The organism is Rhizobium sp. AAP43, from assembly GCF_001296045.1.
In the GTDB taxonomy this organism is placed as follows: Bacteria; Pseudomonadota; Alphaproteobacteria; order Rhizobiales; family Rhizobiaceae; genus Allorhizobium.
In genome coordinates, this window is sequence record NZ_LJHS01000045.1 from 1 (window position 1) to 56,834 (window position 56,834).

Consider the following 56,834-nt stretch of genomic DNA (forward strand, 5'->3'; position numbering starts at 1 on the left):
ACACCAGATTTTCATTCTGGGAAGAGGGGTTCGACTCCCCTAGGGCGTGCCACTTCCAATTTCCTTCTCGTCAGGCAATCAATTTCGTTCCCGCGGCATCAAGCACGCGGAACTGGACCCGACGGTTGCCCTGCCATTGGTCGGCGCTCAGATTGCCAGCGACATGGATCTGGTTACCCTTGTTGTTCATGAGAAAACGACCCAAGTCCGTCTCGGCTGCGCGGAAGGCGATGCCGTCGAGACGGCTACCGTCCATGCTCTCCAGCGTAATCTTGATGTGTGTGGTACCAACGGGCCGAACATCGCGCAGACGGTGCAGTGGCACAGCAAAGACCGGCTGCGGATGACCGGAACCGAACGGGCCTGCCGATTCGAGCTGATCGACCAGTGCCAGCGTCGCTCCGGATGCCCCGATTGCTCCGTCAATTTTGAGCGTCTGATTAGCCGCGAGGGCGGACACCTGCGTCATGGCCTGCTCGTCAAAAAAGGCGCGAAGCCGCCCAAGATTGGTACGCTCCACGGTCAAGCCTGCCGCCATGGCATGGCCGCCGCCCTTGAGCAGCAAGCCCTCATCAACAGCGGCCCGCACCATACGCCCAAGATCGAAGCCGCTGATCGAGCGGCCGGAGCCTGTCCCTTTGCCGAGCGGATCCAAGGCGATCGCAAAGGCCGGGCGCTTGAATTTTTCTTTGAGTCGCGCGGCAAGCAGGCCGACGATCCCCGGATGCCACTGCTCCTTGGCCGTGACGATAACGGCCGCGCGTTCGCCGGACCCATATTCGGCCATGGCCTCTGCCTCGGCCTCGGCCAGCATCACCGCTTCCATCGCCTGTCGCTCGCGGTTGAGTTCATCCAGCTTGGCTGCGATCTCCTCCGCCTGCCCGGCGTCGTCAAGTGTCAGCAACCGGCTGCCGAGGGCAGCATCGCCGATTCGGCCACCGGCATTGATTCTGGGACCAACCAGAAATCCGAAATGGTAGGGAGTGACTGGCCCGCCGATGCCAGCCACACGCAAGAGCGCGGCAAGGCCAGCATTGTTCTGATGGCGGGCAGCGATTAGCCCTTTCGTCACATAAGCGCGGTTGAGGCCCTTCAGTGGCACCACATCACACACGGTCGCCAGCGCCACGAGATCAAGCCAGGCCAGGAGATCGAGCGAGCGCGCATAAGGGTGCCCCGCCTCGCGAAGGTGTCTCAGCGAAGCGACCAGAACCATGAATACAACACCGGCGGCGCAGAGATGCCCCTGCCCCGACAGGTCATCCTCCCTGTTCGGATTGACCAGAGCGTGACAGACCGGCATTTCGTGGCCCATCTGGTGGTGATCGATTACAACAACATCCACACCGCGCCGCTCTGCCGCGCCGAGCGCCTCAATACTGGTCGAGCCGCAGTCAACCGTGATCAGCAGATCCGCGCCCCGGTCGATCAATTGGTCGATGGCCGCTGCATTCGGGCCGTAACCTTCAAAGATGCGGTCGGGAATATAGATTTCCGCTTCGACGCCGAAATGGCTGAGGAACCGGTACATCAGCGCAGACGACGCGGCACCATCCACGTCATAGTCGCCAAAGATCGCCACTCTCTGCTTCTTATCGATCGCCAATGCGATGCGGCTTGCCGCCTTATCGCAATCTGTCAGCTTTGATGGATCGGGCATGAGATTGCGGATCGTCGGATCAAGGAAGGTGGGTGCATCGTCGACACCGACACCTCGACCGGCGAGAACGCGGGCCACGAGTTCCGGGATCCCATGCAACTGGCTGATGGCCAACGCCCTGTTTTCACCGGCCTGATCGGTGCGCGACATCCATCGCTGACCGCTTGCGGATTGCTCGACACCCAGGAATGCGCGTTGGACGGGATCTACCGGTTGCGTCGACATGCCTGCCTTCCGGGCGACCATGCGCGGCCATGCCCTCACTCGATCAATGGACTTGAGCGGCCGTCAATGACGGCCAGCTCTCTCCTTCTATAGAGATCGGACAGAATCGCCAGTGGCCTCGCAGCTCTCTCCGCAAGCCTCGGGAATAGAGATTAGGAAAAAAGCCAGGCGACGAGCACGAAGGGAAGCATCATAATGAGCGCCAGTGTCAGCAATTGGAGCCAGCCTGTCGTGCCCTCAAGGTCGGAGTTCGCACTATCATGTGCACCCGCTTCAGCGCCCGCATCATGGCGAGCGCTTCGCAATTCCCCCGATCGATCGATGACATGAGCACGGCTGCTACCGCTGATCATTCTGGAACCCCTCCCAAGAATCCATATGATGCTGTCAGCCTAGCCGAGTCCGGTCCTTTTGGCGAGCACTACCTATCGGCGCAAGTGATGCGGTCGACCCGCCAGTTCTGGCGGTCTGATCGGTCCGGGTCAACCTTGGTAAGAGATTATCGCCTCAGCCTTTCGGCCGCTCGATCCGGATAACCTGCGGTTCACCAATGAGGTAGCCCTCGCCCTTGATGGCGCCGACGGCCTTGCGGACCGCACTCTCCATCGTGGCATGGGTGACCAGGATGATCGTCTGCGGCCGGTCGGCTGTCGCAGGTTCCTTGGCGTGCTGGACGATCGATTCGAGCGAAATGGCGTTTTCCGCCATACGCGTCGCGATGCTGGCAAAAACGCCGGTGCGATCCTGGACCGTCAGGCGGATGAAATAGCCACCTTCATGGCTTTGCATTTCAGCTTGCCGGTAAGCGTCGAGAAGATGGGCGGGACGCCCGAGAACTGGCACGTTCTGAGCGCCTGGACGGCTCTTGGCAATATCGGTGACGTCGCCCAGGACAGCCGAGGCCGTGGCGTTACCACCGGCACCCGGACCAACCATCAGCAGTTCTCCGAGAATGTCCGATTCCAGTGCCACGGCATTGGTGACACCATCGACCTGCGCAATCACCGAATCATGCGGCACCATGGTCGGGTGAACCCGCTGTTCGATGCCGCTTTCGGTTTTTTGCGCCACGCCGAGAAGCTTGATGCGATAGCCGAGATCGGCCGCAGCATGGATATCCTCGATCGAGATATTGGTGATGCCTTCAAGATAGATCTGGTCGGCTGCGATTTCGCAGCCAAAGGCGAGCGTCGTCAGGATCGACAGCTTGTGTGCCGTGTCGTTGCCTTCGATATCGAAGCTCGGATCGGCTTCGGCATAACCCAAGCGCTGCGCTTCCTTGAGGCAATCGGCAAACGACAACCCTTCGCGCTCCATCCGGGTCAGGATGTAATTGCAGGTGCCGTTCATGATCCCGTAGATGCGGGAGAAATTGTTGCCGGTCAGCGACTCGCGCAGCGTCTTGATCACCGGAATACCACCGGCGACAGCGGCCTCATAGTTCAGAAGGCAGCCCTTGGCCTCGGCAAGCTTGGCGAGCTCGACGCCATGGCGCGACAGCAGCGCCTTGTTGGCCGTTACGACATGCAGGCCACGGGTGAGCGCTGTCCGGACCGACTGTTCAGCCGCCCCTTCCGCGCCACCGACGAGTTCGACAAAGACGTCGATGTCCGCCGTCTCAGCCATCGTTACCGGATCGTCGAACCAAAGGATGCCATCCATCGCAATGCCGCGATCCTTCGTCTTGTCGCGTGCCGAAACCGCCGTGACAATGATCGGACGGCCGCAGGCGACCGTGAGTGCGTTCGAACGCTGATGAAGGATACGGACGAGCGAGGCGCCGACGGTTCCGAGACCCGCCACGCCGATTTTGAGGGCATCAGCCATGAGGCATTCCTGAAAGTTCTGTAGGTGGGACAGGCGGTCGGCAACGACCGCCCGGTAAGACTCAACGATGGGCGTTGAGCGAGATCACGTTGTGCATGGTCTCGTCAGCCGTCGAGAGGAACTTCTTGATGTTGCGCGCGGCCTGACGAATGCGGTGTTCGTTCTCAACCAGCGCGAGACGGACATATTCGTCGCCCATTTCGCCAAAGCCAATGCCCGGAGCCACCGCGACATCAGCCTTCTCGACCAACAGCTTGGAAAATTCCAGGCTGCCGAGATGACGGAATTTCTCCGGGATCTTTGCCCAGGCAAACATGGTTGCGGCCGGCGGCGGCACTTCAAAACCGGCCTTGCCGAAGCTTTCGACCATGACGTCACGGCGACGCTTGTAGACGCTGCGCACTTCGGCGATGTCGGTGCCGTCGCCGTTCAATGCATGGGTCGCGGCCACCTGGATCGGGGTGAAGGCGCCGTAGTCGAGGTAGGACTTCACGCGCGTGAGCGCTGCGATCAGACGCTCGTTGCCGACGGCAAAGCCCATGCGCCATCCCGGCATCGAGAAGGTCTTGGACATCGAGGTGAACTCGACGGCGACGTCCATTGCGCCCGGAACCTCAAGCACCGACGGCGGCGGATTGTTGTCGTCGAAATAGATTTCAGAATAGGCCAGATCCGAGAGCACGATGATATCGTGCTTCTTCGCGAAGGCGATGACATCCTTGTAGAAGTCAAGGCTTGCAACACGCGCTGTCGGGTTCGACGGATAGTTGACGATCAGCGCCAGCGGCTTTGGAATCGAGTGACGCACGGCGCGCTCAAGCGGCGGGAAGAAAGTCTCGTCCGGCTCGATCGGGATCGACCGGATAACGCCGCCCGTCATCAGGAAGCCAAAGGCGTGAATGGGATAGGTCGGGTTCGGGCAGAGGATCACGTCGCCCGGCGCGGTGATGGCCTGCGCCATGTTGGCGAAGCCTTCCTTCGATCCGAGCGTGGCAACGACCTGTGTGTCCGGATTGAGCTTCACGTTGAAGCGGCGGGCATAATAGGCGGCCTGGGCGCGGCGAAGGCCGGGAATGCCCTTGGACGAAGAGTAACGGTGCGTGCGAGGGTCCTGGACCACTTCGCAGAGCTTGTCGACGATCGCCTGCGGGGTCGGCAGGTCGGGATTGCCCATGCCGAGATCGATGATGTCGGCGCCACCGGCTCGGGCGCTGGCCTTCAGACGGTTGACCTGTTCGAAAACATAAGGCGGCAGCCGCCGAACTTTGTGAAACTCTTCCATCTTCAACCCCTGAAACTGCGCGAATGCTGTTCGCCGCAGGCGGGTTCGTTCTCGCCAGTGATCACGCGCTCCGCAACGAACCGCAGAACCGAAGTCGCGTTAGTGTATACCCGTTACAGCGCTGCCATCTAATCGTGTCGCAAATCCGGTCGAAAGGCCGGGATCAGCAGGAAAAAGCGCTGTTTCAACATTCGCTGCTTTGCGGAAAAATCACGCGAAGCGCAAGTCTTAATTGGCGATCTCGGCCTGGGTCTCAGCCCCGTGTCCAGCCGCCAAGCGTCGAAGCTCGACGAGCCGGCGCTGATATTCGGCCTCGGTGATCGTGCCGGCCTTCCTCGCGGTCGACAGAGCGGTCAGGCGCTGCTGCAGAGCCGACGCCTCCTCGTTGTTCATCTGGACGCTCGCAGCCGTCAGTGACCCGGAGAAATTCGGATAGCCGTCCGGATAAGTGGGACGCTGTGTCGGGGCCTTCGGCTGGTCCTCGTCTTCGACCGTGACTTCCAACGCGGTGGACATTGGATTGGGCGCAGGCGGGGCCGACTGGCAGCCGGAACCGGCAAGCGCGATCACACCAACAACAAGGAGGGCAGACCGTGTCCGGTCCCATTCACTCAGAAAGCTTTTCACATCAGCCTCGGTCCGCCGCATCCTTGCGGCAAATTCTGTCATAGCAGCGCATCCGGCATGACCGTTCTCATAAAGACTATGCGCCAATCGCTGGAACTTGTAGTCGTTTTCGGGCAGGATAGGCAAATACAAAAGATATCAGAAGAATGGTCTGGGGGAGGTCATGGACAGCACGCGCGAACACACCGACAGCGGCGCCGCCTTCGATCCCAAGCTGATCGAACCCTATATCGTCAAAGACCCGCAGGCACTGGCAATCAACGCGGCCAAGGCTCTGGAAAACCTTGGCAAGGCCGCATCCGTCTGGCTGAAGCCGCGCGAAAGCGGCGAGATCATCGACCCCGTGGGCGAGCCGGTGACCGAACTCACACGCACCTTGGGCAAGGTGGCCGAATACTGGATGTCCGACCCCAAGCGGACGCTCGAAGCCCAGACGCATCTGCTGAACGCCGTGTTTGGCGTCTGGAGCCGGTCACTTGCCCGATTCGCAGCACCGGAGGTGCCCGTCCCGGATCCGCTGCCGAAGGACAAGCGCTTCTCCGACGAGGATTGGGAGCGCAATCCCTTCTTTGACTTCCTGCGCCAGACCTATGTCGTGCTGTCGCAGTGGGCCGAAAAGATGGTCGACGAGGCCCAAGGCTTGGATGAACACACCAGACACAAGGCTGCCTTTTACGTTCGGCAAATCACCGCGGCGATGTCCCCCGCCAATTTCGTTGCGACCAATCCTCAGCTCTATCGTGAGACGGTAGCGAGCAACGGCGCCAATCTCGTCAAGGGCATGCAGATGCTCGCCGAAGACATTGAAGCCGGCGGTGGCGACCTCAAAATGCGCCAAACCGACAACAGCAAATTCGCCGTCGGCATCAACATGGCCGTGACACCGGGGAAGGTGATTGCCCAGAGCGATATCTGTGAGGTCATCCAGTACGAAGCGACGACCGAGACGGTGTTGAAGCGCCCTCTCCTCATCTGCCCGCCCTGGATCAACAAGTTCTACATCCTTGATCTCAACCCGCAGAAAAGCTTCATCAAGTGGTGTGTGGACCAGGGGCACACGGTCTTCGTCATATCCTGGGTTAATCCCGATGAGCGACACGCAGACAAGGGTTGGGAAGCCTATATTCGTGAGGGCGTCGATTTCGCGCTCGATACCGTGGAAAAGGCGACCGGGGAGAAACAGGTCAACGCGATCGGCTACTGCGTCGGGGGAACACTGCTTGCGGCGGCACTGGCGCTGCATGCGCAGGAAAACAATAAGCGAATTGCAAGTGCAACGCTATTTACGACGCAAGTCGACTTTACCTATGCCGGCGACCTGAAGGTCTTTGTCGATGAGGGCCAGCTGACATCGCTCGAAGCCCGAATGCAGGAGAGTGGCTACCTGGACGGCTCGAAAATGGCGTCGGCCTTCAACATGCTGCGCGCCTCGGAACTGATCTGGCCCTATTTCGTCAACAACTACCTGAAGGGCCAGGATCCGATGCCCTTCGACCTTCTCTTCTGGAACTCCGATTCGACCCGAATGGCCGCAGCGAACCACTCCTTCTATCTGCGCAATTGCTACCTCAACAACACGCTTAGCCACGGCAAGATGCAGCTGGCCGGCAAAACCCTGTCGCTGAAGGATGTAAGGATCCCGATCTATAATCTGGCAACCCGTGAGGACCACATAGCGCCGGCGAAATCTGTTTTCGTTGGTAGCAGCCTGTTTGGCGGACCAGTCGATTTCGTCCTCGCCGGCTCTGGTCACATCGCCGGCGTCGTCAATCCGCCGGATAAAAACAAGTATCAGTTCTGGACCAACGGCTCGGCTGTCGGCAGCTATGAGGACTGGCTTGCCGAAGCGAAAGAGACTACCGGTTCCTGGTGGCCCCACTGGCAGATGTGGATAGAAGCGCTCGACGACGCCCGCGTTCCAGCCAGAGCGCCAGGGGGCGGTGCACTCAATGCGATTGCCGATGCGCCGGGCGCCTATGTCATGGCCCGGGTCTGAGGTCGCAACAGCTTGCGGTTCCACCCTGCCCTGGTTCCTGCGGTCCTTGTTCGCCGCTACAAACGCTTTCTGTTCGATGCGGTCCTTGATGATGGCACGCAGATCACCGGATTCTGCCCGAATACCGGTTCCATGCTCGGATTGACGACCCCTGGCTCCCGGATCTGGTTGTCCGATCATCAGGGATCTGACCGCAAGCATCGCTACGCCTTTGAGATCATCGAGGCTGATGGCACGATGGTCGGCGTGCATGCTGCAATTGCCAACCGTCTCGCCGAGGAGGCGATCTCCGCCGGCCTTGTCACTGACCTTGCAAACTATTCCACGCTACGGCGCGAGCAGCGTTATGGTCGCAATTCGAGGGTGGACTTCCTTCTCTCCGCGACCGGACGGCCGGATGCCTATGTCGAAGTCAAGAACGTGCATTTCACCCGCGAACCGGGACTTGCCGAGTTTCCCGACACGGTGACAACGCGCGGTGCGCGGCACCTGGAGGAACTCGCCGTGGTATCTGCATCCGGCCAGCGTGCCATCATGCTCTACGTGGTACAAAGGTCAGACTGCAATCGCTTCAGACTGTGCGGCGATCTTGATCCGGGTTATGCTGCCGCCTTCGCACACGCCATTGCAGCAGGCGTCGAGGTCTATGCCGTCAAATGCCAGGTGAGTGCCGAGGAAATCAGCCCAACCGGACGCATTGGCATGGACGAGCCTGCCCTTGCTGCATTACAAGCGGCCCGACGGTAAAAAGACGGAAAGCACTCCGATGGTGACATATATCGACGCCGCTTCGGCTCCCCTCAAGAATACGGGCGCGATCCGGCTCTACAGCGCTGATGATTTCGAGGGCATGCGGCGGGCATGCCAGCTAACGGCACGCTGCCTCGATGCGCTGGTGCCGATGGTTCAGCCCGGGGTGACGACTTCGGCCATCGATCGCTTTGTCTTTGAATTCGGCATGGATCACGGCGCCCTGCCGGCGACGCTGAACTACCGGGGCTACAAATATTCCGTCTGCACCTCGATCAACCATGTTGTCTGCCACGGCATGCCGGAAGACAAGCCGCTTCGTGACGGCGATATCGTCAATATTGACGTCACCTTCCTACTCGACGGCTGGCATGGCGATTCGAGCCGTATGTATCCGGTCGGCCAGGTGAAGCGGGCGGCAGAGCGGCTTATGGAAGTGACCCATGAATGCCTGATGCGCGGTATCGCTGCGGTGCGCCCCGGCGCCCGGACGGGTGCCATCGGTGAGGCGATCCAGACCTTTGCCGAGGCTGAGCGCTGCACCGTGGTGCGCGATTTCTGCGGCCATGGCGTCGGCCGCCTGTTCCACGACAGCCCGAACATCCTGCATTACGGCAAGGCCAATGAAGGGCCGGAAATGCGCGAAGGCATGATCTTCACCATCGAGCCGATGATCAATCTCGGGAAGCCGCATGTGAAGGTTCTTTCGGACGGCTGGACGGCCGTGACCCGCGACCGCTCGCTCACCGCACAGTACGAACACACAGTCGGCGTAACTGCGACCGGTTGCGAGATCTTCACGCTGTCGCCCGCCGGCCTCGATGCACCTGGCCTCAATCGCTGACCTTCGGCGAACCGAGCCCGTTCCTGCTGTTTGAGGGGACGGGCTTGCGCAACTTACGCTTGCGCTGACCGCAAGTCATGGCAGAATACCGGTGCGGCGGCGAGCGCTGCGCGACCAAAGTGGTCGAAGCCGGGACCGAGAGATGACGAAGTCTTACCTTTCCGATCTTGCAACACCCCTTCCCGACGGGAGCTTATATCCCACGGACGGTCCAATACCGGCCACGCCAGCAACGATCGACGAACGTAGCTTTTTTGCCGAACGCCCAACCAAGAGCGACAGGCTGGTGCAACCGCAAACATCGCGGCCAACAGCGACCGACCAACATTATCACGGCCACCGTGACCGTCTGCGAGCACGTTACAAGGATGGCGGCGATGGTGTGCTCGCCGACTACGAAATTCTTGAACTGCTCCTGTTTCGCCTCATCCCACGCCGAGACACGAAACCCATCGCCAAGGCACTGCTCACACGTTTCGGCACGCTTGCGGGCGTGCTCGGCGCACCTTCAGCCCTTTTGCAGGAGGTGAAGGGCGTCGGCGAAGCCGTCGCCCTCGATCTCAAGCTGATCGCCACGGTGGCGCAGCGAATGTTGAAGAGCGAGTTGCGCGAAAAGCAGGTCCTGTCATCATGGTCTGCCGTCATCGATTATTGCCATGCAGCGATGGCTTACGAGACGACCGAGCAATTCCGCATTCTGTTCCTCGACAAGCGCAATGCTCTGATCGCAGATGAAATCCAGGGGCGTGGGACGGTTGACCATACGCCGGTCTATCCGCGCGAAGTGGTCAAGCGCGCTCTTGAGCTCTCGGCGACCGCCGTCATTCTCGTGCACAATCATCCTAGCGGCGACCCGACACCGTCAAGGGCCGATATCGACATGACCCGGACCATCGTAGAGACGGCCAAACCCCTCGGCATCACCGTCCACGATCACATCATCATCGGCAAGGAAGGTCATGCAAGCCTCAAAGGGCTGAAGCTGATGTGAGTTGGAGGTGTGCCGTTCTGTCGTCATTGGACCATAAAAACGTCGCTCGACGCGCGGGAGATAACGAAACGGTCAGATTGCTCTGGTAGAAAACGCTTAGGAACCCGACCGAGTCGCATGCGGATCCGGGCAAGGCAAAGGCAGTTTTCATGAACACGTATGACTTCGTCGTCATTGGCAGCGGACCGGCCGGACGTCGCGCAGCGATCCAGGCGGCTAAGCTCGACAAGAAGGTTCTCGTCATCGAGAAGGGAAGCCGCGTCGGCGGCGTCTCCGTCCATACCGGCACGATCCCGTCGAAGACGCTGCGCGAAACGGCCCTTAATCTGACGGGCTGGCGCGAACGCGGCTTTTATGGCCGCAGCTACCGGGTCAAGCAGGAGATCAATGCCGACGATCTCAGACGGCGCCTGCTGATCACGCTTGACCATGAGGTCGAGGTTCTGGAGCACCAGTTCTCGCGCAACCGGGTCCATCACCTGCGCGGCAAGGCGAGCTTCATCGATGCCCATACGCTTGAAGTGGTGAAAGAGGATGGCGAAGTGCTGCATGTCGGCGCGACCTCGGTCTTGCTTGCTGTCGGCACCCGGCCCTTCCGGCCCACGCATATTCCATTCGACGGCACGAGCATCATCGACAGCGACGAGATCCTCGACATCAAGCAACTGCCGCGATCCATGGTGGTGATCGGCGCGGGCGTCATCGGCATCGAATATGCGACGATCTTTTCCGCGCTCGATACTGCGGTAACCGTGGTCGAACCGCGCGATACGATGCTCGACTTCATCGACAAGGAAATCGTCGAGGACTTCACCTACCAGCTGCGCGACCGCAACATGAAGCTGGTCTTCGGCCAGACTGTCGAAGGCGTGGAGAAGGTCGATGGCAAGTGCCGGGTGACGCTGAAGAATGGTCGCATCCTGACTTCGGAAATGGTGCTCTTCGCGGCCGGCCGTGTCGGTGCGCTCGATTCACTCAATCTCGGAGCGATCGGTCTCGAGGGAGACAATCGTGGTCGGCTCAAGGTAAACCCCGAGACATTCCAGACAGCCATACCGCATATCTACGCCGCTGGTGACGTCGTCGGCTTCCCCTCGCTTGCCTCGACCTCGATGGAACAGGGCCGAATTGCCGCCCGTCATGCCGTTGGCGCTCCAGCGCAGGAACCGCCGCAATATTTCCCCTATGGCATCTATGCCGTGCCGGAGATTTCGACCTGCGGCCTGACCGAGGAAGAAGTTATCCAGCGCGGCATTCCCTATGAGGCCGGCATCGCGCATTTCCGCGAGACCTCGCGCGGCCACATCATGGGCCTCGACAGCGGCATGTTGAAGATGATCTTTTCGCTCAAGACCCGTCGCCTGCTTGGTGTGCATATCGTCGGCGAGGGTGCGACCGAGCTTGTTCATATCGGTCAAGCTGTTCTCAATCTCAAAGGCACAGTTGAGTACTTCGTCGAGAATACCTTCAACTATCCAACGCTAGCCGAAGCCTACAAGATCGCTGGTCTCGACGCCTGGAACCGCATGGGCGAGTTGAAAGTCGAGAAGGTGGAACGAAAGGCCGCTGAATAACTCTGAGAGGGTTAGCTTGCGCAGCCTTTTGCGGCCGTTGCTCATGAAGGGCTGACGGCAGCGACGACTCGTGCGAAAGTAGCAACCTCCACACCTTTTTCGCCCGTCATCCGCGCATTTTCAGCACCAGAGCTTGTTTCATGTTCGCTTCCTTCGGCCATATTGGTGGCCGCCCGCAACTGCTCGTCCTCTCACTGATGATCTTTGCGCAGGGGTCCGCCTATGGTGCCACCCTGCCCTATCTCTCCGTCACGGCGATCGGTACGCTTGGGATGAGCGACCAAGCCTATTCACTTCTCATCTTCGTCTCGTCGCTCGCAGCTGTCACGATCAGCGTGTCACTTGGCATCCTCTCCGACCTCCTCGGAGACCGCAGACAGATGATGATCCTCATGTCGCTCATGGGATTCGCGGGTTATGGCGCGATCTATCTCTATCCGTCGATCCCGGTCTTTGTCGGCGCGACCTCGATCGTAATCCCCTTTTTCTATGCCACCAGCTCCCTCATTTTTGCCAGTGCACGAGGAGAAACTGCCGAACTCGCGCCAATCGACGCTGCCTCGATCAATGCCACCATGCGGGCTTTCGTATCCGCTGCCTGGGTCGTGACACCTGCGGTTCTCGGGCTAGCCCTCGGCGCGTCCGGCTCGATGCTCGGGGCCTGGGGGGCGGCGTCCATCTTCTCGCTCTTCATCTGCCTGTGCGCCACGGCGCTGCTGAAGCGACAAGCACAAAGGCCAGCGCGAGATCCTGGTGCGCCGGGGTTCTTTTCGGCACTACGTGAACTTGCAGCCCCCATCATGCTGGTGCGCATGGCGGCAATGGCAGCAATCACCGCCACGCTCAGGCTGTCCGGCACGATCTGGCCCCTGATCCTCACCCTGCAGCTCGGCGGCACAACCGCCGATGTCGGTCTAATCTCGGGATTGACGGCCCTGATTGAGATCCCCTTCATGCTAATCTGCTCAGAACTGCTGAAACGCTACAGCATTGTCACCATGATCGTCAGCGCCGCCCTGCTTTATGGCGGCTACATGGCGGCGTTGAGCCTGGCGTCAGAACCCTGGCACATCTATGCCCTGTCCGTGCCGGGTGCCGCTTTCGCCGCGGCACTTCTCTCGCTGCCACTCACCTATTTCCAGGATATCTTCCCGACTCGCCCTGGCCTGGGAACCGCCTTCATGCCGATCAACTCATTCCTCGGCAATGGCATCAGCGCTCTTGCTTTTGCCCTTGGCTCGCAAACCTTTGGCTATTCGGGCACCGCCTGGATCGGGCTTGGTCTTGCCATCGCCGGCGTCGGCGGACTGGTGCTGGTGGAGAGGCAGCCGCCGACCGAACGGCCCTAAACGGCTCAATGCCGACAAACCATTCTCACATGCTGCCTCACTTCGACCCAGCGCAGCCCTCATCGCAACCATAGGCCGGAAACGCAAAAAGCCGCCCCGGAGGGCGGCTTTTCACAAGTGTTTGCGGCTTGCGATTACTCGGCGTCGCCTTCGGCGGCCTTCTTCTTCGCTGCAGCCTTCTTCTTCGGGGCTTCGTCGCCTTCAGCGGCGTCGTCAGCCTTCGCAGAAGCCTTCTTCTTCGACGCCTTCTTAGGCGACTTGTCGCCATCTTCCTGGCCGTCCTCGGCCATCAGTTCTTCCTTGGTCACGGTCTTGTCGGTGACGGTGATCTCGGTCAACAGCTTGTCGATGACCTTCTCTTCGAAGATCGGAGCGCGCAGCGAAGCGGCAGCGCCGGGGGTGTTGCGGAAGAAATCGAGGATTTCCTTCTGCTGGCCCGGGAACTGCTGCAGCTGGGCGTAGAGCGCGCGCTGCATTTCTTCTTCGGTGACATCAACGCCACCCTTTTCACCGATCTCGGAGAGAACCAGGCCGAGACGGACGCGGCGTTCAGCCAGCTTGCGATATTCGTCGCGGGCTTCTTCCTCTGTCGTGTCTTCATCGGCGAAGGTCTTGCCGGACTGTGCAAGATCGGTGTTGATCTGGCGCCAGATGTTTTCGAACTCGGCGTCGACGAGCTTCGACGGTGCTTCGAACTTGTAGAGTTCGTCAAGCTGGTCGAGGATCTGACGCTTGACCTTCTGGCGGGTGATGTTGCCGTACTGGCCTTCGATCTGGCCGCGGACGATTTCCTTCAGCTTCTCAACCGATTCAACGCCAAGCTTGGTGGCGAGTTCATCGTTGATCTCAACTGCTGCAGGAGCTGCGACTTCCTTGACGGTGATGTCGAAAGTGGCTTCCTTGCCGGCGAGATTTGCTGCCGGGTACTCGGTCGGGAAGGTCACGGTGATGACCTTTTCGTCGCCGGCCTTCAGGCCAACCAGCTGCTCTTCGAAGCCCGGGATGAAGCGGTTGGAACCGATAACGAGTTCTGCATCTTCGTCCTTGCCACCGTCGAAGGCAACGCCGTCGACCTTGCCGAGGTAATCCATGGTGACGCGGTCGCCGTCGGCGGCCTTACCCTTCTTGGTTTCGAAGCTGCGAGCATTTTCAGCGATCTTGAGGATCTGCTCGTCGATTTCCGACTCGGCGATCTCGACCACTTCGCGCTCAACCTTGATGCCATCAACCGGCTTCAGTTCGATTGCGGGGATGATTTCGTAGGAGAAGGAGAATTCCAGGTCAGCCTGAGCCGACAGGATCTTTTCCGCTTCCTTCTCGTCTTCGGTCATGACGATTTCCGGCTGGGTTGCCGACTTTTCGCCGCGCTCCGACAGGATCGCCGACGGCTTGTCGCGGATGATCTCGTTGACGAGCTCAGCCATGATCGACTTGCCATACATCTTCTTGACGTGCGACGTCGGTACCTTGCCCGGACGGAAGCCGTTGATACGGACCTTGTCCTTGACGTCGGCGAGACGCTCGTTCATCCGCTGTTCCATGTCCTTGGCCGGGATGACGACCTTGATTTCGCGCTTCAGCCCTTCAGCGAGCGTTTCGATAACCTGCATGTTCTTACCTTCATGTCGTGGCGGCCGTGCTCGGACACCGTTGGTTTCTCTGAGCACGACGCCGGAATCCATCTGTTTCCGGACGTGGCTGCGTCGCAATCGTCAAACAATCTGCCAAGCAAAACGGCGCCGGACTGACGGAAGATGCACCAATGTGCCCCTCTCATCGATCCCGCGCGGCTCAGCTGGTGCGGGTAGAGAGACTTGAACTCCCACGCCTTGCGGCACCAGAACCTAAATCTGGCGTGTCTACCAATTTCACCATACCCGCGTCCAAAAGCGCATGCTGCATTCGCGCATGGCCCCTCCGGAGCGCGCGTCTCTATAACACCCGTTTTCCCGCACGCAAAGGAAAAATGACAGTGTCACGAGGGGGATCAACAGCGGTTCGGGGCGCTCAGCCGGACGAGTGACGGCGTCAGTAGAGCGGCTCCTCATAAAGCGGCTGGCCATCGAGCATCAAAGCTCGGATCTGCGCCTGGCCGGCGGCCGAGACCCGGGCAGCGACCGAGACCCTGTTTTCGTTGCGCCCATCCTCTATCGGCCTGCCCTCTCCTTCCGGAACGTAGTAACGCTCGATGCCATAGGAGACACTGAGTTCGCTGCCAGCCGTCCACATCCATTCCCCGACAAAGACGGGTGCCGAGCGCAAGATCACCGACCCGGGCATCTCGGCCAGCGTTGCGAAGGAGGCCGCCTCGACCTGCCAGAAGCCCGTGGTATCAGGCCGCAAGCGAACGAAAAGCGGCAATTTGGCGCCATCCTTCGGACGCTCACCGCGGATGCGGTCCGTCGGAATGCTCGAGATCTCGTAACTCAGAATGACATAGTCGCCCCGCAGCAGATCCCGTGGATCGACAGGGGTCGTCTTCAGCAGGACCTCGGTTCCGGCCTGCAGAATCGCGGCCCGGCTCTGGATCATGTAGCCGAGGACACCACACTGGGTGAGGCTCACCAAGAGGGCCGCAAGGAGGAAGCGCCTGGGAGAACGAACGGTCGGGATCATGCGACACCTCCTGCGGATTTTGCACCAAAACGTTTCTCTAGCCGGACGACGATGAAAGCGATGACGGCGACGAAGAGGCCGGCCAGCAGGAAGAAGGCCGAGGTTCCAAGGATGCTGTCTATCGTTTCATAAGATAGATACAGGACCTCCGCTGCGAAAACTCCATAGGCGAGATAGCGGACGGCGCCATTCCCACGTCCCTCTACGATGACAGCAGCGAGACAAAGCCCGAGTACGGCAATGGCGATGACCGCCGTTGGCAGCGGACCGGAGGTGTTCACATGCAGGGTGCCGAGAGCGCTCAACGCCAGAACGAGGGGATAGAAGGTCCCAGAGGGTCCGAACCGATTGCGCAGAGCAGAAAGCGGTGATTGCGGCACGGCGAGCAGGAGGAATATCGCGACAGAGACCGTGGCAACACCTGCTGCCATCCAGATTTCCCCATCAATCAGCCAGAACCACCAGACCCATTGCAGCAGCAGCAGCCAGGCAAGATGCTTCGCCCGGCCAGCGGACGTCCAGACGCAGAGCCAACCGACGCCAGCGGCAACGACCGGCGGCCAATAGGCCCACATGCCCTGCGCGGCCGTTGTATATCCGACATCCTCCAAACCAGCCCAGAACGCGGCGATCGCCAGAAGACCCGTGACAGCACTGAGTGCAGCTGAGCCGAACAGCAAGGCGGAAACGAAGGTAACGCTCAACCAGACGAGAAGCGCCGTAAAGTTATCGCCAGACAGATGATACATCTGACCAACCAGGGCAATGCCGGCGCCGAAGCTCGCGGAGCCCAGGACGAGACAGGCGGCAGCGATACGCTTGGCCTCCCGCGCCCGCGCCAGCCAACCGCCAAGATTGAAGATCCAGATCATCGCGATGATGCCGCCGAGTTTGACCAGGCGCGGGATCGCATCCCAGTTGGCAGCGACCAGCATCAGGATCGAAGCGGCAATAAGCGTTGCCGCAAGCATGCCGAGGACGGATCCCAGACTGAAGCCGCCGGCGCGTTGGTCGTGGTCTGCGAGGAGCCGTTCCGCTAGGGGTGCATCGATCAGTCCGCGCTGCGCCCAATCATCCAGATCCCGTTTCAGTCGTCCACGATACATCGCGAGCCTCCCCTCTTGTTAGGTTTGTTGTTCCACCAAGCAGCATGATTGGCAAGATTCGCAATGCGTGGCACTGGCGCTCAGCCCATACATCGGCGGCCAAGAGCCGAGGCGGCCCTCATGCAAACAGCGCATGCCTTCCATGATGATATTGCACTGCACAAAATTTGGCGTTCGCGTTACTGAAAGCATGACTGAGACGCGAAGAACATTAGTTCTGCCTCAGGAGAGTTTCAGGAAGCACGCTCCTCCTCCCAGTGCTTTTTGATCTGATCGATGACTACCTCCTCCCGGTTGTCGATCTTTACCAATGACGCCCACCGGTCCTCCTCCCCCGGTGGGCGTTATTTTTTGCTCACCTTTCCCCAAATACTGCGTTATCGAGCGGCGAGCCACGCGCAGGGAGACCATTTTTTCATCAGTTTACTCATGGTTAACTATTGAGCTATGCGACGCACGCATGGTTGCTCTGATGCATTGGCTCTTCAATCGTTTCGCACCGCAGCATATATTCGGATCAACAAATTCGAACGCGGCCCACGATCGGGTCCATCCACTGAAGAGGGTAACCCCATGAACATCGCTCGCTCGCTCACCAACTGGCGCAAGTATCGTCAGACTGTTACCGAACTCGGCCGCATGTCGGACCGCGAACTGCGTGACCTCGGCATCGGCCGCGAAGACATCCGTCGCGTTGCACGCAGCGCCGTCCACGGCTGATCCTACGCAGCGGCCTTTGTCGCCCGCGTGAGCAGATATAAAAACCCCGGATCGCAATGCGTTCCGGGGTTTTTCATTGTCGATTGTCTTTTCAATCAGTCTTCGCGAACCGAGACGATCACATCGTGGATCAGCTTGAGAACAGCATTCGCGTCGATGTCGGTGCAGATCTTCTGGCTAGGCAGATCCCCATCCCAATCGGAGGGACCGAATCCACGCCCATCAGGCTTCTGGATCGTCTGGCCATCGGCAATGCCGCCACAGACGACCCGGATTTTCCCGGAGCGGGTCTTGAAGAGTTCTGGCGCCACGACATAGACGCAGGCGCAGCTGTCATGCACGACCATACCGTCATCGACGAGGCCTTCGTAGAAGTCGATGTAAAACTGCGACAGATCGAAAAGCAGGCGCGCACGGCTGGTTCCGGCCGCATCGCGGATGTCGGCAAGCTGGCTTCGCGTCATCACAGTCTTCATCGTCACGTCGAGACCAACGACGACGACGGGCCATGTGGCCGTCATAACGATATCGGCCGCCTCAGGATCGCCGTGAATATTGGCTTCGGCCGCCGGCGTGACATTGCCGTTGCAGTCGAAGGCGCCGCCCATGATGACGATTTCCTTGACCAGTCCGACGATCTCAGGATCTTCCTTCAGCGCATTGGCCAGATTGGTCATGCGACCGACAGCCACGATGGTGACTTCACCCGGATTTGCACGAACCGTGTCGACGATGAAGCGATGGGCTGCACGCGGGTCTGGATCGACATCGGTGACTTCAGGCACACCGATATTGCCAAGGCCGTCGTCACCATGGATGAACTTCGGGGGTGCATGGCTGACACGATGCGGAATGAAGGTCTCACCGGCGCCTCGAGCAACCGGGGCCTCGATCTTCCATTCCCGCTTCAGGAACAGTGCATTGCGCGTGGTAATGTCGATCTCGGCATTGCCGAACACCGTTGTGATCCCGAGGAGATCGATCTCCGGGTGGTGATGGAGGAAGAGGAGCGCCATGGCGTCGTCGACGCCGGGATCCGTATCAAAGATGACTTTATGCATGAAATCGATCGCCTATTAGATGGAAGCGCGCCTTCTATCGCAGGCGCTGAGAAGGAGTAAGCACTCAGTTTCGTGTTTCGGAGAACTCCGCCATCAGCTTGGGGAAGTCCTCCATTGGGGGAAACTGCGGGTAACTGTGGCGCGTTGGTATGGTGACCCAGGGCAGTTTTTCCGTGGTGCAGGTTTCGACAAACGGCACAAGATCAGCGGCGTGATCCAGCATGGTGGCGCGAACGTTGATCAACGGTCCGAACAGCTCCGCCCGCGTAAACACCCAGCTCAGGCAGTGCGGGCAGAAGTGGTGGCGGAGCTCTCCGTGCATACCGCCAATCACGGGCTCAGGTCCCGTGATCTCGACACAGTCTTGCGGATAGAGGGCGCTCAGGGAAAACGCACTGGCCGTCATTTTTTGGCAGCCCTTGCAATGGCAAGCCAATGTCATCACCGGCCGCCCCCGAACCTTGAGGGTAACCTGTCCGCAGCGACAGCTGCCTTGATCCACGTCTTTGATTCCAGTCATCAGCCTTCCCGCCGTGTCCTTTCGGTGCCGGCCTGCTCAGCTTGAGAGCTTTGCCGTCTTCTTCTTACCAACATTGCGCAAAACATGCGAAAAACCGGCATTGTACAAGTCGCTGTCGCGGAACTCCACGTTTCCGAAGACCTTGCCGACCATGATCAACGCGGTGCGCGTGATCTTCGCCTTGCGCACGTCGTCTGCCATGTCCTTCAGCGTCGTGCGGATGAAGAGCTCGTCCGGCCAGGTCGACCGATAGGCGATGACCACGGGGCAATCCTCACCATAATAGGGCGTCAGTGTATCGCGGATATGAGGAAGATTGCGGATCGACAGATGGATGGCGAGGGTGGCGCGTGATTTCCCCAGGATCTCCAGCGTCTCGAATTCCGGCATCGAGGATGCCTTCATCTCGGTTCGGGTGACAATCACCGTCTGGGCGATTTCCGGCAGGGTCAGTTCGGTCTTCAGGCGCGCGGCGGTCGCGGCAAAAGCCGGTACGCCGGGAACGACATCATAGGGAATATCCAATGCGTCGAGCCGGCGCATCTGCTCAGCAATCGCGCCATAGATCGACGGATCTCCCGAATGCACGCGGGCAACATCCTCTCCGCGTTCGTGGGCGGCCACCATTTCTGCCACGATCTCATCGAGATGCATGGGTGCGGTATCCTTGACGATCGCCCCCTCGGGCGCCGCCTCAACGATTTCCGCAGGAACCAGCGAACCCGCATAGAGGCAGACCGGGCAGCGTTCGATCAGGCGCAAGCCGCGCACGGTGATGAGGTCGGGGGCGCCCGGGCCGGCACCGATGAAATAGACGGTCATGCTTCAACTCCCTTCATTCCCGTGTCCGCTTTGCCCGAATAGCCGCGCGGCGTGTAGACCCAGGTCTTGCCATCGCCCGTCCTGACGGTGCGGCTCTCGGACGAACCAACGACGACGACGGTCAGCATGTCGACATCGTCGACATTCAACTCCCCGAGTGGCACGGTGCGAACAGTCTCACCCTCACGACCCAGATTGGTGGCAAGGATGACCGGCGTCGAGGCCGGGCGGTATTTCAACAACTCATCGCGGGCATAGGCGAGTTGGGTCCGACGCTTCATCGATACCGGATTGTAGAAAGCGATGACGAAGTCACCCTCGCCTGCCGCCTTGACCCGACGTTGGATATGTTCCCAGGGGGTCAGCAGATCCGAGAGCGAGATCGTGCAGAAATCATGGCCCAGCGGCGCGCCAATTCTCGCGGCAGCGGCCTGAAGCGCCGAAATGCCGGGCGAGACCTGGACTTCGATTCGGCTCGCCGCATTGCTGATGCCACCCTTGTCGAAGAGTTCAAAGACCAGCGTCGCCATGGCGTAGATGCCGGCGTCGCCAGAACAGACGAGCGAGACTGTCTTACCCTCACCCGCCAGCTCCATGGCACGCACCACGCGAGCCTCTTCCTTGCCCAGATCGAAATCGTGGCGGATCTTGTCCGCAGCAAGCGCCCCGAGCAGGTCGAGATAAAGCGAATAACCGACGAGATCCGTCGAGGTGGCGACCATGCGCGACACTTCCGGCGAGCGCCAGTCATCAGACCCCGGGCCTATGCCGACGACAAAAAGCGTACCTCGGGCACGGCCGATCGTGGCGGGATCGATTGTGTCAGCGGCTTCGGCAATGGCCGCCGTTACGCCTTTTGACTTGATCTTTTCGACAACGAGCGCGCCCGCCTTCCCGACCGCCGCCAGTGCGGCCCCTTCAGCGACGCCGTGGCAACCGACTTCGGCGAAGACTACCTCGGACGGGTTCTTAAGGCGTGAGGCTTCGGCTTCCAGCGTTTCGGCAGAAAAGAACCGGGCCGGCACGCCGAAATGGCGGGCGACCGCATGGATCGCCGTTTCGTCTGCCTTCAGATCGATGGAGCACACGGCAGCCAGGCTCTGGCGGGCGAAACCGCCCTTGGCGAGTGCCTCTTCGGCCAGCGCAATCGCCTCCTCAGCATGGGCATGGCGCTCGCAACCCATGCCAAGCACCAGCGTCTTTGGATGATAGACGAGTTCCAACTCGCCAGCGGCTTTGTTCTCTGTGGTCACGGTCAGGGTCACGTGGGCCTCTTGATCGAATGGAAGTCTGGATTGGGTGAGCCAGGCAGCGACATTGGATTGTCGGCCATGGGCGCTGAGGGAACCGTCTTCCTGCATGTGGGACGGTGGAAGGTTAAGATGGACGCTGGCACCGGCAACCAGTTCGGCCATAACGGCCTTTGCACTGGCTGGATTGGCGAGCACATGGCTCTTCGGTGGCTGGTCGAGTGCGACGCCGAATTTCAAATCGCCGGCCGTGGTGATGGCGGCTTGGACGCCCAGGGCGGATGCGATCTGGCGGGCGAGATCATTGGCGCCATGATGGCCACCCAAAAGGGGAACGACAGAGGCTCCGTCCTCGGCGACCGCCAGAACCGGTGGCTCGGACTGTTTATTGGAAAGAATTGGCGCAAGAAGGCGAATCAACGCACCGGATGCCATGATCGAGACGATCGGGCGGCCCGCCAGGAAAAGCTGCTGGACGTGGTCCTTGACCGAGGCAAAGAGCACATCGGCTTCACCAACCCGTGCGGCAGCACCATGCAATTCGCCGCCGATCATCGTCGCCAGACGGCAACCGAGCGGCCGTGCTGCTTCGCTTAGAATGATCACAACGGGTACGGTTGCGCTCATCGCATCTCGCTTCCGAGCGTCTTTGCCAATGCCGGGTGCCAACGCTCTTCGCCCTTGTAGATCAGGATCATCGAGAAATACGGCGCGGTATCGTCGGCCACATCGGCAAGCGGCACGAGTTTCTGTTCGGCGAGACTTACCCGTTCGGCATAACCCGATTGTCCTGTCAGCCCGAGGCTTTCAATCAGCGCACGGATGCGGGCGAAATGGCGACCAAGCTTGATGATGGCAACAGCGCCCGAGGCTTGGATCCGGGCGGCAAGCTCCTCATCCGACAGTGGGCCCGGCAGGACGGTCAAGACGTCATTGCGGGCCGCGAGCGGCCGTCCGAGACCGGCGGCGGCGGCCATCATCGAGGAAACGCCGGGCACAACTTCGGTCGGATAGCGATCGGCCAACCGTTCGAAGAGATACATGAAGGAGCCGTAGAAGAAAGGATCGCCCTCGCAGAGCACGGCGACATCCGAACCCGCATCCAGATGACGCGACAGCGTCTCGGCGGCCTGGGTATAGATGTCCTGAGCCGGGAACCGCTCGACGCGCATCGGCACGATGATTGGCACTTCAAGTTGGGCGGCCGTCAGGTAGGGCGCTGCAATCTGGTGCGCAAAGCTCGGGCCCGTATCTGGTGCCGGATAGGCGACCACGGAGCAGGAAGTCAAAATGCGGTGCGCCTTGAGCGTCAGGAGTTCCGGATCGCCGGGACCAAGGCCCAGTCCATAAAGTTTCCCCGTCATACACCCTCTCCCTTCACCACCGTCCACATCGTCACGGGCATCAGTGACTTCCAGCCGCAATAGCGACCGACCGGCGCAGCGCGCGCGACCTGGATGCGCGTAAGCTCACCCCCCCAGATGCCGCGCAGTTCGGCGAGCCGCGCCTCTCCCTCGATGGTCACGGCATTGGCGACCAGAAGTCCGCCGGGGCCGAGTGCCTGCCAGCAGGTCTCGAACAGGCCCTCGCCTGTAATCCCACCACCGATGAAGACGACATCAGGGACTTTCAGGCCGACGAGTGCTGTCGGCGCCTCCCCTTCAACGATTTCCAGATCCGGGACCCCAAGCGTGTCGGCATTCTGCCGGATCATCATCAGACGCTCCGGCTTTGCCTCGATCGCAATCGCTTTCGTGCCCATGCCGGCGCGCATCCATTCAATCGCGATCGACCCGCAGCCCGCGCCGACATCCCAAAGCAGTGCATTGGGGAATGGCGCCAACTGGGCCAGCGTTGCAGCACGGATCTCGCGTTTGGTGAGCTGACCATCATGGCGAAAGGCCTCGTCCGGCAGACCTGGCACGGGGGCGAGTAGCGGGCCATCCTGAGCGCAGTCGATGGCAAGCGTGTTGAAGTCGGATATCTTGGGGCGGGTTTCGGCCATTTCCAGCGCCATCATGCGCAGCAGACGCTCCCTCGCCCCGCCCATATGTTCGAGCACATGCAGGACCGAAGCCCCGAAGCCGCGCTCGGCCAGTAGCACCGCGGCAGCCTGCACGGTCGAGGCATCTGATGTTAACGCCAGAATGCGGGCCCGCGGCAGGACATGGCGATTGAGGAAAGACAGCGGACGACCATGCAGCGAGATCTGCGTGACCGATTGCAACGGCCATCCGAGGCGTGCAGCAGCGAGCGAAAAGGCCGACGGGCTCGGCAGGACAAACATTTCCTCCGATGCCACGTAACGCCGGAGTGTTGCACCAATGCCAAAATGCATCGGGTCGCCAGTTGCCAGCACCGTTACCGGCGTGCCGCGCAGCTTCAAGATCTCGGCCAGCGTCTCGCGGAAGCCCGCGCCCCAGGTCAGGATGCGCTTGAGGCTCGGCAGAGAACTGCCATCGATCACAGCATCGAGGCGTTCGCCGATCACCAGTGTCTCGGCCTGCCAGACCACAGATTGGGCCTCTGGTGTCAGGCTTTCGAGGCCATTGTCGCCGATACCGATGATGGTAAGCCAGGGCCCCTGGAGAAACTCAGACATTGGTACCGAGCCCTCCCGCCAGCGCGTTAACCGCAGCGGACGCCATGGCCGAGCCGCCCCGACGGCCACGCACCGCAATATACGGAATGCCGCGGCTGTCGGCGATCAGCGCGTCCTTGCTTTCTGCGGCCCCGACAAAGCCAACGGGAAAACCGAGAATGATCGCCGGCTTGGGACTCCCCGAATCGATGCGTTCCAACAGACGGAACAGAGCCGTCGGGGCATTGCCGATTGCGACGACCGCACCTTCAAGCCGGTCATCCCAGAGATCGACCTGGGCCGCCGAGCGCGTATTGCCGATCTCGCTCGCCCTGGGCCGCACACGCTCATCATTCAGCAGGCAGAGTATTTCGTTGTCTGCAGGCAGCAAGCGACGGATCACCCCATGGCGTACCATTTCGACATCCACCAGCACCGGGGCGCCGGCCTCAAGTGCTGCAGCACCGGCTTCAAACGCACCATCTGAAAAGGCAATATCATTGGCGAGATCGACCATGCCGCAGGCATGGATGAGGCGGATGGCCAGCGGCTGCAGGTCGGGCGGGAACCGGTCGAGATCCACCTCCGTCCTAATCGTGGAAAAGGACTGACGATAGATCTCGGCGGGGTCGCGGATGTAGTCGAGAGATGTGTCCAGGGCAGCCGCGCTATTTTCGGTTTTTGACTCGCTCAGGGCCGGCGAGAAACACAAGGAAAGCGGAACGCCGCAATCCGTTTCTGCCAGACCAGTTACCGATGGAGAAACCTCAATGTTGGCTTCGTATTTGAGTTCGAGAGAGACCTCAGTCTGAGGCGGGCGGTGGCTATCAGGCAAAGTCGCGGCAGCCGCCCCCACCAGGTCGCGGTGACCGATGCCAAGCACCCAGCCTTCCTCTGCGATCGAAACCTCAACGTCTTCGTCCGACAACATGATCGGTCGCTCCATCAGCATGGCCAGACGTCCGTCGATGTCAAATTCTCCGAAGGCTTCCGCGACCGTGCGAACCTGTGCTGCGTCCTTGACCTCTGCACTATCTGGGAGCGTGAACAACGAGGGATAGGTCTCTGCAAAGACCACTGGTTTGTCGAGAGACGTGCTGAATCCGGTCTCGAAGGGCCAGACGGCGATATGCTCGTTCAGGCCGGAATCGTCGAGGAAATGAGAGAGGCGGGCAATCCCGAGCAACGACTGACTGCCGACCACGCCGACGCCCACCAATTGCCAAACAGATTTCGCCGTCGCGACAGACACCTCAGAGCGACGGAACGCGAGTGGTGCGGTTTGCCACGGGCCGGGCTTCTTGGCGCCCAGATGCGGATAGGCATGTTGATGCGGCCGTCCCCAGAAGCGCGGTTCCCCGGGAAAATAGGTTCCATTCCAGAGCGAGGCGAGAGCGAAGCGATTGTTGGCATTATTGTCGCCATCCTCGATCTCGGCTGCAATTTTCCGCCACAGGGCTCGCCAGTTGGCCCGGCCGGTCAAACGCTCAGCTGTCCCTTGTGGATAGCCAAAGGCAAAATCAAAACCACACAGCAGTTTTTCGCCCGCATCCAGAGCGGATCGGACGATCGTTTCGAGACGACGCATGAACCCGTGACGGGTCGACACGTTCTCCACCCATTCAACCACGATCCGGTCGCCCTCACGCCGGGCCATGCAGGCCCAGAGCGAGTTACGGCCCGTCACCGGTTGTCCAGCGCCTGACCAGTCAACAACCAGATAGCGATCGAAAAGAGGCATTTACGTCTTCTTCTGCATCGACTTCGGGCCTAGAGGATGGTCCGCATGAGGATACGGCGCGTGATGGTGCCCGTGATCATGGCCGTGGCCGTGATTATGGCCATGGTCGTGATCATGGGAATGCCCGTGTGCATGGTCATGACCGTGGTCGTGGTTGTGATGATCGTGAGCATGGTGACCACCGCAGCCGCAATTGGGGCCATGCTCGTGTGCGGCACTCTTGCCGCTGGACGGCGCATTCATCACGGCTTCCAGACCGGCATCGGGAGCCGCGTTTAACAGATGGCCATATTTGCCGCCAAGCGTGGTGGAGGCTGCATAGTCAAAAGCCGGTTCCAAGTCGTTCGGTTCGGCGTGGGAGTGGACGGGCGTATAGGGCAAGCCATGCTCCTTGCAGAAATCGGGATCGCGGCAGGAGGCGTCACAATCCCCCTTGCACGGACAGTTTTCCAGTCCGCCACCAATACCCTCGACATGGTGGTGATGGCTTTCCTGGCGCTGGCCGACATCGGCTTCGAAGCCGAGAACCTGTTCGCGGTATTTGCACATCTGACAGTTCATGACGGCCGCGCCTTCGAGGATCTCCCGGACACGGTCCTGGAAGGCATCAAGAACCAGCGGGTGGTCGTTCAGATAGCTTGCCTTGACGAACTGGATCTCTGGATGACGCGCCGCGACCTCATCTGTGTAGCTGTAGATGCGCTTGACCAGGACGCCGGTGAAGAGAAAGTACGGGAACACGATGATGCGCTTGTAGCCAAGCTTTGCGGCATGGGTGAGACCCGGCTCGACAAGCGGAAATGTCACGCCGGAATAGCAGGTCTCGCCCCAGCCGAAGCCCATGCCTTCCCAGAGCATGCGCATGACCTTGGTAGCATTGGAATTCGCATCCGGGTCTGACGATCCGCGGCCGACGACCATCAACAGCGTATCGTGTTTCTCGACAAAGCCGAGGGTTTCGTTCGCCTCGTCGACAGCCGTCTGGATCCGGTCGCCGGCGGCCCGGATCATTTTCAAGTCGATCCCGAGTTCGCGGCCGTAATTGATCACCATGCCCGGGTTCTGGGCCTGGTATGTGTTGAGGACGGAGGGGATGTCGTTTTTGGCGTGGCCAGCAGCAAACAGCATGCCGGGCACAGCCAGGACCCGGGTCACGCCCTTTTCGCGCAAGCTGTCGAGACCGGAAGCGATGACCGGATTGCAAAATTCAAGGTAACCGTATTCGACCGGCATATCGGGATTGCGCGCGCGCAGCGCCTGCGCGATCACGGCAAATTCCTTCGCCGCATTCTGATTGCGGCTGCCATGGCCACAGACCATGATTCCGAGTTTTTCCGCCATGTCGGCCTCCTGCTTCGTTGCTCTCCCTGTACGAAGCGCCGGACGCGCGCGGTTTGCAGCACGGTCCATGGCCTTTGGGACAGCTCCGGAATTGGCCCCCTGCTTGGGTCGGCCGCACCGGACTATTTCCAGCCTGTCGAACAGGCGCCGTCGCACATTACCCTGAGCTTTATCGAAGCGTCATCAAACGGTCAAACCAGATTGCGGCGCATTCTATGATGGAAGCGCCAGTCCACAGAGCCGACCGTCGCAGGACGGGTCAAACGCAGTTGCCCACTTTGCGGCTTTGGTGCACAAGGGCCGCACCCCAGACAAACCCGAGTGTCCCCGTGGCCGATCTCGCCCTGCACACCCTTGCCCTCCTGTTCGTTGCTGCCTTCATTGCCGGTTTTATCGATTCAATTGCCGGTGGCGGCGGATTGGTCACCATACCGATCATGCTGATTGCCGGTATCCCGCCGCTAGAAACATTGGGAACGAACAAGCTGCAGTCGATGTTCGGGGCCGGTTCCGCGACACTCGCATACGCCCGTAAAGGCCATGTCGATCTGAAAAAACAGTTGCCGATGGCGGGGATGGCGACACTTGGTGGCGCGCTTGGCGCCTTGATCGCCACGATCGTGCCGGGCGACGTTCTGCGAGCGCTGATGCCCTTCCTGCTTGTCGCCATCGGACTCTATTTTGCACTCAAGCCGAATATTTCCGACGAAGACCGTCACCAGCGCATTGCCCCCCTTGTATTCGGCCTGACATTTGTTCCCCTGATCGGCCTCTATGACGGCGTCTTCGGTCCCGGCACAGGTTCCTTCTTCATGCTCGCCTTCGTGTCCCTGGCCGGGTTCGGCATGCTCAAGGCGACGGCTCATACCAAGCTTCTCAATCTTGGCTCGAATACCGGCGCCTTCCTGATCTTCCTGCTCAACGGCGTGGTGTTGTGGAAAGTCGGCCTGATGATGGGTATCGGGCAGTTCCTCGGCGCGCAGACAGGATCGCGTTTCGCGATAAAAAAGGGGGCCAAGATTATCAAGCCACTGCTGATCTTCACCTGTGTGGCTCTCGCCATCCGACTGCTGATGGATCCGACGAACCCCATTTGGGTCTTCCTTGGCGTCTAAGTCGAGCAAGCAAGGGTGCGTTTATAACGGCTACGGCCGTTCGATTGCAGGTCGAATGACGTTAGGGCGATACCGTGACTAAACGCGCGGAACCGTGCAGTCGTCGTCTAATACCCCTAGATCGCTGAGAATTGACGCCACCGGCCGATTTTTTGCACCATGGGCAGGGCATGGGACACCGGCGATTTCATCACCTAATCCTTTTCATCACCCATGCCGTCTTCAGCAAGGGCTTGGCGAATGCGCATCACGATTTTCACCATCGGCACCGAGGGTGATGTCCGGCCGCTCGTTGCGCTAGGCGTCGCCCTTGCACGGTGTGGCCATGCCGTGACCGTAGCGACGGACCAGAGTTGCGCAGACCTCGTCACCGCCAACGGCCTCGACTATTTCAGGCTCTCTGGCGATTTCCACACCTGGATGCGACAGGACAAGGATCTGCAGGGCCAAGGACTGGCCACGCTCGCGATGATCCGGAAGTTCCGCGCCCGGCTGAAGCTGCTTGCCGCTGACTGGCCTCAGCAGGGACTGGCAGCGGCAAAGGATGCCGAACTTCTGATCGGAAACGGCATGGTCTTCCTGCTGGCAGCAGCACTTGGCGAACGCCTTGGCGTGCCTGTTGTCGAGACACAGGTGGTTCCCACCCTGCCTTCCGACAATCCGCCACTCATGCCGCTTCCGCACTGGATGTATCGGTTACCGGCATGGGTCAACCGGCGTCTCGGTCAACTCTCGCGCCGCATGGTCTGGCATGTGATGAGCCCGGCCTATCAGGAGGTTGTCCGCCCGACACTCGGCCTTGCGCCCTATTCAGGACGCGGGCCGCTTACATCCGTGGAGGCAGCCCATCTTCGGCTCTTCGGCTATAGTTCCGTTCTGGCACCACCGCCGTCGGATTGGCCCGCTACGATCGCAGTCACCGGTCCCTGGGTCCTGGACACGACTGGCGGCTTCGAACCGTCACCGGCGTTGCTGGCCTTCCTCGCCTCGGGCGCGAAGCCGATCTATGTCGGTTTCGGCAGCATGTTCAGTGCCGATGCCGAGGCTCTCACCGCGATGATCCGCGCCACGGCACGGGCTACCGGACGGCGCTTCGTTCTGGCGACTGGCTGGGGTGGTCTGGACGGCGCGCAGATTGCGGCTGGTGATCCAATCCACGTCGTGCGCCACGTGCCGCATGACTGGCTCTTTCCCCGTATGGCGGGCGCTATTCACCACGGCGGGGCCGGAACGACGATTGCCGCAGCACGGGCTGGCATTCCCTCCATTGTCGCGCCGGTCTTCGGCGACCAGCCCTTCTGGGCCTCGCGCCTCCATCGGCTCGGGGTCGCGCCCCCGGCTCTTGCCCGTAACAACCTTACCGTCGACAAGCTCGCAGCGGCGATCCGAAGGATCGAAGCACCAGATATGCGGGCATGCGCCGAAGCATTGGCCAAGCGTCTGCGGCAGGAAGACGGCTCAGCGACGGCGATTTCCCGTCTGCAAGCCGAAGGCCTGCTCGACGAGCCGCGCCTGCGGCAAAGCCTGGAAAGCGATTGACCGGCACGCTCTCGGGACGCGCCTCAATTGCGTTCAGTATTCGACGCCAATCTGCGCTTTGATGCCCGAGCGGAACGGATGCTTGACCAACTCCATCTCCGTCACCAGATCGGCGCGCTCGATCAGCTCTTCCTTGGCGTTTCGACCGGTCAAAACCACATGGGTCATCTCAGGCTTCTCGGTCTCCAGAAACTCCAGAACCTCGGAGAGATCAATATAGTCGTATCGGATGGCGATGTTGATCTCGTCCAGGAGCACCATCAAGTTCGAGGGATCGCGGATAAGGTCCTTGGCCTTTTGCCAGGCGGCCTGGGCCATGGCGATATCGCGTGCCTTGTCCTGGGTCTCCCAGGTAAACCCCTCACCCATGGTATGAAATTCGCAGAGATCCGAGAAGTGGCGGAGGATCAGGTCCCGCTCGCCCGTCGACATGGCCCCCTTGATAAACTGGACGACCGCGCATTTACGACCATGGGCGATATGACGGAAGATCATGCCGAAGGCGGCGGAGGACTTACCCTTACCCTTGCCGGTATGGACGATGATCAGGCCCTTCTCGTCGGTCTTGGTCGCCATGATCTTGTCGCGGGCGGCCTTCTTCTTCGCCATCTTCTCGGCGTGACGGGCGAGATCAGCCTCTGGAGCTGGAATGTCTTCTGTCATCGTTCAGTCCTTTTCAAATGTCTTGGCAAACCAGATTCGGGCGGGCCGACCTTCCGTCTCCGGGAGTCGGCCGATCTCGACATAGCCCGCGCGCAGATAAAATCGCGGCGCCTGGAAAGAGAAAGTATCGAGATAAACCCCAGCAAGCCCCAACCGTTTTGCTTCCATCTCGGCTTTGGACAGAAGACGCGCACCGATACCCCGGTTGCGCGCGGCCTCGGCAACGGCCAGATATTTAACAAAGAGCCAGCCCTGAATTTCCCGGGCAAACAATCCGCCGACCAGCTCCCCGTTGTCATCATCGGCCCGGATCTGCAAATCGCATCCGTCAAAGGGTTTTCCGATTGCGGTCGCGGTACGGTCAAGGATGTCGAGCGTCGCGGCGATAAAGGCCTCATCCTTGTCATCGACGACGTCGACACGGATCGCATCCGTCATACGCCGCCCTCGCTCTTCGGCAGATCGTCGACCACATTCAGCCAGTCGACGCGCTCGTCCCAGTGCCAGTGCTCACGAATGGGCACGAACAATCCGGCATCAAGGCTTGCGACATAGAGATCAATGTCCTCGGGGCGGCGTACCGTCTCGAAGGACATGGGTGAACCGCAGGTGCCGCAGAAACCACGGCGCACCCCCGGAGACGAGGCGTAGTAGCGCAGACTGTCGCCGACAAGTTCGGTACCCTTTCGAGGGACCGTGAAGAAGGTCGTGACGGGTGATGACGCCGCACGGCGACAGCTCTCGCAATGGCAATGGCCAGAGGTGCGCACCAGGCCGCTCGTCTTGTAGCTTACGGCGCCACACAGGCACCGACCGCTCAACGGCATTGCCCTTCCCACAGCTGCTTCAGTCATGCTGTCCTCCTCCAGCCAGTTCGACCAGGGAAAACTTGGCGGAATTGCTCTTCGGCGTCCATAAGCCACGGTCGATCGCCTCGGTCAGGCGCTCAGCCAGTTCCTTCTGAGCCGGCGCATTTTTCTCAGCCATGAACGCGCGCACGCGCTCATCCAGAATAAAGGCCTGATAGACCGCTTCGAAGTGATGGTCGCGCACAGCCCCGGTGGTGGCAGCAAAGGCGAACATGTAATCCACCGTGGCGGTGATCTCAAAGGCACCCTTGTAGCCGTGGCGCATCACGCCTTCGATCCACTTGGGATTAACGACGCGGGCGCGGATGACGCGGCCGATCTCTTCCTCAAGGCTGCGGATGACCGGTTTTTCCGGTCGCGAATGGTCGTTGTGATACACCTTGGGACGGCTTCCGGCGACCTGCTCGACCGCCGCCGTCATGCCGCCCTCGAACTGATAGTAGTCGTCACTGTCGAGCAGGTCGTGTTCGCGGTTGTCCTGGTTCTGGACCACGGCTTCGACCGAGCGCAGGCGCTGCTCGAAGAGGCCACGTTCGGACTTGCCCTCTTCCCCGGCGCCATAGGCATAAGAACCCCAGACGAGATAGCTTTCGGCGAGATCGGCGCGGTCACTCCAGCCCTTCTCGTCGATCAGCGCCTGCAGGCCCGCGCCATAGGCTCCAGGCTTGGAGCCGAAGACACGGTAGCCGGCGCGGCGGGCCGCCTGCTTTTCGTCGAGCCCTTCGCGCTTGAGCTTTTCGGTTTCGGCCTTCACGCGTGCAGCAATGGGATTGTCGATTTCGTCCTCGTCAAGACCCGCCACCGCCCGCACCGCCTTGTCAAAGAGCGTGATCTGTTCGGGAAAGGCATCGCGGAAAAAGCCGGAAATGCGCAGTGTCACATCAACACGCGGACGGCCGAGTACGGCCTGCGGAATTACCTCGAAGCCGGTGACACGACGGGATGCCATATCCCAGAGCGGCTTGACGCCGATCAGTGCCAAGCCTTGCGCAATATCATCGCCACCAGTGCGCATATTGGACGTGCCCCAGGCCGTCAGGCCGAAGGAGGTCGGCCATTCGCCATTGTCCTGCACATAGCGTTGGATCAAGAGTTCGGCCGACTTCTTGCCGAGTTCGTAAGCCGCCGGTGTCGGCACGGCACGGCTATCGACGGAGTAGAAGTTGCGGCCGGTCGGCAGCACGTCCGGTCGGCCCCGAGTGGGTGCGCCAGATGGCCCAGGAGGTACGAAGGTTCCGGCCAACCCCTTCAGCAGACCCTCGATTTCGGCGGTACCGGACAAGACGACGGCGGGTTTGAGGCGTGTTTCGATCTCGGTGAGAACGGCCCGGGTCCGCGGCCAATTCTCAGGGCAAGCGATCTCTCCGGATACGAGTTTGGCAGCGAGCAATTCAATGCGCTCGACGGTGTCGCCATGGGTGCGCCAGGGCGCATCGGTGAGATCGGCGAGGATGGCCGGTTTCTCTCCGGTCCAGGGATCGGAGAGGACGCAGTCGAGAGGATCGAATGGCATTCCGTCATCCGCCGCGATCGCCCGCTGCAAACTGGCGTCGCCACCCTCGCCCATGCCACGCGGCACCCGTGCGAGCGCCACAACGAGATCCGTCAACAGCCGGCCTTCGGGCGCCCGACCGAAGATATGCAAGCCGTCTCGGATCTGCATTTCCTTCAGGTCGCAGAGATAGGCGTCGAGCTTCTCCAGCGCCGTTTCCTCGGCCTCGCCCTTGGTTATGCCCGCATCCTGATCAAGGCCGATATCGGCGATCAGGTCGAGGATCTGCGTCTTCAGCAAAACGAGACGGCGTGGATCGCTGCCCGATGCCTCGTAGTATTCGTCGACCAGCGCCTCAAGATCCTTTAGCGGCCCATAGCTTTCGGCGCGCGTCAAAGGTGGCGTCAGGTGGTCAATGATGACGGCGGAGGATCGGCGCTTGGCCTGCGTGCCCTCGCCGGGATCGTTGACGATGAAGGGATAGAGATGCGGCATTGGTCCGAACACGGCTTCGGGAAAGCAGGTTTCGGACAAGGCCAGCGCTTTGCCTGGCAGCCATTCGAGATTGCCATGCTTGCCCATATGGATGACAGCTTGAGCACCAAATTCGCGGCGCAGAAAAGCGTAGAAGGCAAGATACCCATGCGGCGGCACGAGATCCGGTGAGTGATAGGTTTCCTTGGGGTCGATATTATAGCCACGGGCTGGCTGAATGCCGATGACCAGCTTGCCAAAGCGCATCAGTGGCAGGGCGAAGGATCCGTCGAGATGAAAGGGATCATGAACCGGATCACCCCAGCGCCCCACGACTCTTTCTTGAACTTCTTTCGGAAGAGATTGGAAGAAACTTTTGTATTGACTTACAGATATCCGTTCACGGATGATCCGCCCATCGGTCGCCGCATTGGTTGGGCCCGCCATCAAAGACTGGATCAACGCGTCGCCATCTTCAGGAAGATCGCCGACATCGTAGCCCGCGATCTGCATCGCCCGCATGACCTCGATCGTGCCGGCCGGCGTATCGAGCCCGACGCCATTGCCGAGACGGCCGTCACGGTTCGGATAATTGGCCATGACAAGCCCAACACGCCGCTGAGACGGCTCGGTATTGCGCAGTCGGACCCAGTTGGCGGCAAGCGCTGCGACGAAGCGCATGCGGCCCATATCGGGTTCATGGCTGACCAGATTGGTCTCTACCCGTTCGTCAAACCGGGCCTTCGACTTGAAGGAGACCGCACGCGTGAGCACGCGGCCATCGACTTCCGGCAGGGCGACGCTCATGGCCAGATCGCGGGCGCTCAGGCCTTGCGTTGATGCCTCCCAGGTGCTGCGTGGCGATGATGAAAACAGCGCCTGTAGAATTACGGCACCGGTTTCATCTAGGACTGTCCCGGGGTTGCGCGCCCCCGGCGTCGAGACAGCAAAGCCAGTTGTGTTGATCACCACGGCCGGCGGCGCCACGACGAAGATCGTTCTCAGTGTATCAACGGAGACCTGGTCTTTCAGGCTCGAGACGAAAATCGGAAGCGGCGTGAGGCCCTCTGCCTGGAGCGCACCGATCATCGCTTCCACCGGCGCCGTTTCACCGCTCTGAACAAGGGCCCGGTAGAAGCAGATGGGGACGACATCCGCCCTCGTTGGTTCAGGGGCAGTGGTGAGGGCAAAGGGCCGATCTTGCTCGGTGCCATGCCCCTTATCCGCTTTTCGGGCACCCTCTCCTTGGCCACGGGCTGAAGGAAGAGCCAGCGCTCGCCATTCCTCGACACCCATCACGCCCCGGCCCGGCCACCAGATTCCAGCCTTCAGCAAAGGGCGCGCCGGTTCGGGTTTTTCTACATCAGCCAGCATTGCCTCGGCATAGGCCACGAAGGCCCGGGCATTCGCTTCGCCACCCTCGGTCAAGTAGCTCCACAGGGCCTGGCGATCCTGCTCCATGCAGGATTGAAACGGCTCGAGCCCGGCATCGGGCTTGTCGTCACCTGGCAGGACGATGATGGCGGCACCGGACCGTCGCGCCGCCGCATGCAAAGCCTCCAGCGCATACTGGAAATAGCTTGCACCGCCGAGCGCCCGCACCACGATCAGCCGCGCATGGCGCGCGGTTCGCTCGATATAGGTGTCGACCGACATCGGGTGCTTTAACGCCATCAGGCTGGCAAGCCGCCAGGAAAACGTCTCGTCACCCCTTATAGCAACGGCTGCGGCGACGGCTGCCAATTCCGTGTCCGCCGCCGAGAGGAATAGAACGTCCCCGGCTGTTTGGCCGAGGTCGATTGCCTCGTCGCCGTCGCTGATCGACCCCTTCTGGGCAAGAAGCAGATGCATATCAGGCCGCGGCTGCCTGGACGTCCTCAACGACCGAGGCGAAATCCCATTCATGCAGTCCGATCACCACCAGGCGCGTTTCGCGCTTTTCGCTAGATGTCCAGGGGCGGTCGAAATACGTGTCGACGCGGGTTCCGACGGCCTGGATGACGAGGCGCATGGGCTTGCTGGGCACGTCGATGAAACCCTTGAGGCGGAGAATGTCGTGCTTCTCGATGACAGGCTTCAGCCGATCGATAAAGGCCGAGGGATCGGAGACTTCGCCCAGCTTCAGAACAAAGCTTTCAAACTCATCGTGATCATGGTGGTGATCGTGGTCGGCGCCAGAGGCATGCAGCGCCTCATGCTCCAGTTCATGATGGGACTTGCGATTGTCGATATCGTCTTCAGTGCTGGCGCCGATCCCGAGCAGGACGAGCGAGGGCACTTCGCCGTTCTTCGCCTCGATCATCGACGGTTTGCGGCTGGTGCGACCGGTCACCTCGGCGCGCACGGCAGCAATGCCAGTGGCGTCGAGCAGATCGGTCTTGTTGAGAACTATTAGATCGGCACAGGTCAGCTGATCCTCGAACAGTTCCTCGATCGGGCTTTCATGGTCGAGGTTGTCATCCTCGGCACGCTGTGCCGCGACCGCGTCATGATCATCGGCGAAGCGGCCCGCAGCGACGGCGGCACTATCGACCACGGTGACGACGCCATCGACGGTCACACGTGTGCGAATGTCCGGCCAGTTAAAGGCGGCGACCAGCGGCTGCGGCAGAGCCAGGCCCGAGGTCTCGATGACAATGTGATCCGGCTTTACATCGCGATCGAGCAGCTTTTGCATGGTCGGCACGAAGTCGTCTGCAACCGTGCAGCAGATGCAGCCATTGGTCAGTTCGATGATGTCATCTTCCGTGCAATTGTCAGCGCCGCAGCCCTTCAACACGTCGCCATCCACGCCAAGATCACCGAATTCGTTGATGATAAGAGCGATCTTCTTGCCGCCGGCATTCATCAGCATGTTGCGGATGATGGTGGTCTTGCCCGCACCGAGGAAGCCAGTGATAACGGTCGCGGGGATCTTCTTCTGCAACATGGTTCAACCCTTCATTTTCAGCGGCAATCCGGCCGCAACGAAATAGACGTCTGTCGCCTCTACGGCGACCGACTGGTGGAGGCGGCCGGCATGGTCGCGGAAGGCACGGGCCATCCGGTTTTCCGGCACGATGCCGAGACCGACTTCATTGGAAACAAGGATGACGGAAGCGCTTAGTTTCGGGAGCAGCGCGGCAAGAGCTACGCCCTCGGCATCCACGTCTCGCCCCTCCTCCATCATCAGATTGGTGACCCAGAGCGTCAGGCAATCGATCAGGATGACGCTGTCGGATCGATCGAGCAATTTCAGTGCACCGACCAGATCGAGAGGTTCTTCATGCGTCGTCCAGCCATCGCCGGCGCGGTCTGCCTTGTGGGTCTCGATACGGGTTTGCATCTCGTCATCCCAGGCACGGCCGGTGGCAAGATAGATGCGGTTAAGCCCGCTTTTGCGCGCCAATCCTTCGGCAAAACGCGACTTGCCGGACCGGGCGCCGCCAAGCACCAGTGTGGAGAGCCGATCATGGCCGCTCATGGCCGTCCTCCGTGGAGGGAGCCTATGGCGCGCACAAACCGTCGACGGCCCCGGCAGGGACAGCCCATCTGAAACGTCGCCACGACAACCTCCGTGCTGGCAACGGGGAAATTTCCCCAATGTGGACACCATGTCCGCCGGATGGCAGGTCTCCTGGCTCACAGGTCGTGGCGCTTAGCCAACGGGTCTCCCTCGCCTTCCCGGAGTTTAGAGGCGACACGAAAGAGCGGACGATTCGTAGAGAAAGAGGCGTCCTGCCCCGGCTGATCGTGTCGCCACCCCAGTGGCTTTTCCGGCTTTGGCGAAGAACGGAGCAACGAACGCACCATGCGTATGCTGCCCGCCCAGCTTCATCCGGATAGGAGACCCTCGCTGCAATACAGTCGCGGGGTCGGCTGCGTTCGACATGCCCGATCTGGGTCCATGTCCTCGCATTCCCTTTTGCTTTCCGGATTGCATTCCTGCGATCCGAAAACCATCCGACATCAGAATTAGGCGGCCCCAACGCGCAAGTCAATCACGCCGACGACACGGGTTGGCGCGTCCACTTGAGGACAAACAGTCACAGGGAAGGCATAAAGCGCTATGGCGCGAGGCAGTTCGGGTTGGTGGTCGCATCGCAGCCTTTACCGAGCCGGACGGCTCCGCTGGCGCCATCCGTCACCGTGCTGGGAGGCCTCGCCGCAGCGCGTGGCGGTGGCGCCTGAACGGGCGTATCCCCGTTTGCGGCAGGCGGCAGTGGGGCCTTCGTCGGCAAGGCCGGCGCGCGGGCGTCCGGGCGCGCTGCCTCTGCAGGTTTTGCAGGCCAAGCCGCGATCTGATCCATCAACCGGGTCGACAGCGTCCGTTGTGGGGGTAGCCGTCTAACCTGTGGTGTCTTCAGCGAAAAGGCGTAACGGATGCGAGCTGCAATCTCCTCCGCCAAAGCCTCATTGGCATAACGCGGATCGTCTGTCGGCGCGTTGGCCACCAGCTGGCCCTCAGCCACCGGTTCGCCAGTTTCGACGGAGGTAGCGGTCACCGTAAAGCGGGCGCGGTCCATGCGGCGGCGCGCATTATCACCCTTGTCGAGGCGATCGATACGAACGAGAAGAACGACCCTTTGGGCGCCTTGCGGCGGGCGGGTTGCAGCAATCGCCGATCCCACCCGCTGATCGACGCTGCTAAGCAGATCAAGTGGCAGAGTGGCATTCGCCATCACGCTGACGCTGCGGATATTGTAGACGAGCGGTCTGCCGGTCCCCGCATTCGGCAAGCCGATACAGGAGGAAAGGCAAAGCATGAGCCCGAGCGCAATGATCGAGCGGAAGCTGCGGGCGAGCATTTCGGTCCCTGGCTGCTGATTCTACCAGCCAGAGCATCCGCCCATCATAGTTATCGAGCGGTTAATCCCGCGACTGAAGGGCCGTAAACAACGACGCCGCAGCAGCGAATTCGCGGTAACGGCTTTCGCGTCGTGCTTGGGCTTCGGCATCCGTCCCCCAATGTTCGATTGTCCAGTCTTCATCGAGATGGGCAAGCGACCAGACATCGTCGAGATCAAAGGCGCCTTCGGCAAAGGCGAGACCGAGAATGGCCGACCCTGTCAGCGTCGTGACAACATTGATAGACGACAGGGCAAACGCGTTGCGATGCCGTTCCAGCGCCGCGGCGTATGCGGAGATGGCCTCAGATGGCTGAGCCTGGTGGATCACACCCTCTGCCAGAATGAAGCGGGCTGCATGCGCCTCGGCGATCCATGCCAGCACGGGGTCCCAGCGCGCAGCCTGGCGCTCAACGAGTTCCTTTGGGGCCTCGGCTCGGTAGCAAAGCATGTCCGAACCGGCAAAAAGAACGATCTCGTCAAAAACGGCATCAAGGCTCTGACTGACGGCGTCAATGGCGGTGTTGGACAGTCTCGTGATCGGCATGGTGCCAGGGTCAATCTCCTCGCCCTGCCCGGCCCATTCGGCAGCCACCAGTTCGGCAACCTCCAGGGTCGGCAGCACAAGGGCGTTCTTGGCCGGCGTCTTCACGGACTTGCCATCAAGCAGGATGGCGAAACCGCCCTCGTTCTCCCCGATCGTCACGTCTGTGTAGAACCGCTTCGGCAGCGGGCGTTTCATCTGGATCTGCGCCCGCCGGACAGGATCTGCGTGGCTGGGTTCCGGCACGAATGTGCCAAAGATGTCCTGGCTGAGTTCGTCACGCATGTCAGTCTCCTCGAGCATTTCCAGCAAAAGCGCCTTGTTGGGTTTGCGTCCGGAAATGCGAAACAACAATCAGATAGGGCATGTCGGGCGACCTTGCGCCACCCGAGACAGCCTAGTGAATATAGGCCAGAAGGTCGGCCGGTTGGGTCACGACGGCGTCGGCGCCGGCTTTCCAGAGGTCGTCGACGGCAGCATAACCCCAGGAAACGCCGATTGCTGTGGCGCCGGCAGCCTTGGCCATCTGCATGTCATAGATCGCATCACCAATCACGATCGTCTCGCGCGGTGCGATACCCGCCTCGGCACAGCATTCGGCGACCATGGCCGGATGCGGCTTCGAAGGGCAATCATCGGCGGTGCGGTTGAACAGGAAACGCTCCTTCAAGCCGTGCCCCTCCAGAATGATCTCGAGCCCACGCCTCGACTTGCCGGTCACGGCACCGAGCAAGATGTCGTCGCGGGCGATCAGCGTGTCGAGCACGGCGCGCATGCCGTCAAACATGGTTTCGCCAAAGCCGGACGTCTCGCGCACGTCTCGAAAGATCGATTTGTAGTGCGCCGCCATGGCAACAGCCTCATCGTCGGCATGGGGCTTGCCGTCCATGCGCGCGATGGCAATATCGAGCGTCAGTCCGATGATCGACTTTGTCGTCTCGAATGCCGGCTCCGGCTTGCCAAAGGCCATAAAGCTGTGGCGCATAACCTCATGGATCAGGCCTGCGCTGTCGACCAGCGTCCCGTCGCAATCAAAGAGAACCAGCTTCATTCGTCGTCCCTGTCACCATCGCGCTGGTCGAGGCCGAGCAGGTTCCAGGTCTGAACCATATGCGGCGACAGGGGTGCCGTGACCTTGAGACGCCCGCCATTGGGATGCGGCAGATCGATGGAGCGTGCATGCAGATGCAGACGCTTCTGCACACCGCCCGGAAAATCCCAGTTGTGGTCGTCGATGAAGTATTTCGGGTCGCCGATGATCGGATGGCCGATATGCAGCGCATGCAGGCGCAGCTGATGGGTGCGCCCCGTATAGGGTTCCATCTCCAACCAGGCGAGATTCTGGGCCGCGGTATCGATTACACGGTAATAGGAGACGGCGTGGTCGGCGCCCTCTTCACCATGACGGCAGACCCGCATGCGGTCGCCCTCGTCCGTCTGGTCCTTGACCACCCAGGTCGAGATCTTGTCTTCCAGCTTGCGCGGCACACCCTTGACCAGAGACCAGTAGATCTTCTTGGTGTCGCGCTCGCGGAAGGCCGCCGTCAGCTTCTGGGCGGCGCCACGCGTGCGGGCGACGACCAGGACGCCGGAGGTATCGCGGTCGAGGCGGTGCACGAGGCGCGGCTTTTCACCCCGCTTGCTGGTCCAGGCTTCCAGCATCTGGTCAATGTGACGGTTGAGGCCGGAACCGCCCTGCACAGCAAGGCCGGCGGGCTTGTTCAGCACGAAGACCTTTTCGTCCTCATGCAGCAGCATGCGCGACAGAAGTTCGTGGTCGTCACCATGTTTCAAGTCGTGACTGGCGATCGGGCCGGTCTTCTTGGCGTCGACATCCATGGGTGGAATGCGCACAACCTGACCGGGCTGAACTCGGGCATCTGTCTTAACGCGGCCGCCATCAACGCGGACCTGACCCGAGCGCAGCAGTTTCTGCAACGCACCGAAACCGAGGCCCGGGTAATGGACCTTGAACCAACGGTCGAGCCGCATGCCCGCCTCGTCAGCCTGGACGGTGATATGTTCGATGCCAGCCATCAGTCTTCTTTCATCCTTGCGGGCAAAGCCCTTCGTTCCGTGCCTTTAGTAGATTTCGGCCCTAAAGGGAAAGCGAAATGAGACAAAGGTCGCTCAGAACAGGCTACGCCCCAGGCTAAGACCTGAAAAGACGGCAGCAAAGGACAGCAAAAGACTGCCAGCGATATAGGCCATCCCCTGAAGTGCAGCCCCCCGCTCGACCAACGCCAGCGTATCCAGCGAAAAGGAAGAGAAGGTGGTGAAACCGCCGAGGAAGCCGACAATGAGCAGGAGCCGCAGTTCCATTGAGGCATCAAACTTGCGCGCAAACAGCTCTGCGAGAAAGCCGATCGCGAAGGAGCCGACAACATTGACCGTCAACGTTCCCCAGGGAAAGGCAGGCCCAAGCAGCCGCGTCATCGCCAATCCCGTCAGGTAGCGACACACGGAGCCCAAGGCGCCACCAAAGGCAACGAGCAGAACATTGAACATGAAGTCTCCGGCACAAAAGAGGACCAGAGCCTTCAAACCCCTGCCGCAGGTCGGCGTCAAGCCTTGGGCGCAGCAAGAAAGGTCCCGACAAAGGATTTGAGCGCCGCCCAATCGGTGAATTCGTGATCCTCGTCGGCATCCGTGGGAGCGTGTCTCTCTCTGGCCATGCGTTGCATCATCCAGCGCTTGAAGAAATCATATTCGCGGTACCGCAGGGCCCCGGCTGCGTGATGGGTCATGGCTGGCCGCCATCCGGTTTCTTCAACGAAATGATCGGCAAACCCTCTTGCCTCCTGACGCTCCGCCTCGACATCGCTTGCGATCAGAAGACTTACAGAAACGAAAGACGTCGGCACAGTGCTCAACCAGGGCACCTCTCGCATGACAAAGTCACGGAACACGGTCGGGTACTTCCCAGCATGGATCGGCGCACAGAGGATCGCGGCTTCGGGATGTCCAACGGCGTATTCCTCAAGTGAGGCGATGTCGAAAAGCAACGCCCTTTCTCCCGCAGCTTCAATCTCTCCAGCAATACTGTCTGCAATCTTGCGCGTCTGACCTTCAATCGAAACATAGCCAACCAATATCATCATCCAGACATCCTCCATGTGCGTCAGATGCAAAAAATGTAGCGCTGACGGCATGATAAGGACTTGATTCAGGACAAATCCGGAGGCGCAATCCTCGAAAATCATTGATTACAGATTTAATAAAACCGACCGGAACGACTTAAAGATGCATAGATAACCGCGTGTTATCCTAATATCATTACATAATATCTGGAAAACAACGATGACCCAGGTCGTGACAGTCTCAGCACATACCGCCGCCTATGCTATGGAGCCTGTAAAAGCACCACTGCGTACAGGAAGAACATCCTACGCGGAGGAACATACTCGACTGCTGGCCGAACAGGCATCGCAGAGCGAGGACCTACGGCTAAGGGCCCTGGTCAACGTGGTGCAGCCGCCAGCCCTCGCGCTCTACTTTCTGACGTCGAGCCAGAAGCGCTTCGAGCAATCCACACTGAAGGAAACCATCGAGGCCTACAAGAACTCGGTGACCTGACATAAAGCGGGGTCGTGACCCCGCCCCTTCGCGGCCCATGATGGCCGCGAATGTAAAGTCGTCGCCGATTTGCGATGGTTAGCGCGCCCCGACCGGCAGCATGACCTCAACCTGTCCTGCCTTTTCAAAGGTCAAGGTTACCGGAACGCTGTCACCTTGCCTGAAGGGCTTTACCACCTTGTAGAACATCATGTGCATGCCGCCCGGTGCCAGTTCGACGGTCTGACCGGCCGGAATTGTGATGCCATCCTTCAGCTGCCGCATCTTCATCACGTCACCCTGCATGCTCATTTCGTGAAGCTGAACTTCCCCCGCCTGCTCGGAGGTTGCTGACACGAGGCGGTCGTCAGCATCACCCTTGTTGGTCACGGTGATGAAACCACCGCCAACCGGCTGGCCGGGAAGCATCGCCTTGGTGAAACCGGCGGTCAGTTCGAGGTTGCCCAGGGTGACCGGTTCGAAGCCGCCCGGATTGGCATCCGCCATCTGCGCATCGTGACCCGCATGCGCAGCATGGGCTCCGTGCGCACCGCCAGCTGCGTCTGCAGTGGAAACCTGACCTTGGGAACTGTCGGCAGCATGCGCCGCATGACCCGCATGCTCATTTCCTTGCCCAACTTCGACCGCCAGCACAGGTGCCGGCCCCTTCAAGGCATGGGGATCCTGCCCCGGAGCGGCAATCTCGGTCCAGGCAACCTTGGCATTGGCACCACACAATTGCACGGTGGGGAAAGCAAGGCCGGTTGCCGGATCGCCGGCTGCGACTTTGCCGTAGACGACAAACGTATCGTAGAAATCGTCCGGCAACTCGCCATTCTTAAAGCGGATCTCCACCGGACCAGAGGTTATCGCCTTGCCGTGATTGTCGTAGCTTTTCTGGTAGTCGCCAGTGATGATTTCAATCTCCCAGCCAGGCTTGACCATCGGCTTAGCGGAAATGAAGCCTTCCGGCAGCTTGATCTGAACCTCATTGGTCGCCTTGCCGTCACAGCCATGCGGTACCTGCAGGGTGGCGGCGACGTAAGAGCCGATCTTGACCGGCTGATTGGCAAAGCTTGCATGCGCCAGAGCGGCCGTCGAGGATGCCAGCGTCAGCATGGCAGTTGCGAAAATAACCTGGGTTTTCATGGATATCTCTCCGTGCCGCGCCTCGTGGGCCAGCGGCGATACTGTCTTTTCAAGGTGAAGATCAGATCAGGCGGATAGCGGGGGCCCCCGGGAGCGCGGCTGCTCGGAGGCTTGAGGGACATACGGACGAGCCTCAGCGGCATCGGCCTTGCCAAGGCTCTGGAATGCGGAGATGAGCCAGCCATCACAAGGCACCGGCAAAAGCACGGCGCCGGCCAACCGGCACGCCTCACAATCACCGGTCTGGTGGCTTCGGGTATGGCCGCGATCTGCAATGCACAGATCTGCAAAGGTGCCATCTGGCAGACTATAGGCAGCGGACTGGAAATCAGTCGCAATTGCCGCTGGCGTGCGATGGGCAAAACCCACCGACAGGAAGACCATGGCGCACAGAATGCGCAGGATCTTTGCCGCAGGGTGTGACTTCGTCTTCATCGCCGTCCTCGTCTCGACGTCTGCTTTAGCGCGATGCTTGGCCGAAGCCAAGCGACGAGATGCCGCGTGGGTATGGAAAGGCTAACCACCATTCAGCGATACTCCCGCAGGCGGCTATGGCGCTGACACGACAAAAATCTGCTCGTGAGCGACGCGCCCCCTTGCCAAGTCACCCCGCAACCGGATAATGCCGCCAAGACCTTGTTGGGAGAAACCGGTTCAATCCGGTGCCGAAGGAGCAACCGCCCCGGAAACTCTCAGGCAAAAGGACCACAAGGCGTCGACTGCACTCTGGAGAGAGGCCCGTTTCCAACGCGGGCCAAGCCGAAGGGATAACAATCTCAGGCACAAGGACAGAGGGGGCTCATGAACCGGCACAACCGTGCCCAGACTTGAGCAAGCGCGTGAGCGCGAACCCGGAGGCGACGTCTTGGACGATCAGACCCAACTGAAACGCACCCCCCTTTACGATTTTCATGTGTCGCTCGGCGCCAAGATGGTGCCCTTTGCCGGCTACGACATGCCGGTGCAGTATCCGGCCGGCGTACTAAAGGAACATCTGCACACCCGCGCTGCAGCCGGCCTCTTCGACGTTTCCCATATGGGTCAGGTCGAACTCGTCGCTGCCTCCGGCACCTATGAGGACGCGGCCAAGGCGCTGGAAACGCTGGTTCCCGTCGATATCCTTGGCCTCAAGAACCGACGCCAGCGCTATGGCTTCTTCACCGACGACAATGGCGGCATTCTCGACGATCTGATGATTTCGCGGCTCGGCGAGCGCCTGCTGGTCGTCGTCAATGCTGGCTGCAAAGATGCGGATATCGCGCATCTCAGGGCGAAGCTTCCGGCAGGCGTCAAGGTTCTCGTGCATGACGACCGCGCGCTACTTGCCCTGCAGGGGCCGAAGGCGGAAGCAGTTCTAGCAACGCTCAACCCTGATGTCGCCGCCATGAAGTTCATGGATGTTCGCGAGCTTGCCCTGGGCGACATCCCTGTCCTGGTGTCACGCACCGGCTATTCCGGCGAGGATGGTTTCGAGATCTCGGTGCCCGAAGACCGCGCCACCGACCTTGCCAAGGCGCTGCTCGACAACCCGGACTGTCAGCCAATTGGCCTCGGCGCACGCGATTCGCTGCGGCTCGAGGCCGGTCTCTGCCTCTATGGCAATGACATCGACACCACCACGTCGCCAGTCGAAGCCTCGATCGAATGGGGCATCCAGAAGGTCCGTCGTTCGGGCGGCGCCCGCGAGGGCGGCTTTCCAGGTGCCGAGCGCATTCTCGGAGAGCTCGAGAATGGCGTTTCCCGCCGCCGCGTCGGGTTGAAGCCCGAGGGCAAGGCACCCGTGCGCCCACCGGCAAAGCTCTTTGCCGATGCGGACGGCTCAATCGAAATCGGTCACGTGTCCTCCGGCGGTTTCGGTCCCAGTGCCGAGGGGCCGATCGCCATGGGTTATGTACCGACGGAGATGGCCGAGGCCGGCACGCAGGTTTTCGCTGAGGTGCGTGGCAAGTATCTGCCCCTCACCGTCACGGCTCTGCCCTTTGTAACCCCAACCTACAAACGCTGACACGATGAACTTGCATTGTGCTGCCCCTCATCCCCCTGCCGAATGAGAGGCAAGTGCGCAGCATCGACACACCGACAAACACACGAGAGGAACAAACAATGTTGAAATTCACTGCAGAACACGAATGGCTGAAGATTGAAGACGGCGTTGCCACCGTCGGCATTACCACCCATGCCGCAGGCCAGCTCGGCGATCTCGTCTTCGTCGAACTGCCGGAGGAAGGTGCAAGCTTCAAGAAGGACGGCACCGCTGCGACCGTCGAGAGCGTCAAGGCTGCCTCCGACGTCTACTGCCCGCTCGATGGCGACGTGGTCGAGATCAATCAGGCGATCGTCGACGATCCGTCGCTGGTCAATTCCGATCCGGAAGGGGCTGCCTGGTTCTTCAAGCTGAAGCTCGCGAACCCCGCTGACGCCGACGCCCTGCTCGATGAGGCCGCCTACAAGGAGCTGATCGCGTAATGACCACGGAATTTCAGTTCACGGATTACGATCCTTACGATTTCGCCAATCGTCGTCATATCGGCCCTTCGCCGGCCGAAATGACCGAGATGCTCAAGGTGATCGGCTACCACACGCTCGACGAGCTGATCGATGCGACGGTTCCCGCCTCAATCCGCCAGACGGTCCCGCTCACCTGGAGCCAGGCGATGACCGAGCGCGAGGCCCTCGACAAGCTGCGCGAGACCGCCAACAAGAACCTGGCTCTGACCTCGCTGATTGGCCAGGGCTATTACGGCACCATCACGCCGCCGGTTATCCAGCGCAATATTCTGGAAAACCCGGCCTGGTACACAGCTTACACGCCCTACCAGCCGGAAATCAGTCAGGGCCGCCTCGAGGCACTCCTCAACTTCCAGACCATGGTGACGGATCTGACCGGTCTCGACGTGGCCAATGCCTCGCTGCTGGATGAAGCGACCGCTGCTGCCGAAGCCATGGCACTCTGCCAGCGCAGCGCCAAGACCAAGGCGACCGGCTTCTTTGTCGACAAGGACTGCCACCCACAGACCATCGCCGTCATCCAGACCCGCGCCGAGCCGCTCGGCTGGACCGTTACCGTCGGCGACCCCTTCACCGATCTCGACCCAACCGAAGTCTTCGGCGCGATCTTTCAGTATCCGGGCACGCACGGTCATGTCCGTGACTTCTCCGGCCTGATCGCCCGTCTGCACCAGACCGGCGCGCTCGCCGCTGTCGCCGCCGACATCATGGCGCTGCTGCTCTTGAAGTCCCCCGGTGAAATGGGTGCCGATATCGCGATCGGTTCTACCCAGCGCTTCGGCGTTCCCATGGGTTACGGCGGCCCGCATGCGGCCTATATGGCGGTCAAGGACGCGATCAAGCGCTCCATGCCCGGCCGTCTCGTCGGCGTGTCCGTCGATGCGCGCGGCAACCGCGCCTATCGCCTGTCGCTGCAGACCCGCGAACAGCATATCCGCCGCGAAAAGGCGACGTCGAACATCTGCACAGCGCAGGTTCTGCTCGCCGTCATGGCCTCGATGTATGCCGTCTTCCATGGTCCCAAGGGCCTGAAGGCAATTGCCCAGCAGGTGCATCAGAAGACGGTCATCCTGGCCAAGGGCTTGGAGAAGCTCGGCTACAGGATAGAGCCTGAAACCTTCTTCGATACAATCACTGTCGAAGTCGGCCATATGCAGGGCCTCGTGATGCGCGCGGCTGTCGCCGAAGGTGTGAACCTGCGCAAGGTCGGCGAGACCAAGGTCGGCATTTCGCTCGACGAGCGCAGCCGTCCAGCCACACTCGAAGCCGTCTGGCGTGCTTTCGGCGGCAGTTTCAAGGTCGAAGACTTCTCTGCAGACTATCGCCTGCCGAAAGATCTGCTGCGCACCAGTGACTACCTCACGCATCCGATCTTCCACATGAACCGCGCCGAAAGCGAGATGACCCGCTATATCCGCCGGCTCTCGGACCGCGACCTTGCGCTCGACCGGGCCATGATCCCGCTCGGCTCCTGCACGATGAAGCTGAACGCCACAGCAGAAATGTTGCCGATCACCTGGCCGGAATTCTCCGACATCCACCCCTTCGCGCCGGCCGATCAGACGCTTGGTTACAAGGAGATGATCGACGATCTCTCGGAGAAGCTCTGCGCGGTCACAGGCTATGACGCAATTTCGATGCAGCCGAATTCGGGTGCGCAAGGTGAGTACGCGGGACTTCTGACGATCCGCGCCTATCACCTGTCGCGGGGCGACACGCATCGCACCGTCTGCCTGATCCCGACGTCTGCGCATGGCACCAACCCGGCTTCCGCCCAGATGGTCGGCATGACGGTTGTGCCGGTCAAGTCGAAGGAAAACGGCGACGTCGATCTCGACGACTTCCGCGCCAAGGCGGGACAGCATGCAGACAACCTCTCCTGCTGCATGATCACCTATCCTTCCACGCATGGCGTGTTCGAGGAGACGGTGCGCGAGATCTGCGAGATCACCCATCAGCATGGCGGTCAGGTCTATCTCGACGGGGCCAATATGAACGCCATGGTCGGCGTATCCAGGCCCGGCGACATCGGCTCTGACGTCTCCCACCTCAACCTGCACAAGACCTTCTGCATCCCGCATGGCGGCGGTGGTCCGGGCATGGGTCCGATCGGCGTCAAGGCGCATCTCGCGCCCTTCCTGCCAGGCCATGTGTCGACCGATGGTCGTCCGGGTGCGGTCTCGGCTGGCCCTTACGGATCGCCGTCGATCCTGCCGATCAGTTGGTCCTACTGCCTGATGATGGGTGGCGAAGGCCTGACGCAGGCAACCAAGGTCGCGATCCTCAACGCCAACTACATTGCGGCGCGGCTGAAGGGTGCCTATGACGTGCTTTACACGTCGGCCTCGGGTCGCGTGGCGCATGAATGCATCATCGACACCCGCCCTCTGCAGGCCTCCGCCGGTGTCACCGTCGACGACGTCGCCAAGCGGCTGATCGACTGCGGCTTCCACGCACCGACCATGAGCTGGCCGGTTGCCGGCACGCTGATGATCGAGCCGACGGAATCGGAGACCAAGGCCGAAGTCGATCGCTTCTGCGATGCGATGCTGGCGATCCGCGAGGAAGCCCGCGACATCGAAGAAGGCCGGATGGACAAGGCCAACAATCCGCTGAAGAACGCCCCGCATACGGTGGAAGACCTCGTCGGCCAATGGGATCGTCCCTATAGCCGCGAACAGGCCTGCTACCCGCCAGGCGCCTTCCGGGTGGACAAGTACTGGTCGTCGGTCAACCGCGTCGACAATGTCTATGGCGACCGCAACCTGGTTTGCACCTGCCCGCCGATGGAAGCCTACGCGGAAGCTGCCGAGTAACGGCCAGCCCTCAAATCGCCTCCTGAACGCCGCCCTTGAGGCGGCGTTTTTCATTTGTGATTACACACCGACAAACCCTGTGATGGAACGGAATGCTCGGGCGCCCGTTCTTCAACCTGTCCAACACAGGAGAACAGACATGCGCAATACTCTTATCCTCGCTGGTGCAGCGGCACTCATGACGCTCTCGGCGTCGGCCAATGCGCAGGAAACTGTCATCATCCAGCAGGCTCCGGTCGCCACTCAGTCGACCATCGTGGTGCCGGCACCGGTCGAAACCTATGTCATGCAGCGCGAAGTGCGCTCGGTGCCTTACGAAGGTGACGTGCTGATCGGCCGTGTCATTGAAGACCCGGTCGAGCTCTATCCCGTCGATGGTTATGAGGGTTATGCATACACCGTGGTCAATGATCGACGCGTGATCGTCGATCCACAGACCCGTCAGATCATCCAGATCGTCGAATGACGGTTGCAGGAGTTTGATCTTTGAGAGCCCGGCGCACCGCGCCGGGCTTTTCTTAGAGCCAGCGTCCCTTTCCGTCCCGAAACGGAGCAGGCCGGCAACCGCATCCACTTTCTGGCAAGACTGTTTTTTCAGACTTTCCTAATGGTGACCCGCTAATACTGCTTCTTGGAAACGCCAGTTGCAGGATCAGCCAATGAGCCTTTCGGCCGTCATGGGAATTTCCCTCTCCGGGATGCAGGCGCAGCAGACACGGCTGGCCGCCACAGCGAACAATATCGCCAATGTCTCGACACCCGGCTACAATCGGCTAGAGACCAAGTTTTCGTCCGTCGAAGGCGGCGGAGTGAGGGCAAGTGTTGAGCCCTCGGGTGGCGCGATCTCCGCCGAGGCCTCCAATGTCGATCTCACCACGGAGATTCTGTCTGTGATGACTGCAGAGACGGCCTTCAAAGCCAATGCTGCCGTCTGGGAAACCGGTGCCGACATGTGGGATATGTTGAAGACCATCGTCCGCGACTGATTCGTCTGCAGTTTGCACCTGCCTCATCCTCCTCCCGCCGGACCCGAGATGCATTTGAGACGAAGGAAGCAGGACCACCCCTCCGGGTTCAAACTGTCGACAGCCCAAAAAAAGCAGCGGGCATGGTATCTGCTGCGTACGATTTGCGCGCATCCGGCTTGAAAGCACCATCTTCGTGAGACCAAATCAGACGGTTGCCACCGTTTGCCCACAGGATGAGCCATGTTCGACCCGTATATCGATAGTCTCAGCAAACTCGTCATGTCTGCCGAGCGTGTGTCTCGTGCACAGTTCGACGCCTCCTTCCAGCACGCCCTCGCCGAAGCACTCAGCCCTGTCGTCACGAATGATTATGTCGATGATTGCATCGAACTCATCACTCTCGCCGTAGACGACCTTTTTGCTGCAGACACAGCCCAGGATGTCGCCCGCAATCACATACTCTGCGGCATCGAGGCATTGAGGGACGAATTGGCCTTGTGCGAGCGTAAGGACATGCCGAGGCGTCTCGCCGCCGGCATGTGACCGATCTCAACCGTGGCGAATGCTTGAAGACGCCTCTAGAGCCGTTGCGCTTGTTGCAAGCGATACCATTTCGAGCAAGTGGTCGAGAAACAACGTCTCTTCACTGAGAGGCTCCTTCAGCGAGACACTGTGGATGATTTCTCTCAAGCTACGAACCTGCTCCCCGACGATTGAACGTACGTAGATATCCGAGGATGGAAACTGGGCGTTCTTCATCTCATTCTCCTGCCATTCTGTGGTATTCGACAATGCCGTGCATTTCATCGGCATAGGGAAGCCTTCTCAGAGCGCCCATGCCGAAGGGATTTCCGGGCGAAAGTTCAAGGTCGAGAACGCTGCCCGTGATTGCGTAGAGTTCGTGGTGCTTCAACAGCCCCCGCGCGGAAGGCTTTGCGCTGATCGGCACAATCAATGAGCCATCAAGCACGCTGGGTGCGGCAAGCGGCATCACATCCCAGCCGGTGCTGACCAGAAGATTGACCAGTTTGGGGTGCGTCTGGACGATCAACTGATCGATCCCCGCAACGAGGCAATATTCGAGCACACCAGTCATCAGGATATGCGAGAGCGGCACATTGGCGATCCGCGCGTCCGAGACCGCAGCGATACAGCGCGTCCACTCATAGATCCGATTGCCACGGGGCCACTCCGCGCCATCCATCAAATGAGGATAGACATCCGAGAGAAGATGCGGCCCCATTGTCGGCAGCAGGCGACTGTAGCCCCCAACCTCGCCATCGATGAGAAGCGGAAGATGAATGGCATCGGGCGTATCGAACTGATCGATTTCCCGCCCATCAGGACGGCGGATGGCCGTCCAGCCGAGACGCTCGACAAACTGCGCATGCCGGAAGCGCCAGATCTTCTCCATCAGCTGATGATTGGCCCCACCGTGGGAACCGAGGATCGTCACCAACATGTCCCATACCTCTCAATTTTGAGAGAGAATGCTTCAGGCATGGCACGATCCAAATAGGCCGTTTCGCCTACTTAACGAATGATGCCGAGTCGTATCGCCTCGGCAATCAGTTGCGCACGATTGACACTATTCAACCTGCGGCTTGCAGACGCAACTTCATGCTGGACGGTTTTCTCCGAGATGCCGAGAATCTGGCCGATTTCCCAGTTCGTCTTACCCGCTGCACACCACATGATTACCTCACGCTCGCGCGGGGTAACCTTCAATGCTGCGGCCATGCGACGGGTATCGGGCTCCGCCATGAAGGCGCGAAGCTTGTTGTGTGCATAGATCGAGATGATCTGAAGCGCACCCCTTTGCGCATCCGAGAGGTCAACCTTGCGGGCCCCGAAGGTGACGATGGCCTGAAAACCGCCGACGGAGTGCAGAGGAACGCTGTAGCCGTCCATCATTCCGAACTCCGTCGCCTCGTTCATGACCTTTCGGGCTGTCCGGGAGAGCGGCTCCGTGGCAAGGGCCTCGGACCATACAAAGGCCTCGTCCGACATGCGAGTCCGGTGGATCACCGGGTCCACATGCACATAGTTTTCGTTGACATAGCGCTCAAACCACTCTTCCGGCCAGGCACTCAGCATGAAGTATGGGTCAATCCGCTCATTTGGCAGCGGAATACCCGAAATAGCATAGCAGTCCATCCCGAAGGCGTCTGCTGCCCGGCCAAGACTGGACAGGACTGCCGCCTTGTTACTCGCGTTCGCACATTCCGAAATGAAATCGAACATGGCATTCGCTGCCACTTGCCGCCCCACCATTGTCGCCCCCGACACAAGTACAGAAAATAGCTTTCAGGTTCACGCTAGCACACGTGTCGGAATGCTGCATTAGCGACCTACGGTATCCCTGCAATTTAAGGGGAAATCATCGTGTGAGTGAAAACAGATCACCCACGGCACTGTCTGGCGCGACTTATGCCTGCTCGGCTTGCCGCCGTTCCGCAAGATCGGCCAGATCCGCGGCTTTCAGTTCTACCGATTCACCGCAACCGCAGGCCGAGGTCTGGTTCGGATTGTGGAAGGTAAAGCCTGAGCGCAAGGTCGTGGTTTCGAACCCCATCTCGGTACCCAACAGATAAAGCACGGCTGCCGGGTCAATCCAGACCGTAGCACCATCCTTTTCGATGCGGTCGTCACGGCCGTTAGGCTCGGTCACCAGATCGATGGTGTACTCCATCCCGGCACAGCCACCCTTCTTGATACCGACCCGGATACCCTTGGCATCGGGACCGGAATGCTCGACGATCGCTTTTACGCGTGCGGCCGCCGCATCGCTGAGGGTCATCACTTGAAAGGCCATCGGCACTACTCCATCAACCACCGGGTTCAAGGTCCGGCGTTTCTCCGCGCAATGTAAGAGACCAGCCTCGTTGGTTCAATAGCGTAGGCGCGCATCCACGAACGGGTTTCCCGTCTCCCCCAGGTCCACGCAGGTCATCGTGATCAATCCGTGGGCAAGCCGGATATTTTCTAAAACACGCTTGTTATCAGAAGCTTGGATCCCCGGTTGCAGCCGGGGCGCATTTGACCACGATCAAAAATGACGCAGCGTGCAGAGGAGATGGATGCAAACACGAGCAAAGACGCCGACTTTCGCGAAAATTTTGACCATTCGGTAAAATATTTTCCGACAAAAAATCCAATACATTGATTCTATTATTCTTTTCAGATTGGCACGCCATTTGCTTCGTTATCTGCGAACAAAAACGGCGCTTAGCGCGCCTCCAGAAGCGGAGAACAGGATATGGAAATCGGCGTCTTCATCCCGATCGGCAATAATGGCTGGCTTTTGTCGGAGAATGCCCCGCAGTACAAACCGAGCTTCGCGCTGAACAAGGCGATCACGCTGAAGGCCGAATCCTACGGTTTCGACTTCGCGCTCTCGATGATCAAGCTGCGCGGATTCGGCGGCAAGACAGAGTTCTGGGACTACAATCTCGAGAGTTTCACGCTGATGGCCGGCCTTGCCGCCGTCACGTCAAAGATCAAGCTTTTTGGCACCGCCGCCACCCTCATCATGCCCCCGGCCATCGTTGCGCGCATGGCAACGACGATTGATTCGATCTCCGGCGGCCGGTTCGGGGTCAATCTGGTCACCGGCTGGCAACGTCCGGAATACAGCCAGATGGGGCTGTGGCCCGGCGACGATTATTTCTCCGACCGCTATGAATATCTGACCGAATACACGACCGTTCTGAAAGACCTGCTCACCACCGGCCGATCGGATCTCAAGGGCAAGCATTTCCAGATGGATGATTGCCAAATGAAACCGATCCCGGAAGGCGATGTGAAGCTGATCTGCGCCGGCTCTTCCAATGCCGGCATGGCCTTCTCTGCCCAGTTCGCCGACTACAGCTTCTGCTTTGGCGTCGGCGTGAACACGCCCAAGGCCTTCGCCCCTACCAATGAACGCCTGCTCGCCGCCACCGAAAAGACGGGTCGCGACGTGCGCTCCTTCGTTCTGACCATGGTGATCGCCGAAGAAACGACCGAAGAGGCCTTCGCCAAGTGGGAGCACTACAAGGCAGGTGCCGACGAGGAAGCCATCAAATGGCTCGGCCTGCAGAGTGCGGTCGACACAAAATCCGGTTCCGACACCAATGTCCGGCACATGGCGAACCCGGTGTCTGCGGTCAACATCAACATGGGCACGCTGATTGGCTCCTATGCGGAAGTCGCCGCCATGCTTGACGAGATGAGCGAAGTTCCGGGCACTGGCGGCGTGATGCTCACCTTCGACGACTTCCTTGAGGGGGTCGAGAAGTTCGGCAAGTTTGTACAGCCGCTGATGAAGAGCCGTGCGCACGTCAACCAGATGCTGGAGGCCGCCGAATGAGCGAGGCCGTTGTTGCAGGCTATCAGCCACGCCCGGAGCTGACCAAGAGCGTCACGCTTCCGGCCCGTCCCGAGCCGATCACGCTCAAGCCATCGGAAACGGCCGTCGTCGTGGTCGACATGCAGAATGCCTATTCGACCGAAGGCGGTTATGTCGATCTTGCCGGCTTCGACATTTCTGGGGCCAAGGGCACGATCGCGAACATTCAGAAGACGGTTGAGGCGGCACGGGCTGCCGGCGTGCTGGTCGTCTATTTCCAGAACGGTTGGGACAAGGATTATGTCGAGGCTGGCGGCCCAGGCTCGCCCAACTGGCACAAGTCGAATGCACTGAAAACCATGCGCGCACGGCCAGAACTGCAGGGGCAACTGCTTGCCAAGGGCACCTGGGACTATGCGATCGTCGACGAGCTGCAGCCGCAGCCGGGCGACATCCTGGTGCCGAAGAGCCGCTACTCCGGCTTCTTCAACACCAATATGGACTCGGTGCTCAGAGCCCGTGGCATCCGCAACCTCGTCTTTGTCGGCATTGCCACCAATGTCTGTGTCGAAAGCTCGCTGCGCGATGCCTTCCACCTCGAATATTTCGGCGTGATGCTCGAGGACGCGACCCATCACCTCGGCCCGGACTTCATCCAGCAGGCGACCGTCTACAATGTCGAAAAGTTCTTCGGCTGGGTGGCGACCGTCAGCGACTTCTGCGGCGCGATCGGACAGGCAGCCCCTGCCGACGCCGCTTGATACCATCACCATTCAACAAACGGAGAGAGTGAGAATGCCCAAGACCATCGTCGTTCCCGAAGGCACATCCAAGCCGCTTGCCCCCTATTCACCCGGCACGCTTGCCGATGGCATCCTCTATGTCTCGGGAACGCTTCCCTTCGACAAGAACAACAATGTCGTGCATGTCGGCGATGCGGAGGCCCAAACCCGGCATGTGCTGGAGACGATCAAGTCCGTCATCGAAACCGCCGGCGGAACCATGCAGGACGTCACGATGAACCATATCTTCGTCACTGACTGGGCCAACTACCAGGCGGTGAACAAGGTCTATGCCGAATACTTCCCCAGCAACGAACCGGCCCGCTACTGCGTGCAGTGCGGCCTGGTGAAGCCGGATGCGCTCGTCGAGATCGCGACGGTCGCGCATATCGGGAAGAAGTGAGTTCAACCGCTTCCCCTCCCCAACCCCTCCCCACAAGGGGGAGGGGCTAAGTCAGCCTCAGTGATGCAACGGTCAACCTCCCTGCAGGTGCATATTGTGTGGCTGTTACGGTGCCGCGGATTAAGCCCCTCCCCCTTGTGGGGAGGGGTTTGGGGCGGGGTTCTTCATTCTGAAACAAGAGCATTCCATGCATTACGACATCCACGGCCTCACCTCTCCCGATGCGCCGACCATCCTGCTCTCGTCTGGCCTCGGCGGCTCTGGTGGCTATTGGGCACCGCAAATCCCTGCCCTGTCCGAACGGTTCCGCGTGATCACATACGACCATCGTGGCTGCGGAAAGACGGGTGGCTCAGTTCCTGAAGTCGGTGGCATTGCAGCCATGGCGGACGACGTGCTCGAGATCGTCGAGACGCTTGAGCTCAAGAAATTCCACTTCATGGGCCATGCGCTGGGCGGTCTGATCGGGCTGGATCTGGCGCTGCGCCGTCCGGAACTGATCGAAAGTCTCGTGCTGATCAATGCCTGGAGCAAGGCAGATCCGCATTCCGGACGTTGCTTCGACGTGCGCATTGCGCTGCTCGAAAACGCCGGTGTCGAGGCTTTCGTCAAGGCACAGCCGCTCTTCCTCTATCCGGCCATCTACATGGCGGAAAACCCGGAAAAGATGGCGACGGAAGAGGCGCATGCGCTCGCCCATTTCCAGGGGCGCGACAATATACTGCGCCGGATTGCGGCACTGCGCGCCTTTGATGTCGACGGCCGTCTCGGCGAAATCCAGGCACCGACGCTGGTCATTGCCACCCGCGACGACCTGCTCGTCCCCTATTCGCGGTCGCTGCGCCTCGCAGAAGGGCTGCCGAACGCAAATCTCGTGCTGACCGTCGCCGGTGGACACGCCGTGAACGTCACCTACCCCCAACAATTCAACCGTGCGGTAATCGACTTCCTGTCGACCCTCGAACACACCTGAAGGAAACGCCCATGTTGGCCACCAAGACCATCACCCCCGTTGCCTCCGTGTCGGAAGGCGTCTCGCCGGAGAAAAGTGCCACCTATCGGAACGGCATGGCCCGCCTCGCCGCAGCCGTGACCATCGTGACGACGGATGGCCCCGGCGGTCGCGCCGGCTTTGCAGCAACGGCCGTCACCAGCGTTTCGGACAATCCGCCAACGCTTCTCGTCTGCCTCAACAAGGGTAGTTCAGCCTATCCCGCCGTCAGCGCCAACGGGTTTGTCGCGGTCAACGTTCTCTCGGCAGAACACGAATCCGTCAGCCGGCTTTTTGGCGGCAAGACGCCCGTCGACGAGCGCTTCGCCGCTGCCACCTGGGAGACCACAGAGACCGGCACGCCGCGCCTTACAGATGCCCTCGTCTCCTTCGAATGCCGGATCACGGAAGTGCATGACGGCAGCACGCATGACGTTTTGTTCTGCGAGGTTCTCGACGTCACCACCCGTGAGGACGGCCAGGCGCTCGTCTATTTCGACCGGGCCTATCGCACAGTCTAAATAGCTGTACCTAAACGCAAAACGGCCCGCTCAAAGCGGGCCGTTTCGTTGATCGCCTAATTGTCTCAATACCAGCCGACGGCGACCTGCGCCTCTTCGGACATGCGGTCCGGCGTCCATGGCGGATCGAAGCTCATTTCGACTTCGACGCCCGACACGCCTTCGACCGAACCGACGGCATTTTCGACCCAACCCGGCATTTCGCCGGCGACCGGGCAACCCGGAGCGGTCAGGGTCATGACGATCTTCACCGTGCGGTCGTCCTCGATGTCGATCTTGTAGATCAGGCCGAGTTCGAAGATATCGGCGGGGATTTCCGGATCATAGACGGTCTTCAGCGCCGCAACGATGTCATCCGACAGGCGCGCCACCTCTTCCGGCGGGATCGCCGTGTTGATGATGCCTT

The 56,834-nt window shown here is 60.3% G+C and carries 55 protein-coding genes, 1 tRNA gene, 1 pseudogene and 2 riboswitches (1 of these 59 running past the window's edge); of the genes and pseudogenes, 21 read left to right on the forward strand and 36 right to left on the reverse strand.

Annotation, left to right across the window (positions count from 1 at the left end; all coding sequences use genetic code 11):
• Positions 1-70 precede the first annotated feature (70 nt).
• From recJ to IP76_RS19490, 5 genes are all read right to left on the reverse strand, one after another.
• Positions 71-1,885, reverse strand: coding sequence for a single-stranded-DNA-specific exonuclease RecJ (gene recJ, locus IP76_RS19470; RefSeq protein ID WP_054160015.1), 1,815 nt, complete (start codon positions 1,883-1,885; stop codon positions 71-73).
• Between the two features lie 152 nt (positions 1,886-2,037).
• Positions 2,038-2,238, reverse strand: coding sequence for a hypothetical protein (locus IP76_RS19475; protein ID WP_054159908.1), 201 nt, complete (start codon positions 2,236-2,238; stop codon positions 2,038-2,040).
• A 154-nt stretch (positions 2,239-2,392) separates the two neighbouring features.
• On the reverse strand, positions 2,393-3,712 hold the full coding sequence (locus IP76_RS19480) for a homoserine dehydrogenase (protein ID WP_054159909.1): 1,320 nt from the start codon (positions 3,710-3,712) through the stop codon (positions 2,393-2,395).
• Positions 3,713-3,773: 61 nt separating this feature from the next.
• Entirely contained in the window at positions 3,774-4,994 is a 1,221-nt protein-coding gene (locus IP76_RS19485) for an LL-diaminopimelate aminotransferase (protein ID WP_054159910.1), read from the reverse strand.
• A 228-nt stretch (positions 4,995-5,222) separates the two neighbouring features.
• Entirely contained in the window at positions 5,223-5,663 is a 441-nt protein-coding gene (locus IP76_RS19490; protein ID WP_245281515.1) for an SHOCT domain-containing protein, read from the reverse strand.
• A 121-nt stretch (positions 5,664-5,784) separates the two neighbouring features.
• Here IP76_RS19490 and phaC point away from each other — a divergent pair, with 121 nt between their 5' ends.
• From phaC to IP76_RS19520, 6 genes and pseudogenes are all read left to right on the forward strand, one after another.
• On the forward strand, positions 5,785-7,617 hold the full coding sequence (phaC, locus tag IP76_RS19495) for a class I poly(R)-hydroxyalkanoic acid synthase (protein WP_054159911.1): 1,833 nt from the start codon (positions 5,785-5,787) through the stop codon (positions 7,615-7,617).
• 12 nt (positions 7,618-7,629) lie between these two features.
• A complete protein-coding gene (sfsA, locus tag IP76_RS19500) occupies positions 7,630-8,364 on the forward strand; it encodes a DNA/RNA nuclease SfsA (RefSeq protein ID WP_054159912.1) in 735 nt (244 codons plus the stop codon).
• 19 nt (positions 8,365-8,383) lie between these two features.
• Positions 8,384-9,211 (forward strand): type I methionyl aminopeptidase, encoded by an 828-nt coding sequence (gene map / locus IP76_RS19505; protein WP_054159913.1) that lies wholly within the window; start codon positions 8,384-8,386, stop codon positions 9,209-9,211.
• Between the two features lie 310 nt (positions 9,212-9,521).
• A pseudogene (gene radC, locus IP76_RS19510) lies at positions 9,522-10,202 on the forward strand (DNA repair protein RadC); the annotation flags it as partial.
• Between the two features lie 149 nt (positions 10,203-10,351).
• Positions 10,352-11,776, forward strand: coding sequence for a Si-specific NAD(P)(+) transhydrogenase (sthA, locus tag IP76_RS19515; RefSeq protein WP_054159914.1), 1,425 nt, complete (start codon positions 10,352-10,354; stop codon positions 11,774-11,776).
• A 140-nt stretch (positions 11,777-11,916) separates the two neighbouring features.
• The gene (locus IP76_RS19520) at positions 11,917-13,125 is read left to right on the forward strand and encodes an MFS transporter (RefSeq protein WP_054159915.1); all 1,209 of its coding nucleotides are present in this window, start codon (positions 11,917-11,919) and stop codon (positions 13,123-13,125) included.
• Between the two features lie 134 nt (positions 13,126-13,259).
• Here IP76_RS19520 and tig read toward each other — a convergent pair whose 3' ends face one another.
• The 4 genes from tig to IP76_RS19540 form a co-directional block, all read right to left on the reverse strand.
• A complete protein-coding gene (gene tig, locus IP76_RS19525) occupies positions 13,260-14,735 on the reverse strand; it encodes a trigger factor (RefSeq protein WP_054159916.1) in 1,476 nt (491 codons plus the stop codon).
• 186 nt (positions 14,736-14,921) lie between these two features.
• Positions 14,922-15,006: transfer RNA gene (locus IP76_RS19530), tRNA-Leu, on the reverse strand.
• Between the two features lie 147 nt (positions 15,007-15,153).
• On the reverse strand, positions 15,154-15,741 hold the full coding sequence (locus tag IP76_RS19535; RefSeq protein ID WP_054159917.1) for a GDYXXLXY domain-containing protein: 588 nt from the start codon (positions 15,739-15,741) through the stop codon (positions 15,154-15,156).
• Positions 15,738-16,847: a DUF2157 domain-containing protein gene (locus IP76_RS19540; RefSeq protein WP_054159918.1), complete on the reverse strand. Its 1,110-nt coding sequence runs from the start codon at positions 16,845-16,847 to the stop codon at positions 15,738-15,740. The genes IP76_RS19535 and IP76_RS19540 overlap by 4 nt, the downstream gene beginning before the upstream one ends.
• 573 nt (positions 16,848-17,420) lie before the next feature.
• Between IP76_RS19540 and IP76_RS22925 the strand changes: the two genes are divergently transcribed.
• Positions 17,421-17,567, forward strand: coding sequence for a DUF1127 domain-containing protein (locus tag IP76_RS22925; RefSeq protein WP_082352630.1), 147 nt, complete (start codon positions 17,421-17,423; stop codon positions 17,565-17,567).
• A gap of 95 nt (positions 17,568-17,662) precedes the next feature.
• Here the strand turns inward: IP76_RS22925 and IP76_RS19545 are convergent, their stop codons facing one another.
• The 8 genes from IP76_RS19545 to IP76_RS19580 all read right to left on the reverse strand — a co-directional run bounded on the left by IP76_RS19545 (position 17,663) and on the right by IP76_RS19580 (position 26,883).
• Positions 17,663-18,628: a nucleoside hydrolase gene (locus tag IP76_RS19545; protein ID WP_054159919.1), complete on the reverse strand. Its 966-nt coding sequence runs from the start codon at positions 18,626-18,628 to the stop codon at positions 17,663-17,665.
• A 64-nt stretch (positions 18,629-18,692) separates the two neighbouring features.
• Complete coding sequence (locus IP76_RS19550) at positions 18,693-19,148, reverse strand: GFA family protein (protein ID WP_054159920.1); 456 nt, start codon at positions 19,146-19,148, stop codon at positions 18,693-18,695.
• 36 nt (positions 19,149-19,184) lie between these two features.
• Positions 19,185-19,970, reverse strand: a complete 786-nt coding sequence (gene cobM / locus IP76_RS19555) for a precorrin-4 C(11)-methyltransferase (protein WP_054159921.1) — start codon at positions 19,968-19,970, stop codon at positions 19,185-19,187.
• Positions 19,967-21,847 carry a precorrin-3B C(17)-methyltransferase gene (gene cobJ, locus IP76_RS19560; RefSeq protein ID WP_054159922.1) on the reverse strand — a complete coding sequence of 627 codons (1,881 nt, stop codon included), beginning with the start codon at positions 21,845-21,847 and terminating at the stop codon, positions 19,967-19,969. Before cobJ ends, cobM begins: the two co-directional genes overlap by 4 nt.
• On the reverse strand, positions 21,844-22,584 hold the full coding sequence (gene cobI / locus IP76_RS19565) for a precorrin-2 C(20)-methyltransferase (protein WP_054159923.1): 741 nt from the start codon (positions 22,582-22,584) through the stop codon (positions 21,844-21,846). Before cobI ends, cobJ begins: the two co-directional genes overlap by 4 nt.
• Positions 22,581-23,822, reverse strand: a complete 1,242-nt coding sequence (locus IP76_RS19570; protein WP_054159924.1) for a bifunctional cobalt-precorrin-7 (C(5))-methyltransferase/cobalt-precorrin-6B (C(15))-methyltransferase — start codon at positions 23,820-23,822, stop codon at positions 22,581-22,583. Before IP76_RS19570 ends, cobI begins: the two co-directional genes overlap by 4 nt.
• Positions 23,815-24,459 (reverse strand): precorrin-8X methylmutase, encoded by a 645-nt coding sequence (locus IP76_RS23550; RefSeq protein WP_054160018.1) that lies wholly within the window; start codon positions 24,457-24,459, stop codon positions 23,815-23,817. Before IP76_RS23550 ends, IP76_RS19570 begins: the two co-directional genes overlap by 8 nt.
• Positions 24,460-25,542: 1,083 nt before the next feature.
• A complete protein-coding gene (locus IP76_RS19580) occupies positions 25,543-26,883 on the reverse strand; it encodes a sirohydrochlorin chelatase (protein ID WP_054159925.1) in 1,341 nt (446 codons plus the stop codon).
• Between the two features lie 329 nt (positions 26,884-27,212).
• On the opposite strand from IP76_RS19580, the gene IP76_RS19585 reads away from it, so the two are divergent.
• Positions 27,213-27,998, forward strand: a complete 786-nt coding sequence (locus IP76_RS19585) for a TSUP family transporter (RefSeq protein ID WP_054159926.1) — start codon at positions 27,213-27,215, stop codon at positions 27,996-27,998.
• 240 nt (positions 27,999-28,238) lie between these two features.
• The gene (locus IP76_RS19590) at positions 28,239-29,537 is read left to right on the forward strand and encodes a glycosyltransferase (protein WP_054159927.1); all 1,299 of its coding nucleotides are present in this window, start codon (positions 28,239-28,241) and stop codon (positions 29,535-29,537) included.
• A 33-nt stretch (positions 29,538-29,570) separates the two neighbouring features.
• On the opposite strand, the gene cobO is transcribed toward IP76_RS19590, so the two are convergent.
• The 12 genes from cobO to IP76_RS19645 all read right to left on the reverse strand — a co-directional run bounded on the left by cobO (position 29,571) and on the right by IP76_RS19645 (position 41,608).
• Positions 29,571-30,200 (reverse strand): cob(I)yrinic acid a,c-diamide adenosyltransferase, encoded by a 630-nt coding sequence (cobO, locus tag IP76_RS19595; RefSeq protein WP_054159928.1) that lies wholly within the window; start codon positions 30,198-30,200, stop codon positions 29,571-29,573.
• Between the two features lie 3 nt (positions 30,201-30,203).
• The gene (locus IP76_RS19600; protein ID WP_054159929.1) at positions 30,204-30,638 is read right to left on the reverse strand and encodes a GNAT family N-acetyltransferase; all 435 of its coding nucleotides are present in this window, start codon (positions 30,636-30,638) and stop codon (positions 30,204-30,206) included.
• Positions 30,635-31,054 carry a GFA family protein gene (locus tag IP76_RS22935; RefSeq protein ID WP_082352632.1) on the reverse strand — a complete coding sequence of 140 codons (420 nt, stop codon included), beginning with the start codon at positions 31,052-31,054 and terminating at the stop codon, positions 30,635-30,637. Before IP76_RS22935 ends, IP76_RS19600 begins: the two co-directional genes overlap by 4 nt.
• Positions 31,047-34,886: a cobaltochelatase subunit CobN gene (gene cobN / locus IP76_RS19605; RefSeq protein ID WP_054159930.1), complete on the reverse strand. Its 3,840-nt coding sequence runs from the start codon at positions 34,884-34,886 to the stop codon at positions 31,047-31,049. The genes IP76_RS22935 and cobN overlap by 8 nt, the downstream gene beginning before the upstream one ends.
• 1 nt (position 34,887) lies before the next feature.
• Positions 34,888-35,964 carry a cobalamin biosynthesis protein CobW gene (cobW, locus tag IP76_RS19610; RefSeq protein ID WP_054159931.1) on the reverse strand — a complete coding sequence of 359 codons (1,077 nt, stop codon included), beginning with the start codon at positions 35,962-35,964 and terminating at the stop codon, positions 34,888-34,890.
• Positions 35,965-35,967: 3 nt separating this feature from the next.
• Positions 35,968-36,498 carry a bifunctional adenosylcobinamide kinase/adenosylcobinamide-phosphate guanylyltransferase gene (gene cobU / locus IP76_RS19615; RefSeq protein WP_054159932.1) on the reverse strand — a complete coding sequence of 177 codons (531 nt, stop codon included), beginning with the start codon at positions 36,496-36,498 and terminating at the stop codon, positions 35,968-35,970.
• A 125-nt stretch (positions 36,499-36,623) separates the two neighbouring features.
• Positions 36,624-36,993, reverse strand: a riboswitch (cobalamin riboswitch).
• 88 nt (positions 36,994-37,081) lie between these two features.
• Positions 37,082-37,822 (reverse strand): hypothetical protein, encoded by a 741-nt coding sequence (locus IP76_RS19620; RefSeq protein WP_054159933.1) that lies wholly within the window; start codon positions 37,820-37,822, stop codon positions 37,082-37,084.
• A 61-nt stretch (positions 37,823-37,883) separates the two neighbouring features.
• Positions 37,884-38,690, reverse strand: coding sequence for an ATP12 family chaperone protein (locus IP76_RS19625; RefSeq protein ID WP_054160019.1), 807 nt, complete (start codon positions 38,688-38,690; stop codon positions 37,884-37,886).
• 112 nt (positions 38,691-38,802) lie between these two features.
• Positions 38,803-39,456: an HAD-IA family hydrolase gene (locus IP76_RS19630; protein WP_054159934.1), complete on the reverse strand. Its 654-nt coding sequence runs from the start codon at positions 39,454-39,456 to the stop codon at positions 38,803-38,805.
• The gene (locus tag IP76_RS19635) at positions 39,453-40,442 is read right to left on the reverse strand and encodes an RluA family pseudouridine synthase (RefSeq protein ID WP_054159935.1); all 990 of its coding nucleotides are present in this window, start codon (positions 40,440-40,442) and stop codon (positions 39,453-39,455) included. Before IP76_RS19635 ends, IP76_RS19630 begins: the two co-directional genes overlap by 4 nt.
• A gap of 93 nt (positions 40,443-40,535) precedes the next feature.
• Complete coding sequence (gene crcB / locus IP76_RS19640; RefSeq protein ID WP_054159936.1) at positions 40,536-40,913, reverse strand: fluoride efflux transporter CrcB; 378 nt, start codon at positions 40,911-40,913, stop codon at positions 40,536-40,538.
• 56 nt (positions 40,914-40,969) lie between these two features.
• A complete protein-coding gene (locus IP76_RS19645) occupies positions 40,970-41,608 on the reverse strand; it encodes a flavodoxin domain-containing protein (RefSeq protein ID WP_245281516.1) in 639 nt (212 codons plus the stop codon).
• Between the two features lie 109 nt (positions 41,609-41,717).
• Here IP76_RS19645 and IP76_RS19650 point away from each other — a divergent pair, with 109 nt between their 5' ends.
• Complete coding sequence (locus tag IP76_RS19650) at positions 41,718-41,981, forward strand: hypothetical protein (protein ID WP_245281517.1); 264 nt, start codon at positions 41,718-41,720, stop codon at positions 41,979-41,981.
• Positions 41,982-42,059: 78 nt separating this feature from the next.
• Here the strand turns inward: IP76_RS19650 and IP76_RS19655 are convergent, their stop codons facing one another.
• Positions 42,060-43,109, reverse strand: a complete 1,050-nt coding sequence (locus tag IP76_RS19655) for a copper chaperone PCu(A)C (RefSeq protein WP_054159938.1) — start codon at positions 43,107-43,109, stop codon at positions 42,060-42,062.
• Between the two features lie 66 nt (positions 43,110-43,175).
• Positions 43,176-43,544 (reverse strand): hypothetical protein, encoded by a 369-nt coding sequence (locus tag IP76_RS19660; protein WP_054159939.1) that lies wholly within the window; start codon positions 43,542-43,544, stop codon positions 43,176-43,178.
• Positions 43,545-43,739: 195 nt separating this feature from the next.
• Positions 43,740-43,827: riboswitch (glycine riboswitch) on the forward strand.
• A gap of 147 nt (positions 43,828-43,974) precedes the next feature.
• Here IP76_RS19660 and gcvT point away from each other — a divergent pair.
• The 6 genes from gcvT (at position 43,975) to IP76_RS19690 (ending at position 49,944) form a co-directional block, all read left to right on the forward strand.
• On the forward strand, positions 43,975-45,114 hold the full coding sequence (gene gcvT, locus IP76_RS19665; protein WP_054159940.1) for a glycine cleavage system aminomethyltransferase GcvT: 1,140 nt from the start codon (positions 43,975-43,977) through the stop codon (positions 45,112-45,114).
• A 98-nt stretch (positions 45,115-45,212) separates the two neighbouring features.
• Entirely contained in the window at positions 45,213-45,575 is a 363-nt protein-coding gene (gcvH, locus tag IP76_RS19670) for a glycine cleavage system protein GcvH (protein WP_054159941.1), read from the forward strand.
• Positions 45,575-48,433 (forward strand): aminomethyl-transferring glycine dehydrogenase, encoded by a 2,859-nt coding sequence (gene gcvP, locus IP76_RS19675; protein WP_054159942.1) that lies wholly within the window; start codon positions 45,575-45,577, stop codon positions 48,431-48,433. Before gcvH ends, gcvP begins: the two co-directional genes overlap by 1 nt.
• A gap of 139 nt (positions 48,434-48,572) precedes the next feature.
• Entirely contained in the window at positions 48,573-48,899 is a 327-nt protein-coding gene (locus tag IP76_RS19680; protein WP_054159943.1) for a DUF1236 domain-containing protein, read from the forward strand.
• A gap of 193 nt (positions 48,900-49,092) precedes the next feature.
• A complete protein-coding gene (locus IP76_RS19685) occupies positions 49,093-49,419 on the forward strand; it encodes a flagellar basal body rod protein FlgC (RefSeq protein WP_054159944.1) in 327 nt (108 codons plus the stop codon).
• 222 nt (positions 49,420-49,641) lie between these two features.
• A complete protein-coding gene (locus IP76_RS19690; RefSeq protein ID WP_054159945.1) occupies positions 49,642-49,944 on the forward strand; it encodes a hypothetical protein in 303 nt (100 codons plus the stop codon).
• A 6-nt stretch (positions 49,945-49,950) separates the two neighbouring features.
• Here the strand turns inward: IP76_RS19690 and IP76_RS19695 are convergent, their stop codons facing one another.
• From IP76_RS19695 to sufA, 4 genes are all read right to left on the reverse strand, one after another.
• Complete coding sequence (locus IP76_RS19695) at positions 49,951-50,160, reverse strand: hypothetical protein (RefSeq protein ID WP_054159946.1); 210 nt, start codon at positions 50,158-50,160, stop codon at positions 49,951-49,953.
• Between the two features lies 1 nt (position 50,161).
• Positions 50,162-50,863, reverse strand: coding sequence for an acyl-homoserine-lactone synthase (locus IP76_RS19700; RefSeq protein ID WP_054159947.1), 702 nt, complete (start codon positions 50,861-50,863; stop codon positions 50,162-50,164).
• A gap of 71 nt (positions 50,864-50,934) precedes the next feature.
• Entirely contained in the window at positions 50,935-51,675 is a 741-nt protein-coding gene (locus IP76_RS19705) for a LuxR family transcriptional regulator (protein ID WP_054159948.1), read from the reverse strand.
• Between the two features lie 154 nt (positions 51,676-51,829).
• Entirely contained in the window at positions 51,830-52,216 is a 387-nt protein-coding gene (gene sufA / locus IP76_RS19710) for a Fe-S cluster assembly scaffold SufA (protein ID WP_054160021.1), read from the reverse strand.
• Between the two features lie 444 nt (positions 52,217-52,660).
• On the opposite strand from sufA, the gene rutA reads away from it, so the two are divergent.
• The 5 genes from rutA to IP76_RS19735 all read left to right on the forward strand — a co-directional run bounded on the left by rutA (position 52,661) and on the right by IP76_RS19735 (position 56,428).
• Complete coding sequence (rutA, locus tag IP76_RS19715) at positions 52,661-53,752, forward strand: pyrimidine utilization protein A (RefSeq protein ID WP_054159949.1); 1,092 nt, start codon at positions 52,661-52,663, stop codon at positions 53,750-53,752.
• A complete protein-coding gene (rutB, locus tag IP76_RS19720; protein ID WP_054159950.1) occupies positions 53,749-54,492 on the forward strand; it encodes a pyrimidine utilization protein B in 744 nt (247 codons plus the stop codon). Before rutA ends, rutB begins: the two co-directional genes overlap by 4 nt.
• A 34-nt stretch (positions 54,493-54,526) precedes the next feature.
• Positions 54,527-54,916: a pyrimidine utilization protein C gene (gene rutC, locus IP76_RS19725; RefSeq protein WP_054159951.1), complete on the forward strand. Its 390-nt coding sequence runs from the start codon at positions 54,527-54,529 to the stop codon at positions 54,914-54,916.
• 187 nt (positions 54,917-55,103) lie between these two features.
• Positions 55,104-55,889, forward strand: a complete 786-nt coding sequence (gene rutD / locus IP76_RS19730; RefSeq protein WP_054159952.1) for a pyrimidine utilization protein D — start codon at positions 55,104-55,106, stop codon at positions 55,887-55,889.
• An 11-nt stretch (positions 55,890-55,900) separates the two neighbouring features.
• On the forward strand, positions 55,901-56,428 hold the full coding sequence (locus IP76_RS19735; protein ID WP_054159953.1) for a flavin reductase: 528 nt from the start codon (positions 55,901-55,903) through the stop codon (positions 56,426-56,428).
• Positions 56,429-56,493: 65 nt separating this feature from the next.
• On the opposite strand, the gene IP76_RS19740 is transcribed toward IP76_RS19735, so the two are convergent.
• On the reverse strand, positions 56,494-56,834 hold the 3' portion of the coding sequence (locus IP76_RS19740; RefSeq protein WP_054160022.1) for an SUF system Fe-S cluster assembly protein. Its footprint extends 34 nt past the window's final position; the window shows 341 of its 375 coding nt (coding positions 35-375); the start codon falls outside the window, past its right edge; the stop codon is at positions 56,494-56,496.

Bases quoted from the DNA above. Each gene is read 5' to 3' on its own strand.
- crcB (WP_054159936.1), bottom strand. From the start codon at position 40,913: ATGTTCAATGTTCTGCTCGTTGCCTTTGGTGGCGCCTTGGGCTCCGTG.
- cobI (WP_054159923.1), bottom strand. From the start codon at position 22,584: ATGACGGGGAAACTTTATGGACTGGGCCTTGGTCCCGGCGATCCGGAA.
- IP76_RS19735 (WP_054159953.1), top strand. From the start codon at position 55,901: ATGTTGGCCACCAAGACCATCACCCCCGTTGCCTCCGTGTCGGAAGGC.
- cobN (WP_054159930.1), bottom strand. From the start codon at position 34,886: ATGCATCTGCTTCTTGCCCAGAAGGGGTCGATCAGCGACGGCGACGAG.
- IP76_RS19485 (WP_054159910.1), bottom strand. From the start codon at position 4,994: ATGGAAGAGTTTCACAAAGTTCGGCGGCTGCCGCCTTATGTTTTCGAA.
- IP76_RS22925 (WP_082352630.1), top strand. From the start codon at position 17,421: ATGAACATCGCTCGCTCGCTCACCAACTGGCGCAAGTATCGTCAGACT.
- IP76_RS19570 (WP_054159924.1), bottom strand. From the start codon at position 23,822: ATGTCTGAGTTTCTCCAGGGGCCCTGGCTTACCATCATCGGTATCGGC.
- cobO (WP_054159928.1), bottom strand. From the start codon at position 30,200: ATGACAGAAGACATTCCAGCTCCAGAGGCTGATCTCGCCCGTCACGCC.
- IP76_RS19580 (WP_054159925.1), bottom strand. From the start codon at position 26,883: ATGGCGGAAAAACTCGGAATCATGGTCTGTGGCCATGGCAGCCGCAAT.
- IP76_RS19680 (WP_054159943.1), top strand. From the start codon at position 48,573: ATGCGCAATACTCTTATCCTCGCTGGTGCAGCGGCACTCATGACGCTC.
- IP76_RS19535 (WP_054159917.1), bottom strand. From the start codon at position 15,741: ATGATCCCGACCGTTCGTTCTCCCAGGCGCTTCCTCCTTGCGGCCCTC.
- sufA (WP_054160021.1), bottom strand. From the start codon at position 52,216: ATGGCCTTTCAAGTGATGACCCTCAGCGATGCGGCGGCCGCACGCGTA.
- rutC (WP_054159951.1), top strand. From the start codon at position 54,527: ATGCCCAAGACCATCGTCGTTCCCGAAGGCACATCCAAGCCGCTTGCC.
- IP76_RS19700 (WP_054159947.1), bottom strand. From the start codon at position 50,863: ATGTTGGTGACGATCCTCGGTTCCCACGGTGGGGCCAATCATCAGCTG.
- IP76_RS19695 (WP_054159946.1), bottom strand. From the start codon at position 50,160: ATGAAGAACGCCCAGTTTCCATCCTCGGATATCTACGTACGTTCAATC.
- IP76_RS19685 (WP_054159944.1), top strand. From the start codon at position 49,093: ATGAGCCTTTCGGCCGTCATGGGAATTTCCCTCTCCGGGATGCAGGCG.
- IP76_RS19620 (WP_054159933.1), bottom strand. From the start codon at position 37,822: ATGCTCGCCCGCAGCTTCCGCTCGATCATTGCGCTCGGGCTCATGCTT.
- cobU (WP_054159932.1), bottom strand. From the start codon at position 36,498: ATGAGCGGCCATGATCGGCTCTCCACACTGGTGCTTGGCGGCGCCCGG.
- rutA (WP_054159949.1), top strand. From the start codon at position 52,661: ATGGAAATCGGCGTCTTCATCCCGATCGGCAATAATGGCTGGCTTTTG.
- IP76_RS19655 (WP_054159938.1), bottom strand. From the start codon at position 43,109: ATGAAAACCCAGGTTATTTTCGCAACTGCCATGCTGACGCTGGCATCC.
- IP76_RS19630 (WP_054159934.1), bottom strand. From the start codon at position 39,456: ATGAAGCTGGTTCTCTTTGATTGCGACGGGACGCTGGTCGACAGCGCA.
- cobM (WP_054159921.1), bottom strand. From the start codon at position 19,970: ATGACCGTCTATTTCATCGGTGCCGGCCCGGGCGCCCCCGACCTCATC.
- IP76_RS19490 (WP_245281515.1), bottom strand. From the start codon at position 5,663: ATGACAGAATTTGCCGCAAGGATGCGGCGGACCGAGGCTGATGTGAAA.
- IP76_RS19475 (WP_054159908.1), bottom strand. From the start codon at position 2,238: ATGATCAGCGGTAGCAGCCGTGCTCATGTCATCGATCGATCGGGGGAA.
- sthA (WP_054159914.1), top strand. From the start codon at position 10,352: ATGAACACGTATGACTTCGTCGTCATTGGCAGCGGACCGGCCGGACGT.
- gcvP (WP_054159942.1), top strand. From the start codon at position 45,575: ATGACCACGGAATTTCAGTTCACGGATTACGATCCTTACGATTTCGCC.
- cobJ (WP_054159922.1), bottom strand. From the start codon at position 21,847: ATGAGCGCAACCGTACCCGTTGTGATCATTCTAAGCGAAGCAGCACGG.
- map (WP_054159913.1), top strand. From the start codon at position 8,384: ATGGTGACATATATCGACGCCGCTTCGGCTCCCCTCAAGAATACGGGC.
- rutB (WP_054159950.1), top strand. From the start codon at position 53,749: ATGAGCGAGGCCGTTGTTGCAGGCTATCAGCCACGCCCGGAGCTGACC.
- IP76_RS19635 (WP_054159935.1), bottom strand. From the start codon at position 40,442: ATGGCTGGCATCGAACATATCACCGTCCAGGCTGACGAGGCGGGCATG.
- IP76_RS19705 (WP_054159948.1), bottom strand. From the start codon at position 51,675: ATGGTGGGGCGGCAAGTGGCAGCGAATGCCATGTTCGATTTCATTTCG.
- IP76_RS19550 (WP_054159920.1), bottom strand. From the start codon at position 19,148: ATGACTGGAATCAAAGACGTGGATCAAGGCAGCTGTCGCTGCGGACAG.
- IP76_RS19545 (WP_054159919.1), bottom strand. From the start codon at position 18,628: ATGCATAAAGTCATCTTTGATACGGATCCCGGCGTCGACGACGCCATG.
- IP76_RS19600 (WP_054159929.1), bottom strand. From the start codon at position 30,638: ATGACGGATGCGATCCGTGTCGACGTCGTCGATGACAAGGATGAGGCC.
- IP76_RS19590 (WP_054159927.1), top strand. From the start codon at position 28,239: ATGCGCATCACGATTTTCACCATCGGCACCGAGGGTGATGTCCGGCCG.
- rutD (WP_054159952.1), top strand. From the start codon at position 55,104: ATGCATTACGACATCCACGGCCTCACCTCTCCCGATGCGCCGACCATC.
- recJ (WP_054160015.1), bottom strand. From the start codon at position 1,885: ATGTCGACGCAACCGGTAGATCCCGTCCAACGCGCATTCCTGGGTGTC.
- gcvH (WP_054159941.1), top strand. From the start codon at position 45,213: ATGTTGAAATTCACTGCAGAACACGAATGGCTGAAGATTGAAGACGGC.
- IP76_RS19540 (WP_054159918.1), bottom strand. From the start codon at position 16,847: ATGTATCGTGGACGACTGAAACGGGATCTGGATGATTGGGCGCAGCGC.
- IP76_RS19625 (WP_054160019.1), bottom strand. From the start codon at position 38,690: ATGCGTGACGAACTCAGCCAGGACATCTTTGGCACATTCGTGCCGGAA.
- IP76_RS19480 (WP_054159909.1), bottom strand. From the start codon at position 3,712: ATGGCTGATGCCCTCAAAATCGGCGTGGCGGGTCTCGGAACCGTCGGC.
- cobW (WP_054159931.1), bottom strand. From the start codon at position 35,964: ATGTTGCAGAAGAAGATCCCCGCGACCGTTATCACTGGCTTCCTCGGT.
- IP76_RS22935 (WP_082352632.1), bottom strand. From the start codon at position 31,054: ATGACTGAAGCAGCTGTGGGAAGGGCAATGCCGTTGAGCGGTCGGTGC.
- IP76_RS19690 (WP_054159945.1), top strand. From the start codon at position 49,642: ATGTTCGACCCGTATATCGATAGTCTCAGCAAACTCGTCATGTCTGCC.
- IP76_RS19645 (WP_245281516.1), bottom strand. From the start codon at position 41,608: ATGATTTTCGAGGATTGCGCCTCCGGATTTGTCCTGAATCAAGTCCTT.
- phaC (WP_054159911.1), top strand. From the start codon at position 5,785: ATGGACAGCACGCGCGAACACACCGACAGCGGCGCCGCCTTCGATCCC.
- tig (WP_054159916.1), bottom strand. From the start codon at position 14,735: ATGCAGGTTATCGAAACGCTCGCTGAAGGGCTGAAGCGCGAAATCAAG.
- IP76_RS19520 (WP_054159915.1), top strand. From the start codon at position 11,917: ATGTTCGCTTCCTTCGGCCATATTGGTGGCCGCCCGCAACTGCTCGTC.
- IP76_RS19660 (WP_054159939.1), bottom strand. From the start codon at position 43,544: ATGAAGACGAAGTCACACCCTGCGGCAAAGATCCTGCGCATTCTGTGC.